Below are 55,558 nucleotides of genomic sequence, written 5' to 3'. Positions count from 1 at the left end.
CAGCTACGACCCACCTGTCCTCGCCGCGGCCAGCATGGTCGGGCAGTCCTTCCCGTTCTCGCGCTGGGCCGCCTCCATGCGCCACCAGCCGCTGCCGGACGGCCGCTCCGTGCTGGTCTACACCTACACCTTCTCGGTCGCGCCCAGGGCGCTGGCCTGGCTGCTGGAGCCCGTGGTCGACCGCATCTTCCTGCGGGCCACGCGCAAGCGCTTCGCGCGCCTGCAGAAGTTTCTCGCCACCCACGGCGATGCGGTACAGGCGTGGCGGTCGAACCACAGGCCAGACTAGGAGCGTGGGCGGCAGAAATCCGGCCCCGCGCCGGGGCGAGTGGCGGTGCCAGCCGAGGCGCCGGCGAGGCCGTGTGGCCTGCCACACAACGAGCCGGCAACGAAGGATGGCGCTGCCAATCGCCCCGGCCCGAAGGGTGCGGCCTGCAAGGGGGCGCATGCGTCGTTGCCGTCCTCGCGCAGGCGGCCAGCCTGCGCTTCGTCCGGCGCCTAGCCTGCGCCCCCTTGCAGGCCGCACGCGGGGCCGGATTTCTGCCGCCCACGCTCCTAGCCACCCAGGCGCCCATCGCGCGACACTGCGCACAACCAAGAACAACCAAGCCCGGAGACTTGCCGCGATGTCCCCAGAGCACCCGCCCGGCCTGCAGCTGCGCGCCTTCGCCGGCGACGCCGACTTTCCCGCGATGGCCGAGGTGGCCAACGCCGTGTTCGCCGCCGACCGCATGGGCTGGGTGCGCACGCCCGAGCACATGCGCGAGGACTATGCCCGCCTGCCGCGCTTCGACCCGCTGCGCGACCTCGTGATGGCCGAGTGCGACGGCCGCCTGGCGGGCTACGTGCGCAGCGCGCACTGGACCGACGCGCACGGCTGCCTGGTCCAGGCCCAGATCGGCTTCGTCCATCCGGCGTTGCGCCGCCGCGGCATCGGCACCGTGCTGCTGCACTGGGTGGAGTCCAGGCAGCGCGCGTTCGCCCAGGGTCAGAACGCCGCCTCAGTGCACCATGTCTTCGTGACCGAGGGCGAGACCGGGCGCAGCGCCATGCTGCAGCGCGCCGGCTATGCGCCGGCGCGGCATTTCCTGCGCATGGAGCGGCCCACGCTGGACGACATTCCAGACCTGCCGCTGCCCGAAGGCTTCGAGGTGCGGCCGGTGCAGCCCGAGCACCTGCGCGCCATCTTCGACGCCCACATGGAGGCCCTGCAGGGGCACTGGGATGTCGCCCCGCCCAGGCCGGGCGACTTCGAGCGCTGGACGACATTGCCGACCTTCCAGCCCCAGCTGTGGCAGGTGGCCTGGCACACCGCGAGCGGCCGCGTGGCCGGCCAGGTCAAGCCCTTCATCAACGCCGAACAGAACGCCACGCAGAACCGCCGGCGCGGCGAGACAGAGTTCATCAGCGTCGGCGCGCCATGGCGCCGGCGCGGGCTGGCAGGCGCGCTGATCGCCCGCGCCCTCGTCGCGCAACGCGATGCCGGCATGGACGAATCGGTGCTCGGCGTGGATGCGGACAACGCGCACGATGCCGCCCGGCTCTACGAGCGCTGCGGCTTTCGGGTCACGCAGCGCAATGTGGTGGTACGCAAGCCGGTGGCGGTGTAGGGCGGCCGCAGGCACATCCGCACGCCCGGATGCCCGCGCCGGGGCGCCTGTGCCCAGTGGAAGGTGCACCGCTGTCGCCCAAGCTTGGCACGGCCTCCGTGCTGCCGACGGTGGTGGGCGTGGCGGCGAAGTGCGGCGCAGGCATCCAGCGTGCGCGGGTGGGCCGGTGCTGTGGGTCCGCCTGCTACGCTCTGTCGGGCGTAAATCGCGTGCGCTGGAATCACCATACAAGCCGCTGCATCCGACCGCCTGCGGCGTCGGCCGAGCGCGGCGTCATGGGTGACCATCGCCGAGCACCGTAGAAAATGACACATCTCATCGAATTCGAGACCGAGCGCCTTCGCTTGCGTCAATGGAAGCCCTCTGACCGCGAACCCTTCGCCATGCTCAATGCCGATCCGAAGGTCATGGAGTTCTTCCCTTCGCCACTCACGCGCATGGAGAGTGATGCAATGGCTGACCGCTGCCAGTCTCTCCTCGAAGAACGCGGCTGGGGTTTCTGGGCGGCGGAATCCAGAGCCACCCAAGAGTTCATTGGGTTTGTCGGCCTCCACACGCCATCCGCTGAACTCCCGTTTTCCCCATGCGTGGAGGTCGGGTGGCGTCTCGGGATTCGGCATTGGGGCAAGGGGTTCGCGTCGGAAGCCGCAAGAGGCGCCTTGCGCGTTGGTTTCGAATTGCTCAGCTTGAGCGAAATTGTGTCGTTCACCGCTCTGTGCAATGTCAGGTCGCGCGGCGTCATGGAGCGTCTTGGCATGCGGGCATCTGGCACCTTCGAGCATCCCCACGTGCCAGAGGGCAGTGGCCTGCGCCAGCATTGGCTGTACCGGCTGTCGAGTGATGGCCATGCGGCATCGCATTGCGCTTGACCGGATCAGAAGTTTTTTTGGCGCTTTGCCGTTCGACCTCAGAGCGGAGCGTCATCCAACAATGCTGAGTTTGGATTTCACAGATTCCCCAGATGAAAATTGATACCGTGCTTCGTGTCGCATTGGTCACAGGATCCACTTCCGGCATCGGCGCGGCCATCGCGCGCCGGCTCAACCAAGACGGCTATTCGGTGGTTCTTCATTCACGGAGCTCTGCGGACGTCGGTCGTGCGATGGCTGCTGAAATGAATCAGGCCATCTACGTACAAGCCGATCTTGCCCTGGAAGCCGATCGGGCCCGTCTTGTCAGCGAGGCCGTCTCCGCGTGGGGTCAACTGGACGTGCTGGTCAACAATGCCGGCATCAGCAAAGTCATTCCGCATGAAGACCTGGCCTCGGCAACCGCTGCGGTGTGGCATGAACTCCATGAGGTGAACGTCGTGGCACCGTTCCATCTCGTCGCCTTGGCGGAGTCGGCGCTGCGCGAAGCTGCTCAGTGCCGACGGGCTGGCAGCGTGGTGAACATCAGCTCGCATGCGGGAATCCGTCCCAAAGGTGCCTCCATTCCGTACGCGGTCAGCAAGGCTGCGCTCAACCACATGACCCGCCTGCTCGCACTGTCACTGGGGCCGGATATTCGGGTCAATGCCGTTGCGCCGGGTTTGGTCGACACGCCTCTGACGGCCGGGTGGACCGGCGCACAAGCGTTGTGGCGCGAGCGCGCTCCGATGCACCGGGCCGCCAGCCCGGACGATATCGCCCACGCAGTTGCGATGCTGGTTGGCTCGGACTACCTCACTGGCGAAGTGCTGCTGTCGGATGGCGGATTGAATCTGACCTGAGCCGACTTGGTGCAAGTTGGTCGGTGCAGCCCGCCCGCACCGCCTCAAAACCCCATCCGCAGCCCCACGCTGAACACCGCCTTGCGCTCCGCACGCCCCAGCGTGCCGTCGATCTGCAGGTTCTTGACGATCTCGCGGCGCAGGCCGAACTGCAGCGTGGGCTTGCCGTGCTGCTGGCCGAAGGCCTCGACATGGGCCGTCACGGTGCCCAGATCGAACTCCTTGGCCACGCCCCAGGTGGCATGCGTGCCGCCGCCATCGAGCCGGTGCGCGCCCAGGTTCAGGTGCAGCGGGCCGCCATCCAGGTTGCAGGTGACCAGGCCGTTGGCATAGGTGGCGTCGCTGCGCTCGCGGTGCAGGTGCATGCGGCCGACCACGGCGCCGAGGTTGCAGCCGCCCTCCACCGACGGCGTGAGCCGCATCTTGGCCTGCACGGCCGTGCTGGTCTCGGGCGCGGAGAAGCTGCGCTCCACACCCACGCCGAGTTCCAGCCAGTCCAGCACGCCCACGCCCAGCGTGCTGGTCCACAGCCGGTCGCGGCTGGCGGGGCGCGCATACCAGGTCTCGATCTGGCCGCCGCCGACTTCGGCCACGTTGGCGTCGTCCACCGTGAGCGGGCGGCCGGCCCAGGCCGATGCACCAGCCAGGCACAGGAGCGCGCCAACCAGCAGGTGCAGGCGCTTCATGCGGCATGCTCCCGCAGTGCGACCACGCTGCTGCTGCCCGGCAGCCGGAACGCCGCCACGGCGTTGACCAGGCCCTGGGCCTGGCCCTTGAGGCTGCTGGCCGCGGCGGCGATCTCCTCGACCAGCGCGGCGTTCTGCTGCGTGCTGCGGTCCATCTGCGTGACGGCGTCGCCGACCTGCGAGATGCCGGCGGCCTGGCCGTCGCTGGAGGCGGTGATCTCGCCCACGATGTCGGTCACGCGGCGGATCGCCGCGACGATCTCGTCCATGGTGCCGCCGGCGCTGCCGACCAGGCGCGTGCCGGCCTCCACGCGCTGCACGCTGGTGCCGATCAAGGCCTTGATCTCCTTGGCGGCCTCGGCCGAGCGGCCGGCCAGGGCGCGCACCTCGGAGGCCACCACCGCGAAGCCGCGGCCCTGCTCGCCCGCGCGGGCCGCCTCCACCGCGGCGTTGAGCGCCAGGATGTTGGTCTGGAAGGCGATGCCGTCGATGGTGCCGATGATGTCGGCGATGCGGCGCGACGACTCCTCGATCTCCTGCATGGTGCGCACCACTTCGCCCACCACCGCCCCGCCCTGCGCAGCCACGGCACTGGCCTTGGCCGCGAGGTCGTTGGCCTGGCGCGCGCTGTCGGCGTTCTGCAGCACGGTGGCGCGCAGCTCCTCCATCGAGGCCGAGGTCTCCTGCAGCGCGCTGGCCTGCTGCTCGGTGCGCATGCTGAGGTCCTGGTTGCCCTGGGCGATCTCCACGCTGGCATGGGCCACGCTGTCGGAGTTGTGCTGCACGCTGCGCACGATCTCGCTGAACTGCGCCTGCATGCGTGCCATGGCCGACAGCAGGCGGCGCGTCTCGTCGTTGCCGTGCGCGGCCGCGCTGCCCGTGAGGTCGCCATGGGCCAGGCGGTCGGCCATGCCCACGGCATCGGCCATGGGCCGCTCCATCTGGCGCGTGAGCCAGACGGCCGCGCCGACCAGCAGCACGGCCGCGACGACCAGCGCCAGCACCACCTGCAAGGCCGCAGCCTGCACGCTCTGCGCGGCGGCCTCGTGCACGGCCTCGCTGTTGCGCTCGATGGCATCGGCCTGCGCCGCCATCTGGCTTTCGAGTTCGGAGAAGGCCTTCTGGAACGCCGGATAGGCCGCCTGGGCCGCCGCGGCGTCGCTGCCGGCCAGGTCCTGGATGCGTCTGGCGGCCGCGGTGTAGGTGGCCACCTGCGGCAAGGTGGTGGCCACCACGCGCTTGACCTCCTCGGAGGTGGGCAGCTCCTGCAGCTGGGCCAGCGCCTTCTGGAAGGTCTCGGTGTGGGCTGCCAGGCCCTGCCTGGCCTCGGCGATCTGTGCGCTGTCGCGGCTCTGCGCGCCCAGCAGCGCGAGCAGCACGTCGCCACGCACGGCGTCGTGCATCATGTCGGCCTCCTGGCTGCTCTGCAGCGCCGTGCCGAGGTCGACCGTCCGGCCGATCTCGGCGGCCAGCCGGTTGCCATTGAGCAGGCCGATCGCCCCGACCAGGCCGGCCATGACGACGCCGACCACCCCCAACCCCAGCACCTGGCTGCGCAGCTTCATCGCGGCTTTCCTTTTCCGGGACGGTACCCGCGGCCATTTCATCAGCCGGCCGGCGCCCCAGCCACCAAGCGCCGACGAAGGGCAGCGCTGACGGACCGAACGGTGCGGCCATGACGCCAAAACGACAGCCGCAAGGCCGTTGGCCAATTTTGTGCGGCCGCGCCCGCCGGTCCGCAAGTCCCGCGCCCGCGCGACCGCTGGCCGCAACTTGGCGACAATCGCCCCCCGCTCCCCAACCACACGCCACGCCTCTTGTCTTCGCTCCCGCCCATGCCAAAGCCTGACTTCTCGGCCCACACGCCGATGATGGCCCAGTACCTCGGCCTGAAAGCCGACTTCCCCGACACGCTGGTCTTCTACCGCATGGGGGATTTCTACGAGCTGTTCTACGCCGACGCCGAGCGCGCCGCGGCGCTGATGGACATCACGCTCACGCGGCGTGGCCAGTCGGCCGGCGAGCCCGTGGTGATGTGCGGCATCCCGTTCCACGCGGTCGAGAGCTACCTGGCCAAGCTGATCCGGCTCGGCGAATCGGTGGCGATCTGCGAGCAGGTCGGCGAGGTCACGGGCAAGGGCCCGGTGGAGCGCAAGGTGGTGCGCGTGGTCACGCCCGGCACGCTGACCGACACGGCCCTGCTGGCCGACAAGACCGAATCCGTGCTGGCCGCCTTCTACCCCGGCCCGCGCCAGCGCTGCGGCCTGGCCTGGCTGGCGCTCACGCAGTCCGAGCTGCAGCTGGCCGAGTGCAGCATGGACGAATTGCCGGGCTGGCTGGCGCGCATCGGCCCGGCCGAGCTGCTGCTGCCGGCCGACGTGCCCGATGCGCTGGAAGCGCGCATCCGCAGCCTGCGCCTCACGACGCCGCAGGGCGGGCCGCTGGCCCTGTCGCTGCGTCCGGCATGGCAGTTCGACGGCGCGCTCGGCCAGCGCAAGCTCTGCGAGCACCTGCACGTGGCCAGCCTCTCGGCCTGGCATGCCGAGGGCCTGCCGCAAGCCCATGCCGCGGCCTCGGCGCTGCTGGCCTTCGCCGAGCACACGCAGGGCCAGGCGCTGTCGCACCTGCAGGCGCTGCGCGTGGCGCGCAGCGACGCCGCCATCGACCTGCCGCTCAGCACGCGGCGCAACCTCGAACTGGTACAGACCCTGCGCGGCGAGGACAGCCCCACCCTCTTCTCGCTGCTGGACACCTGCATGACCAGCATGGGCAGCCGCCTGCTCAAGCGCTGGCTGCTGGAGCCGCAGCGCGACCGCGGCGAAGCCCATGCGCGCCTGCTGGCCACCGCCGTGCTGCGCGACGCGCCGGGCGCCGGCCACTACGCCAAGCTGCGCGAGCAGCTCAAGGGCACGAGCGACGTGGAACGCATCACGGCGCGCACCGCGCTCTACCAGGTGCGCCCGCGCGAACTGGTGGCGCTGCAGCTGGCCTTGCAGCGCGCCGGCCTGCTGGCCGACAGCATCGACGGCCTGCCGGGCCTGCTGGCGCAGATCCGCCAGGACCTGGAGCCGCCGCCCGCGTGCGCGGCGCTGCTGGCCGCCGCCATCCTGGAGGAGCCGGCCGCGCTGGTACGCGACGGCGGCGTGATCGCGGCCGGCCATGACGCCGAGCTCGACGAGCTGCGCGCGATCCAGAACAACTGCGACGCCTTCCTGCTCGACCTGGAAACGCGCGAGCGCGCGCGCACCGGCATCGGCAACCTGCGCGTGCAGTTCAACAAGGTGCATGGCTTCTACATCGAGGTCACGCAGGGCGCGCTGGACAAGGTGCCGGCCGACTACCGGCGGCGCCAGACGCTCAAGAACGCCGAGCGCTTCATCACACCGGAGCTCAAGGCCTTCGAAGACAAGGCGCTGTCGGCCCAGGAGCGCGCGCTGGCGCGCGAGAAATGGCTGTACGACCGGCTGCTGGGCCAGCTGCAGGCCTTCGTTCCAGCCCTGTCGCGCCTGGCCCAGGCCATGGCCACGCTCGACGTGCTGTGCAGCTTCGCCGAGCGCTCGCTCACGCTGAACTGGTGCGCGCCGCAGTTCGTGAAGGAGCCCTGCATCGAGATCGAGCGCGGCCGCCACCCGGTGGTCGAGGCCCGCCTGGCCGAGACCTCGCAGGCCGCCTTCATCGCCAACGACACGCGGCTGCACGTCAAGCAGCGCATGCAGGTCATCACCGGCCCGAACATGGGCGGCAAGTCGACCTACATGCGCCAGGTGGCGCTGATCGTGCTGATGGCCAGCATCGGCAGCCATGTGCCGGCCAGCAGCTGCCGGCTCGGCCCCATCGACGCGATCCACACGCGCATCGGCGCGGCCGACGATCTCGCCAACGCGCAATCGACCTTCATGGTCGAGATGACCGAGGCCGCGCAGATCCTGCATGGCGCGAGCCGCCACAGCCTGGTGCTGATGGACGAGATCGGCCGCGGCACCTCGACCTTCGACGGCCTGGCCCTGGCCAGCGGCATCGCGGCCCAACTGCACGACCGCACCCAGGCCTTCACGCTGTTCGCCACGCACTACTTCGAGCTGACCGAGTTCCCGGCCAAGCACCATGCGGCGCAGAACGTGCATGTGAGCGCGGCCGAATCGGGCGGCGACATCGTGTTCCTGCACGAGATCCAGGCCGGCCCGGCCAGCCGCAGTTACGGCATCCAGGTGGCGCGGCTGGCCGGCATGCCGGCGCCGGTGCTGCACCATGCGCGCCACACGCTCGAAGCCCTGGAGCAGCAGGCCAGCGAAAGCCAGGCCCAGATCGACCTGTTCGCGCCGCCGCCGGCCGCGGCCCAGGCCGAACCCAGCCCCGTAGAATCCGCGCTGGCCGGCATCGACCCCGATGCGCTGACCCCGCGCGAGGCCCTCGATGCGCTGTACCGCTTGAAGAACATCGCGCGCCGCGAACAGGCCTCCCTCGCCAACAGCCCCACCCCATGACCTACTGCGTCGCCCTCAAACTCAACGCCGGACTGGTGTTCCTGTCCGACTCGCGCACCAACGCCGGCCTGGACCAGATCAGCACCTTCCGCAAGATGATCGTCTACGAGCGCGCGGACGACCGCTTCATGGTGCTGCTGTCGGCCGGCAACCTGTCGATCTCGCAGTCCATCCGCGAGATCCTGCAGGTCGAGCAGTTGAAGGAGTTCGAGGACAGCGACCCCATCACGATCTGGAACGCCAAGAGCATGTTCGATGCCGCCCGCGTGCTGGGCGCGGCGGTGCGCCGCGTCTACGAGCGCGATGCGGTCTCGCTGCGCCAGTCGGGCGTGGAGTTCAACGTCTCCATGATCTTCGGCGGCCAGATCAAGGGCGAGGGCATGCGGCTGTTCCAGGTCTATTCGGCCGGCAACTTCATCGAGGCCACGCCCGAGACGCCCTACTTCCAGATCGGCGAATCCAAGTACGGCAAGCCCGTGCTGGACCGGGTGATCACGCCCGACACGCCGCTGGACGAGGCGGCCAAGTGCGCGCTGGTGTCGATGGACTCCACGCTCAAGTCCAACCTGTCGGTGGGCCTGCCGCTGGATCTGGTGGTCTACGGCGTGGACGAGTTCCGCACCGACAAGGTGGTCTGCATCGACGAGCAGAACCCCTACTTCCGCATGCTGCACGGCTCCTGGGGCCAGAAGCTGCGCGAGGTGTTCGACAGCATCGAGGACCCGCAGTGGGCCGGCGGCCCGACCGAGCTGCCGCTGATGGTCGCGGCCAGCCGCGGCAAGCCGCTGCGCAAGATCACCAACCCGGACGAGCGCCTGATTTGAGCGCCGCCGCGGGCGGGCGTGGGCTCATCGTCTTCTCGCACGCCAACAGCTTTCCGGCCTCGACCTACCGCGTGCTGTTCGCCGCGCTGCGCGCACGCGGCTTTCGGATCGCGGCCGTCGAGAAGTACGGCCACGACCCCAAGTACCCGGTCAGCAACAACTGGCCGCACCTGGTGCAGCAGTTGGTGGACTTCGCCACCCAGCAGGAGGAGAAGGCCTGGCTGGTCGGCCATTCGCTGGGCGGCTTCCTGAGCGCGATGGCGGCAGCACGCGCGCCGCAGCTGGCGCGCGGCGTGCTGCTGATCGACTCGCCGCTGATCGGTGGCTGGCGCGCCACCACGCTGGGCCTGGCCAAGCGCACGCCGCTGGTGGGCTCGGTCTCGCCCGGGCGCATCAGCCGGGCGCGGCGCAACAGCTGGCCCGACGCGGCCGCGGCGCTGGAACATTTCCGGCACAAGAAGGCCTTCGCCAAATGGGCGCCCGAGGTGCTGGCCGACTACATCGCCCACGGCACGCACGACGAAGGCCAGGGCGCCGACCGACGCCGCGTGCTGAGCTTCGACCGCGATGTGGAGACCGCGATCTACAACACCCTGCCCGACCACCTGGACCGCCTGCTGCGCCGGCATCCGCTCAAGTGCCCGGTGGCCTTCCTGGGCGGGCGCCAGTCGGCCGAGATGCGCCAGGTCGGCATGGCCATGACGGCGCGCATCGTCGGCGCCGACGGCAAGGGCGACCCGGGCCGCGTGATGATGCTGGACGGCAGCCACCTGTTCCCGATGGAGCGGCCACTGGCCACGGCCGCAGCGATCGAGGCCTCGCTGGCCAACATGGGGGCTTAGTTCACACCATCGGCGACGCCAGCGGGTGCGCGATGCGCCCGTCGCCATGCGAAGCCAGCACCTGCGCGACGACCACGTGGTAGCCCGCCAGCCAGCGCGCCTGCTGCTGCTTGGCCGCGCGGTGCGTGGGGTGCTGCATGAGCTGCTCGAGCGCCGCCATGCTGTCCCAGTAGTAGCTGTTGGCCACCAGCCCCGTGGCCGGGTTCTCCCAGCTTTCCTCGCCCAGGTAGCCCGGGATGGCGCGCGCGGCCTCGGCGATGGCCGCATCCATGCGGTGGAACTCCTGGTCGAACGCGCCCGGTGCGAAGGTGAAGGTGGAGACGAACACGCGCGCCGCCTTCAGACCGCGCGGCGCATGGCCTGCGCCAGATCGGCATGGCCCAGCGCGTCGAGCCTGCCGGCCGCGCCTTCGCGGTCGCGCGGCTCCTTGTTCTGGCCGAGCTTGGACTTGCCGACCAGCCGCGTCACGGCGATCTCGATGCCCACGATGTGCTGCAGCAGGCCGTCGATGAAGTCGGGCGCGGAGTCCCCCATGCGCCAGGGCCGGGGCTCGGCCGCCTCGTGCCGGCGTGTGAGGCGCGCCACCAGGCCCCGCACGAAGCGTTCGTCGTCGCGGACGGTGAGGGTGCCGTGGGCGTGCACCACGGCGTAGTTCCAGGTCGGCACCTGGCGGTGCGCCTCGTGCTTGCTCGGGTACCAGTTGGGCGAGATGTAGGCCTGCGGGCCGTGGAACACCACCAGCACCGGCGTGCCCGTGGGGCAGCGCTGCCACACCGTGTTGGCGCGCGCCACATGGGCTGTGAGCAGACCCAGCGGGCCGGTGTCGGCGTCGAACTCGAACGGGATGTGCTCGGCGTCCAGCCCGTCCGGACCGTGGTGCACGAGCGTGCCCAGCGGGTGGGCCTGGACCAGGCGCTGCAGTTCGGCAGGCCGCTGTTCGGCAAAGTGGGCGGGCAGGTACATCGTGGTGGCTGTGCGGGCGGTTGGGCAACCTGCACTGTGGCGCACGACCGGCACAATGGGAAGAACCAGTTTTTCCACATTTGCATGGACCAGTTGCAGCGCCTCACGGGCACCGGCGCCGGCCGCCGCATCTACGAGCTGCTGCGCGCACAGATCGCCGACGGCAGCCTGGCGGCCGGGGCGCGGGCGCCGTCCACGCGCGCGCTGGCCAGCGAGCTGGGCGTCTCGCGCACCACCGTCACGGCGGTCTACGAGCAGTTGGCGGCCGAGGGCTTCCTGCTGACATCGGGTGGCCGCGCGGCGCGCGTGGCGGTGCCACCGGCTTCGGTGGCGGCGCCGGCCGCACGCAGCAGGCGCGCGGGCCACGCGCCGCCCGCGCTGTCGGCCTTGGGCCGCCGCGTTGCGGCCATGGCGCTGCCGGCGCTGGCAGCCGACGCGCCGGCCCGCATCGACTTCCTGTATGGCGCGCTGTCCGCGCGCGACTTTCCGGTGCTGGCCTGGCGGCGCGCCTACCAGGCCGAGCTGCTGCGCCAGCAGCCCAGCCTCTGCTACGCCGCACCCGAGGGCGATGCCGCGCTGCGCCGCGCGCTGCAAGCCTACCTGCACCGCGCGCGCGGACTGGCCTGCGACGCAGAGCAGATCCTCGTGGTGCACGGTGCGCAGCAGGCCATCGACCTCAGCGCGCGGCTGCTGCTCGACGCCGGCGACGCCTTCGTCTTCGAAGACCCTGGCTACCTGATGGCGCGGCGCAGCTTCGAGGCCACCGGCGCGCAGCTGCTGGCGGTGACGGCCGACGGCCATGGCCTCGACACCGCACGCCTGCCGCAGGACGCCCGCGCGCGGCTGGCCTACGTCACGCCCTCGCACCAGTTCCCACTCGGCGGCGTGTTGCCGATCGCCCGGCGCATGGAACTGCTGCAATGGGCACAGCGCCAGCAGGCCTGGGTCGTGGAGGACGACTACGACGGTGAATTCCGCTACGGCCAGCGCCCCATCGCCGCGCTACAGGCCATCGACACCGACGGCCGCGTGCTCTACGTCGGCACCGTGTCCAAGGCCTTGTCGCCGCAGCTGCGCCTGGGCTACATGGTGCTGCCGCCGCCGCTGGTGCCGGTGTTCCGCCAGGCCAAGCGCCTGGCCGACCGCCATGCGCCCGTGCTGGAGCAGCGCGTGCTGGCCGCGCTGCTCGACAGCGGTGCCTACGAACGCCATGTGCGGCGCATGCGCCGCGCCCATGAACGCCGGCGCGCCGCCCTGCTCGAGGCGGTGGCGCAACTGCCCGGCGGCGCCCATGCGGCCGGCACGGCCGCCGGCCTGCACGTGGTGCTGTGGCTGCCCGCGCTGCGCCCGCGCGACGAGGCGCCGCTGGCGGCTGCGGTGCGCCAGCGCGGCGTTGGGGTGTATCCGGTCTCGCCGCTGTTCGCCGGGCCGCCCGGGCGCAGCCGGCCCGCGGGGCTGGTGCTGGGCTATGCCGGGCTCACGGCCGAGCAGATCGCGCAGGGCATGGCCGTGCTGGCCGCCGTGCTGCGCGAAGGCTTGCGCGGCTGAAACGGCTCAGGCGCTCAGGGCGGCGGCGCCGATGGCCAGCGGCAGCCGGCCCGCCGCTGGCGCGGGTGCTGCGGCCACCAGTGCCGGGGCGGCCGCAGCGCCTCCGCCGACCTGGGCCACCGCGGCCAGCAGCCGCTCCGCCATCTGCGCCAGCGTCTGCGTGGACTGCTGGGCCGCGCTCACCATGGCGGTGTTGGCCTGCGTCATCTGGTCGACCTGCTGCACGGCCGAGGTGGCATGGCCCAGTTCCACCGACTGTTGCTGGGCATGCTGCGACAGCTGCAGCATCAGCGCGCGCACCTGGTCGGCCTGCTCGCGCACCTCGCGCATGCTGGCGCCAGCGCGGCCGACGGACTCTTCGCCCTGGGTCGCGTCTTCCAGCGAGCGGGCCACGAGCGCACGGATGTCGCGCGCGGCCTGGGCGCTGTTCTGCGCCAGCACGCGCACCTCCTGGGCCACCACCGCGAAGCCGCGGCCGTGCTCGCCGGCACGGGCGGCCTCCACGGCCGCGTTCAGCGCCAGCAGGTTGGTGCGGAAAGCGAAGCTGTCGATGGTGGTCACGATGTCGGTGACCTGCTGCGCGCCCGAGTGGATGGCCTGCATGGTCTGCACCGACTGGTCCACCAGCGCAGCGCAGCCAGTGACGGCCGCGTTCTGCTGCTGTGCCAGTTGCAGCGCCTGCTGCGCCTCGCCGGCGCTGGCGGCCGACGCCTGTTCGAGATGTGCCATCGCACTGGCGGCGGACTGCAGGTTGTGCGCGGCCTCACGCGTGCGCTCCCCCAGCTGCTCGGTGTCGCCCGACATGGTGCGGGCGGTACCGGCCACGGCATGGGCGGCCTGGCGCACTTCGTCCACCACGCCGGCCAGCTGCACCAGCGCAGTCTGCACGATGCGGCCGGTGGCACTGTGCACCTGCACGGCTTCGGCCTGCAGCGACAGGCGGCCTTCGGCGTCAAGCGCGCACAGCGCCCGCAGTTCGGCCGACTCGCGCGCATCGCGCTCCATGCGCACGGCCATCACCAGTTCCACGCCGGATTGCACGACCACGAACACGGCGTGGATGACGATCTGCCCGAAGTCGGGTGCGCGCAGGCAGAACACGGGCAGCCCGGCGGCCTGCAGCCGGTCGAACAGCACATGGTGCACGGCCACCGCCAGCGCGCCTGCGAGCACGGGCCGCCAATCACGGTAGGCCAGCAGAAAGGCCAGGAACACGAAGACGGCGAAGTGCATCTCCGGCATGCCCATGGACAGCTGGATGTTCAAGGCCACCATGAACATGCCGATGACCGCCAGCGACAGGCGCGCCGCGAGCCGCCCGGCTGCCACCGCGTAGGCCAGGCCCGCCAGCCCGAGCAGAACGCCCGCCGCCACCATGCCGGTGCCCCACGGACCGTACAGGCCGCCAAGCAACAGAGCAACCAGGCCCTGCAGCACCAGCACCGACAGCACCAGCCGGTCGGCGCGCTGGCGCATGGCGAGCAGAGGATCGGCCATGGCAGGGGCAGCAGGACGCGCCGCGTCGGCCGGGTTCATTGGCCAGCCACGGGCTGGCCGTGTCCACAGCATTCGACGAAGCGCATCCTTGGCCTCCCGCACGACTTGATGCGCGTCAATCTACCATTTGTTACTGTCTTGTTGCAAAAGTTTTTTTGAATTTGCGCATACCGCGGCGCAATGCCGCCAGTCCGGCGCTGACATGCATCTGGGCAAGGACCAGGCGGCGGATTCCGCAAGCACCACTTGCCCGGCGGCGCGACGAGGCGCGCCAGCGTCGCCGCATCGCTGCCCATGGGGATGGTCCCCACGCCTTGCAGGCGGTTGCGCACGGCAATGTCGGCCATCCCGCGCGAACGCACCGCCTTCCACAGCCGCCTGCCCGCGCGGCGGCGCAGCGCGAACAGATGGACCAGCTGCTGGGCCTGCTCGCAGCGGCGGGCATGCCGTCACAGACGGCATCTTCAGGAATCCCTGCGACGCGCTTGGGGACGCAGCGCGGGCCACCCGGAACACCGCAGGCACGCCGGCACGGCCCCGCACAACCCGCCATGCGCACACGCCACCTCCGCCTTCTCTGTGCCCGCGCCGTCCCGCGCACGCCGCCGCGGTGCTGGTGGCCCGGTGCCGATGGGCACCGTGGACTCGGTCAGAACAGGCTCGCGGCGATGTTGATGCTGAACGCCAGGATCGTCGCGTTGAATGCGAACGACAGCAATGTCTGCAGCAGCGCCACGCGGCGCATGGCCGGCGTGTTGATGCTCACGTCCGAGGTCTGCGAGGCCACGGCGATCGTGAACGAAAAGTACAGGAAGTCCCCATAGTTGGGCCGGAAGCTGGCGTCGTCGTCCGGAAAGCGCAGGCCCTGCCCGTGGCTGCGGTAGTAGACGCTGGCATAGCTCAGCGCGAACACCATGGGCAGCAGCGTCCACGAGCCTACGACGGTCGCCAGCGCCAGCAGCACATGCGGCCAGGCGTGCGGCACGCCCGGCAGCTTGGCGGCCGAGAGTTCGAACACCACGCCGACCAGGCTGGCCACCGCAGCCAGGCTGACCACGGCCAGCACCGTGACGGCGCTCTCGGCCTGGGCCACGGCGGCGCGCTGCACGCGGCCATGGTCGGCACGCACCATCATGCCGGCCAGCAGCACGAGGTAGAGCCAGACCGCCGCGTTCCAGCCCAGCAGCGCGCGCGTGACCAGATTGGGCGCCGGCAGCAGCAGCGCGCAGGCCAGGCCGACGGCGCACGCACTCATCAGGTAGGGGCGCACGCCCAGGTGGTGCAGCAGCCGCGGCATGGCTACAGCAGCTCGGCCTTGGACAGGGCCGGCACCTCGGCGATGCGCTCGGCCACGGCCGCGCAGGCGGCCAGCAGCGGCGCCACGTAGGCCTGGGCCGGATCGTCCTTCTGGCGGAACACCAGCGTGGTCACGCTGATCGCGGCCACCGGCCGGCCGTCGGCCCCGCGCACGGCGGCGCCGAAGCAGTAGACGCCGTTCTCGTGCTCCTCGCGGTCGGTGGACCAGCCAGCCGCCTGCGTGGCCGCCAGTTCGGCCTCGAAGGCGGCGCGCTCGGTCAGCGTGTGCGCGGTGTGGCGCGGCAGCGGCAGGCCCTTGAGCAGCGCGGCCCGCTCACTGGCCGGCAGCGCCGCCAGGTAGGCCTTGCCCACGGCCGTGACGTGCAGCGGCACGCTGGTGCCGATGCGCGAGCTCATGCGCACGGCCGCGGGGCTCTCCAGCTTCTCGATGAACACCATGCTGCGGCCATTGGGCACTGCCAGGTGCACGGTCTCGCCGGTGATGTCGCGCAGGCGCTTGAGCGCGTCCATGGCCGCGAGCCGCAGGTCGGAGCGGCCCCAGCTGCGCGCGGCCAGCTGGATCAGGCGCGGACCCAGCGCGAGGCCGTGCGTGGCCGCGTCTTCCACGAGCATGCGCTCGGCCACCAGGCCGGCGACGATGCGGTGCACGGTGGGCCGCGGAAAGCCCGTGGCGCGCATCAGCGCCGCCACGTTGGGCGGCTGCTCGGCATCGGCCACGAGTTGCAGCACGCGCATGAATTTGCCGAAGGCCTGGGTGCCGGCGACGGCGGGCTGGCCTGCGTCGTCGGCGGCTATGGAGAGGTCGGGCGCCATGGTCATTGCGCCGCGGATTATCAAGTGACCATGTAACCGCCATCGACGGGCAGGATCACGCCCGTCATGAAGGCGGCCGCGGGCGTGCACAGGAACACGGCCGCGCGGGCCACGTCGTCGGGCGTGCCCCAGCGCGCCAGCGGCGTGCGCGCGAGGATGGGGCCGGCGCGCGCCGGGTCGTCCTGCAGCGCCTGCGTGAGCGGCGTGGCGATCCAACCCGGCGCCACCGCGTTGACGCGGATGCCGTCAGGCGCGTAGGCAATCGCCAGCGACTTGGTCAGCTGCGCCACGCCGCCCTTGCTGGCCGCATAGCCCGGCACCAGGCCGCCGCCGAAGAAGCTCAGCATGGAGGCGGTGTTGACGATGCAGCCGCGCCGCGCCTTGAGCCGCTCGCGCGTGGCCGTGCACACGCGCATGGTGCCCGTGAGGTTGACGTTGAGCACGCGCTGGAACACCTCGAGATCGTGCTCGGCGCCGCGCTGGATGATGCCGGCGCAGTTGAACACGATGTCGAGTTCGGGCATGTCCGAAATCGCCGCCTCCAGGCTGGCGCTGTCGGTCACGTCGCACTGGCGCGCCTCGACGTTGGCTGCCAGCGTACCGTCGCCCGCGCCCAGGCCCAGCGCAGTGACCTTGGCGCCCAGCGCGGCCAGGTGGTTCGCGATGACGGCGCCAATGCCCTGCGTGGCACCGGCGACCAGGGCACGCTGGCCCTTCAGGAGATCTGCTTGGTAAGTCATCCGGCCTTGATTCCGAGCTTGGTGATGAGCGACTTGAAGTATTCGTTGTCCTTCATGATCTTGGCCTTGAACGCCTGGTCGTCCGCATACACGAAGCCCAGGTTCTGCTTGTCCAGCGTCTCGCGGAAGCTGGGCTCGCTGGAGGCCTTGAGCGCCAGATCCTTGAGGTAGGCCACGACCTGCGGCGGCGTGTTCTTGGGCGCCGCGATGCCGCGCCAGGTGCCGATCACGAGGTCGACGCCGCGCTCCTTGAGCGTGGGCACCTTCTCGAAGCCCTTGACGCGCTGCTCGGCCATCACGGCCAGCGTCTTGAGCTTGCCGGACTGCACATGCGTGGTGACCTCGGCCGGGCTCACGGCCACGGCGTCGATGTGGCCACCCAGCAGCGCCAGCACGCCGGGGCCCGCGCCCTGGAAGGGCACGTGGTTGAACTTCACGCCGGCCTTGTCCTCCAGCGCCGAGGCCGCCAGGTGCCAGATCGAGCCGGGGCCTGCGTTGCCCACGCCGATCTTGCCCGGCTCTTTCTTCGCGGCGGCCAGGAACTCCTCGATGGTGTTCCAGGGCGCCTCGGCGCGCACCGTGATGGCGGCCTGGTCGGCATTGAGCTGGGCGATGGGCTGCAGGTCGTCGGCGTTGATCTTGCCGATGCCGATGTGGGCCAGCGTGGCCAGCTCCACGGTGATGACCGCCAGGCGGTAGCCGTCGGGCTTGGCGTGCATCACGTCCTGCCAGCCGATGGAGCCGCTGGCACCGGGCTTGTTGACGATGATGAAGCTCTGCGTGGTGTGCTTGCGCGTGGCGTCGGCGAAGGAGCGCGCCAGTGCGTCGGTGCCGCCGCCGGGCTGGAACGGCACGACGAGCTCGATCGGCTTGTTCGGGAAATCGGACTGGGCGTGGGCCGTGCCGGCAACGAAGGGCACGGCGGCCAGGCTGGCGAATTGCCGGCGCGTCAGGACATTGGACATGTCGAAGGTCTCCTCGGGTGGTGGTGTCGTGGTTTTGGGGAATCAATAGGTGGCGCGGCCGCCCGACAGGTCGAACACGGCACCCGTGTTGAAGCTGCAGGAATCGGAGGCGAGCCAGGCCACCATCTCGGCGACCTCGCCGGGCTCGCCCAGGCGTTGCATGGGGCTCTTGGCCACCATGGTCTGCACATGCTCGGGGGACATCTGCTCCAGGATGGGCGTGCGCACGGCGGCCGGCGCAATCGCGTTGACGAGGATGCCGGTGCCGGCCAGTTCCTTGCCGAGCGACTTGGTCAGTGCCAGCACACCGGCCTTGGCCGCGCTGTAGGCCGAGGCGTTGGGCGTTCCCTCCTTGCCCGCCAGCGAGGCCAGCAGCACGATGCGGCCGCGGCCGGCTTTGCGCATCAGCGGCACCACGGCGTGGCAGACGTTGAAGGTGCCGCCCAGGTTCACATCGACGACGCGGTGCCAGACCTCGGGGTCGAACTGGTCCAGTGCCATGGTCGGGCCGGTGGTGCCCGCGCTGTGCACGAGCATGGCGATGCCGCCCCAGCGCTCAAAGGTCTGCTGCGCGGCGCGGGCCACGGCGGCGCGGTCGGCCACGTCGACCTGCAAGTCGCCTTCGGCCGACAGATCCCAGACCACCACGGTGGCGCCGAAGCTGCGCAACAGCCGCGCCGTCTCGGCACCGATGCCGCTCGCGCCGCCCGTCACCACGGCCACGCGGCCGCGGTAGTCGTAGCTGGCACGGCTCATCGGATGAACTGCTTGACGTAGTCCGCGCCCAGGCCCACTTCCTGGAAGTGCTTGCGGCACATGTCGATCTTGGTGAACACATCCTCGTAGCCCATGCCCTTGCCGTAAGGGTCGGTGTAGTACATGACACCGTTGACCTGGAAGTAGGTGATCATTTCCTGCACGTCCTCGGGCACGTAGAGCGTGTGCGTTTCGCCCGGCGGCTCGAACACGTAGCCGCCCTCCTCGGCCCACCAGTCGTGCTCCAGGTATTTCCAGCGGCCCTTGAGCACGAAGCCGTGCACGGCCTGCGGATGGCGGTGCCGGCTCAGCACGCCGGACTTGCGCACGCGCAGCAGATTCATCCAGTAGCCCTGGCTCGCGTTCAGGCACAGCGGGCGGAACCAGACGTTCTCGGCCTGCGGCACCCACAGGCGTTCATCCGTCGGGATCGCGTGGGGGATCACGATCTCGGGCAGGGCCTCGGGCGGATTGGGGTACTGGTAAGGGGTCAGCGGCTCGGGATCGGCGCGGTCGGTCGGCATCGCGGGTTGTCCATATTGTGGATGTATGTCCATATTGTAGAAATCCGGAAACCAGCCGCAGCCCCGGGATTACCCGCGGCCGGCGCAGGCGAGCGCATCATGTGCACTGGTTTTCTCCTGCGGATTCCTCCAAGCGATGCACCTCCCTCCAGACGACGCCTGGCACGACGCCACCCGCGTGCTGCACGGCGACGCCGGCCTGTCCGACGACACGGCCGTCAGCGCCCCTATCCACTACAGCGCGACCTTCAAGGCGCGCGACGCGGCCGAGTTCGCCACCATGGCCGGCACACCGCGCCATGCCGGCTACTACACGCGCTACGGCAACCCCACGCACGAGCGCGCGGCCGCCATCGTGGCCGCGCTCGAGGGCACCGAGACCGCGCTGCTGACAGCCTCCGGCATGGGCGCCATCAGCACCACGCTGCTGGCGCTGGTGCAGGCCGGCGACCATGTGGTGGCGCAAACGCGGCACTACATGAGCACGGCCAAGCTGTTCGACGAAGTGCTGCCGCGCTTCGGCGTGCAGGTCAGCATCGTCGAGCAGAGCGACCTGGCGGCCATCGCCGCAGCGCTCCGCCCAGAGACGAAGCTCATCCTCGTGGAGACGCCCGCCAACCCCACGCTGGTGCTGACCGACCTGGCCGGCGTGGCGGCGCTGGCCAGGCCGCGCGGCATCCTGACCATCGCCGACAACACCTTCGCCTCGCCCGTCAACTGCAAGCCGCACGCGCTGGGCATCGACATCGTGGTGCACAGCGCGACCAAGGCCCTGGGCGGCCACCACGACCTGACGGCCGGCGTCATCTGCTGCAGCAACGCGCTGGCCGAGCGCATCTGGCCCATGCACATCACGCTGGGCGCCGTGCTCTCGCCCATGGATGCCTGGCTGCTGCTGCGCGGGCTGCGCACGCTGTCCGTGCGCATGGAGCGCATCAACGCCAACGCGCTCGCGCTGGCCGCCTGGCTGGAGCGCCAGCCGCAGGTGGAGCGGGTGCACTACCCGCTGCTCGAGAGCCATCCGCAGCACGCGCTCGCGCAGCGCCAGATGGCCGGTGGCGGCCCCGTCATCGCGTTCGCGCTCCAGGCCGGCTACGCGGCCACGAGCCGCTTCGTTGCCTCGCTGCGGCTGGCCACGCAGGCCGTGAGCCTGGGTGGCGTGGAAACGCTGATCGTGCACGCCGCCGCCATGTGGGCCGGCACCATGAACGAGGCGCAGATGGCAGCAAGCGGCATCGCGCCCAACTTCGTTCGGCTGGCCGTGGGGCTGGAGGACATCGGCAACCTGCAGCGCGATTTCGCGCAGGCGCTGGCGGCGATGGAGGCTGGCGCATGAGGCGACTGCTGCGCTGGCCGCTGCGCCTGCTGGCCCTGGTCGCCCTGCTGCTGCTGGGCCCCATCGGCGTGCTGGCCTCGGGCAAGCTGGACCTGGACACGCCCTGGCACAGCCGTGAACGTTCGCCCACCGGGCAGGCACCGGATCCGGCCGTCGAGCAACGCGCCGTGGTGCAGGTCTACGGCGCGCGCATCGTGCGCTGGCGCGGCGCCTTTGGCATCCATCCCTGGATCGCGGTCAAGCGCGCCGGGGCCGACCACTACACCACCTGGCAGATCCTGGGCTGGCGCGCACGCTACGGCGGCGACGCGCTGGTCCAGGGCGAGAGCACCCTGCCCGACACGCACTGGTACGGCGCCTACCCGCGCCTGCTCGTGGAGCACCGCGGTCCGCAAGCCGAGGCCATGATCGACCGCATCGAGGCCGCCGTCGCACGCTATCCCTGGGGCCACACCTACGGCCTGTGGCCCGGCCCGAACAGCAACACCTTCGTGGCCTGGGTCGCGCGTGAGGTGCCCGAGCTGCGTCTGGACCTGCCGCCCACCGCCATCGGCAAGGACTACCTGGGGCCCACGCAGTTCTTCGCCAGCGCGCCCAGCGGCACGGGCTGGCAGGTCTCGCTGCTGGGCCTGGCGGGCATCACGCTGGCGCGCGACGAGGGCCTGGAACTCAACCTGCTGGGCCTGGGCGTCGGCGTGGACCTGGACGACATGGCGCTGCGCCTGCCCGGCCTGGGCAAGCTGCCAGGGCCGCTTTAGTCCCAGGCCGGCGCGAGGCCGGCCGGATCGGCCTGGCGCTCGCCGCGGTCCAGCGTGGCAATGCGTGCCAAGTCGTCCTCGCTCAGGCGCAACTGCTGCGCCTTCAAGTTCGCGGCCAGGTTCTCGCGCCTGGTCGACGACGGGATCACTGCGTAGCCCTGCTGCAGCGCCCAGGCCAGCGCCACCTGCGCGGTGCTGGCGCCATGCGCCTGCGAGATGGCCTGCAGCACCGGATCGCCCAGCACCTTGCCGTAGGCCAGCGTCATGTAGGAGGTCAGGTGCATGCCCTGCTCCCGCATGAAGGCCGCCAAGCTGCGGTTCTGCAGATAGGGCGAGAGCTCGACCTGGTTGGTCGCGATGCGCCCGGCGCCCAGGATGCCCATGGCCTCGCGCAGCAGCGCCACCGTGAAGTTGGAGACGCCGATCCCCCACGTGAGCCCCTGGTCCTGCGCCTGCGCCAACGCGCCCAGGTACTCGGCCATGGGCACGGCGTTGCCGGGCGAAGGCCAGTGGATCAGCGTGAGGTCCACCTGCTCGGTGCGCAGCTTGCGCAGGCTTTCCTTGAGGCTGGGCACCAGCTTGTCGCCAGCCAGGTGGTCGGTCCAGACCTTGGTCGTGACGAAGAGTTCGCGGCGCGGCACGCCGCTCTCGGCGATGGCCTGGCCGACCTCGGCCTCGTTGCCATAGATCTGCGCGGTGTCGATGGCGCGGTAGCCGACATCGAGCGCGTTGCGCACGGAGTCGATCACGACCTGCCCCTTCAGGCGGAAGGTGCCGAGGCCGAAGGCGGGAATGGTGGTGGTGTTCATGGTCGTCCTTTCAAGGGCCGCAGTCTGGGCCTGTCGGCCCTGCAGAAAAACCCCGCCATGCGGCAAACATATTTGCCTGCGGGTCAACGATCCAGCCACCCATGCCGTGTGTGTTTCATTGATTTCATGGCAGCGTCGCCGGTGCAACAAGCCTGATACAAGAACCGGCGATATGTGCACTACTGCACAGTCCGCCTCCTAAAGAATGATGTTGCCGACCCCCATCCGCCAGTCCTACGATGCATCAGCCCGGTGCGATTAGTCTGCAGGCGACGACGAATCCGGGCCCGCCGCCAAGGAGAGGACCATGGAAACACTGTTGGATGTGCGACTGTCCGAGCCATCGGCCGCAGATGCGGCGACCGCCATGCCGCGCAGCACGCGCCGCATCCTGCTCATCGACGATCACGAACTCGTGCGCGCCGGTATCCGCACGCTCTACCCCATGCTCGGCGGGCTGCGCATCGAGTGGATCGAGGCGCCCACGCTGGACGAGGGCCTGCGCCTGTACCGAGAGCGCACGCCGGTGGACGCGGTGCTGCTCGACCTGAACCTGGGCGACTGCAAGGGCCTGCAGGGGCTGCGGCGCTTCATGCAGACCTTCCCGCAGGCGCGCGTGGCGGTCTTCAGCGGCACCCAAGACGAATTCGTCGTGCGCCAGGCGCGCGCGCTCGGCGCCGTGGGCTACGTGCCCAAGAGCGCGCAGATGGACCAGATGCGCAGTTCGCTGCAGGCGCTCGTCGACAGCGCGCGCCAGCGCCGCCCGGCCGTGGACACCACGCTGTTCCCGCACTTCCCGTCCTCGGCGATGTTCGACCGCGTCGCCGAACTCGGACCGCGCCACCTGGAGATCCTGGAGCTCGTGCTGTCGGGCTGCGGCAACCAGGAGATCAGCAACTCGACCGAGCTCTCGCTGGGCACGGTCAAGAACTACGTGTCATCGCTGCTGCTGGCGCTGGACGTGCGCTCGCGCTCGCACATGATCAGCCTGTTCCGCTGAATGCCCCGCGGCGTTCGGGCGCACCATGCCGAACGCTGCCTTCACCGCCGTCGAGAACGCCGCGCCGGGCGAGGCGCCCCCGCTTGAGCGGCGCGCGCGCCGCTCCACCGCGCGGCGCCTGCGCGATGCAGCGGTCGACGAGGCGCTGGCCACCTGGCCCGCCAGCCTGCCCGCGGCCCTGTTGCTGCCGCCCGTGCAGGCCTGGCCCGGCCTGAATGGCGCGGGCGCCGCCACCGTGGTCGGCCTGGCGACGGCGGCAGCGCTGGCCTGTGGACTGCTGGCGCGGCAGCTGGGCCGGCTGAGCCCGGCCGCACGCCGGCGCCAGCGTTCGAGGCGCCATGCCTGCGGCGCGCTGCTGCTGGCCTGGGGCCTGCTGCTCTGCGCCCTGCCCTGGCTGCTGCCGGCCATGGCGGCCAGCAACCCCGCCATGGCGTTGCTGGTGCTGGTGCCACTGCTGGCCGCGCTGCTGGCGCCGCTGGGCCCGCCCGTGGCGCTGCTGGCGGCCGTGCCGGCGTCACAGGCCCTGGCCTGGGCGCTGCAGGGTGCGCCCGCGCCGGCCAGCGGCAGCGCCGCAGCAGCCGCCCTGCTGGCCGCCGCGCTCGCCCTGCTCGGCCACCGCCGCTGGCGGCGCCAGCGCCTGGCCTTCTCCGAACGCGGCGATGCGCTGCATGCGCTGGAGACCGCGCTGCGCGCCGCGCACCAGGCCGACCGCGACAAGACCCGCTTCCTGGCCACCGCCACGCACGACCTGCGCCAGCCCGTGCACGCGCTGGGCCTGTTCGCCGGAGCGCTGGAACTGCGGCTGCTAGGCACCGAGCAGGAGCCGCTGGTGCGCAACGTGACGCGCTCCATCGAGGGGCTGGAGCGCTCGTTCAACGCCATGCTGGACGTCTCGCGGCTCGACGCCGGCGCCGTGGAGCCGAACCTGCAGCACTTCCCGCTGCGCGACGTGTTCCGCCGACTGCACATGCAGTACGCCGGCCAGGCCGAGGCGCGCGGCCTGGGCCTGCGCTTCTCGCCGGGCGGCAAGTCGGTGACCAGCGACCCGCAGCTGCTCGAGCGCATTCTGGGCAACCTGCTGCAGAACGCGCTGCGCTACACCGAGCGCGGCGGCGTGGTGCTGGTGGCACGCTCCACGCGCGAGCACATCCACGTGGAGGTCTGGGACACCGGCGTCGGCATCGCGCCGGCCGAGCTGCCGCGCGTCTTCGATGAGTTCTACCAATGCGGGCGCTCCACCCGCGGGCGCAGCCAGGGTCTGGGCATGGGCCTGGCCATCGTGCGGCGCCTGGCCCGGCTGCTGAACCACGGGTTGACCGTGGCCTCGCACCCCGGGCGCGGCACCATGTTCCGGCTGGCCATCGCGCGCGGCGGCCTGCCCGAGATCCGCGACGCCACCGCCGCCGCCGACACCCGGCCCATGCCGGTGCCGCAGGCGCGCGCCGTGCTCGTGATCGACGACGACGAGGCCATCCGCGAAGGCCTGCGCATCCTGCTGGAGGAATGGGGCTACACGGTGGCCGCCGCGGCCAGCGCCGAGGCCGCGCAGCGCGCCGCAGCCGGCATGGAGCTGCCGCCCGACCTGATCATCTCCGACCTGCACCTGGGCGATGACGCCGACGGCATCGCAGCCATCGCCGCCGTGCGCCGCCAGTGCGGCTACGAGGTGCCGGCCATCGTCGTGACCGGCGACACCACGCACGAGGAGCTGCAGCGTGCCGCCGAGGCCGGCCACACCGTGCTGGTCAAGCCGCTGCAGCCGCGCAAGCTGCTCGGCACGGTGCGCGGCATGCTGCCCTGACGCGCGGCGGCCATCCCCATTTCGCGGGACGCCGCGCCGGCCCAAAGTGACTTTCGTCCGCTGTGCACGCGGTCCTGCCGTCCTAAAGTGGTCCGCAACCCTCCCGCAGGACCACTGCATGCCAACGCTCGACACCGACGCGCTCCTCACCCCCCTCGCCGGCGACGCGCCGTGCGGGCCGGCGCTGGACCACGACGACGCGTTCCAGGCGCTGGAGCGCGCCGCCGCGGGCACGCCCGAGCAGCAGTACGGCACCAAGCTCATCGCGGCCACACCGCCCGACTGGCATGCGGTGCACCGGCATGCGCAGGACCTGGCCGCGCGCACCCGCGACCTGCGCGTGGCCGTCTGGCTCACGCGCAGCGCCGCCCATGTCCAGGGCCTGGTCGGCATGGTGCAGGGGCTGCAGCTGCTGCACGGCCTGCTGGAGCAGCACTGGCCGCTGGTGCACCCGCAGCTGGATGCGGGCGACGACAACGACCCCACGGAACGCATCAGCGCGATCTGGCCCCTGTTCAAGGAAGAGGGCCTGGCCGACCTGCGCCGCGCCGCACTGACGCCTGCCCGCAATGCCGTCACGGTGCGCGACCTGGAGCTGGCCTTCGGCGGCGCCAAGCCCCATGGTGGTGAAGCCGTTCCCACCGCCGAGGCCCTGTCGCCCGCCATTGCTGCCGCGCAAGCGCAGGTTCCGGCGCTGGCCGGCGCCATGCAGGCCGGCCTGCCCGCCGTGCAGGGCATGGCCGCGGCGCTGGACCGCCAGCTCGGCGCCGGCCGTTCGCCCGACCTCAAGCCCCTGGCCGCGCTGCTGGGCGCCGTGGCCCAGGCCGGCCAGCAGGCGCAGGGAACGCCCGCAGCGCAGCCCGCGGCGAACACCGTGGCAGCCGAAGCGGCCGTGGCCGCACCGGCGCCCGGCACGATCCACTCCCGCGAAGACGCGATCCGCATGCTGGAGCGCGTGAGCGACTGGATCGAGCGCAACGAGCCGACCAACCCCGCCCCGCTGTTCATCAAGCGCGCGCAGCGCCTGATGACCAAGAACTTCCTCGAGATCATCCGCGACCTGATGCCCGACGGCGTGGGCCAGATCGAGAAGCTCGCCGGCGCCCCCAAGTAAGCCGTCCGACCGCCCGCCGACCACAAGGAGCCCACCATGGCCACCAGCAGTCAGAAGTTCATCGCCCGCAACCGCGCGCCGCGCGTGCAGATCGAGTACGACGTCGAGCTCTACGGCGCCGAGAAGAAGGTGCAGCTGCCGTTCGTCATGGGCGTGCTGTCCGACCTCTCGGGCAAGCCGGCCGAGCCGCTGCCGCCCGTCAACGAGCGCAAGTTCCTGGAGATCGACGTGGACAACTTCGACGCGCGCATGGAGTCGATGAAGCCGCGCGTGGCCTTCCCCGTGACCAACACGCTGACCGGCGAGGGCAAGCTGGCGGTCGAGCTCACGTTCAAGAACCTGGACGACTTCTCGCCCGCCGCCGTGGCGCAGAAGGTCGACGGGCTCAAGCAGCTGCTCAAGGCGCGCCAGGAGCTGGCCAACCTCCTGACCTACATGGACGGCAAGACCGGCGCCGAAGACCTGCTGGCCAAGGTGATGGCCGACCCCGCGCTGCTGGCCTCGCTGGCCGCGGCGAAGAAGCCCGAAGCGCCTGCAGCCGACCAGCCGGCCGCCGCCTGACCCCGCCGGCCCCTGTATCCGCATACCTGGGAGAGACGCAACCATGGCCGAAGACACACTCCAGAGCGCAGCGCCGCTGCAAGGCATCGCCTACGAGGGCAGCGAGTTCGCCGCGCTGCTGAACCAGGAGTTCAAGCCCAAGTCCGACGACGCGCGCAATGCCGTCCAGAACGCGGTACTCACCCTGGCGCAGCAGGCGCTGGCCTCGACCAAACTGATCGACGGCGACGTGATGGCCAGCATCGAGGCCATGATCGCCGAGCTCGACGAGCAGCTCTCCAGGCAGGTCAACCTGATCCTGCACCACCCCGAGTTCCAGGCGCTGGAGAGCGCCTGGCGCGGCCTGCACTACCTCGTCAACAACACCGAGACGGACGAGATGCTGAAGATCCGCGTCATGAACATCTCCAAGAAGGACTTCGGCAAGACGCTCAAGAAGTTCAAGGGCACGGCCTGGGACCAGAGCCCGCTGTTCAAGAAGGTCTACGAGGAGGAGTACGGCCAGCTCGGCGGCGAGCCCTTCGGCGCGCTGGTGGGCGACTACTACTTCGACCACAGCCCGCCCGACGTGGAGCTGCTGGGCGAGATGAGCAAGGTGGCCGCCGCCGCGCACACGCCCTTCATCGCCGCGGCCAGCCCCAACCTGATGCAGATGGGTTCGTGGCAGGAGCTGTCCAACCCGCGCGACCTGACCAAGATCTTCACCACGCCTGAGTACGCGGCCTGGCGCTCGCTGCGCGCCTCGGACGACGCGCGCTACATCGGCCTGGCGATGCCGCGCTTCCTGGCGCGCCTGCCCTGGGGCGCCAAGACCGCGCCCGTGGAGGAATTCAACTTCGAGGAATCGACCACCGGTGCCGACCACTCGGCCTACGCCTGGGCCAACTCGGCCTATGCCATGGCCGTCAACATCAACCGCTCGTTCAAGCTGTACGGCTGGTGCACGCGCATCCGAGGTGTCGAGTCGGGCGGCGCGGTGGAAGGCCTGCCGACCCACACCTTCCCCACGGACGACGGCGGCGTGGCCATGAAGTGCCCGACCGAGATCGCCATCGGCGACCGGCGCGAGGCCGAGCTGGCCAAGAACGGCTTCATGCCGCTGCTGCACCGCAAGAACTCGGACTTCGCCGTCTTCATCGGCGCGCAGTCGCTGCAAAAACCCGAGGAGTACGACGACCCCGACGCCACGGCCAACGCCAACCTGTCGGCCCGCCTGCCCTACCTGTTCGCCTGCTCGCGTTTTGCGCACTACCTCAAGTGCATCGCGCGCGACAAGGTGGGTTCGTTCAAGGAGCGCGCCGACATGGCCAAGTGGCTGAACAAATGGATCATGAACTACGTGGACGGCGACCCCGCCAACTCGAGCGAGGCCACCAAGTCCAGGAAGCCGCTGGCCGCGGCCGAGGTCACCGTCGAGGAGGTGCCCGGCAACCCCGGCTACTACACCTCCAAGTTCTTCCTGCGGCCGCACTACCAGCTCGAAGGCCTCACGGTGTCGCTGCGGCTGGTGTCCAAGCTGCCATCGCAAAAGGGCGCCTGAAGCCGCCGACTGCGGAGCCGGGCATGGGCCGTCGTGCGTGCCCGGTCTCCCTGCCAACGCCACGACGTTCAACCACCACTGAAGCGAGGAAACCATGGCCCATGTTGACTACTACCTGAAGATCGACGGCGTCGAAGGCGAGTCCACCGACGACAAGCATGCCGGCGAGATCGAACTGGAATCCTGGAGCCTGGGCGGCACCAATGCCGGCTCGTTCAGCAGCGGCGGTGGCGGCGGCAGCGGCAAGGTCTCGCTGCAGGACTTCCACTTCGTGAAGAAGACCGACAAGGCCTCGGCCAAGCTGCTCACCGCGTGCTGCACCGGCGAGCACCTGGCCACCGCCACGCTGGTGTGCCGCAAGGCCGGCGGCGAGCAGGAGGAATTCCTCACCGTGATCCTGTCGCCGGTGATGGTCAGCAGCTACCAGAACAGCGGCTCGGCCGGCGCCGACATCATTCCGATGGAACAGGTCGCGCTGAACTACGGAAAGATCGAGTTCAAGTACAAGCCGCAGGACGGCAAGGGCGGCCTGGGCGGCGAGGTCGTCGGCGGCTGGGACGTGACCACCAACAAGAAGGTGTGAAGTTGAATCCACCCCGTTTGGATGTCTCACTGCGTGTAGACATTCCATCCCCCTCCAGGGGCGCCGCCAGCGGCCGGGCAGAGCCCGGGCCAAAGCGTCCGCTGGCATGGCCTGCTCCGCGGCCTTCGGATCAGTGCGTTGCGGCCCGGTGCCGGACCGTGACGGCGGCGCACGGCACAACGGAAGACTGACATGGTCCCCCTGTCCGGGCAAAGCGACGGCGCGTCCGACCTGTTCCTCAGCGTGCACACCAAGCGCGCCGGCAAGGTCAAGGGCGAGGTCACCACGGAGGGCCACGAGGAGGAGATCCAGCTGCTGCGCTGGAGCTGGGGCGTCAGCGCCAACACGGCGATCGGCTCGACCGAACGCACGGCGCGGCGCGTGTACCGCCACCTCGTCGTGACCAAGGGCATCGACGCGGCGTCCACCGCGCTGCTGAGCGCGCTGGCTACGAACGACGAGATCAAGGAAGCCGTGCTGACCATGCGCAAGGCCGGCGGCGAGGCGCTGGACTACTTCACGATGACGCTGGAAGGCGCGCGCGTGGTGGGGCTGGACATCGAGGTCGGCGACGACGGCCGGCCGCTGGAGCGCGTGTCCATTGCGTTCACCAAGATCGGCATCGCCTACCAGCCGCAAGAGAGCGCGGGCCTGGGCTCGGGCACGTTCAGCTTCGACGACGAGGTCCTGCCCGCCTGAGGGCCGGCGTGCGCCATGGCCACCGTGGACGCCCGCAACCGGTTGCAGCCGGCCCTGCTGGACCGGCTCACCGACGACGCGCCGGGCGAACGCCAGGAGGCCGACGACCACCGCGTCATGTCCAAGGCCCAGCTGCGCCAGGCCGTGCTGCGCGACCTGAGTGCGCTGTTCAACACCGTGCAGCCGCTGGGCGCCACCGCCGACGCCTACCCGCAGGTGGGCGCCAGCGTGCTGAACTTCGGCCTGCCCGCGCTGTCGGGCCAACTGGCATCCCGGCTCGACGTCGGCGTGCTGGAACGCACCATCCGCCAGGCCATCCTGCGCTACGAGCCCCGCATCCTGGCCGACAGCCTGCAGGTGCGCGCCGTGGAGCCCAGCAGCGTGCTGGACACGCACAACGTGATCGAGTTCGAGATCAGCGGCCACCTGTGGTCGCAGCCGGTGCCGCTGGAGATCCTGCTGCGCACGCAGATGGATCTGGAGGCGGGGCAGGTGGAGGTGCGGGATAGGGGTGCCTCCGCGTCTGTACGTACACCTCGCTGAACACAAACGAGGAGCCAGCATGTCAACTGTGACACCTACGCAAGTAAGCAACCTGCTTGCTAACAGCCCAGACAAGAACGTTTCCAAACTGGCAAAAGACACTGAACTTACGGCAGCACTTGTCCGAGTGTTCGCTGCGACTTTGGAAATCGCCAAGGACTTTCCACAAACCAAAGCGCAGCTAGCACATTCGCTAACAAAGAAGGCATATTCCGTGTCCAAAGTAGCGGCCACTGCAAGCGCATCGGATGGGCTAAAGCTCACCAACTTTGCGGCCGCGCAGACACTCAAGTCGATTGGTTTGCTGAAAGTCGCTGGAATGTCTCCGGCGAAAGCCTCTGCCTACATCACCCTGACGATGGCCGAGAAGGTGGTGGCAGCGGCAGGCCTCGGGCAGCTTGACAAATGCAAGATGGCCATCGCTTCGTTGACGATTACGACTGCAATGGCACCACTGTCTTGCGTCGGCGCCCCAGTCTTGGGTTGTGTCATTGGCGGGCTAGCAGTTGCAAGCGAAGCACTCAATGTGTACGGACAGTGCGGGCAGCCGTAGAGCCCCATGGACCCCCGCCTCCTGCGCCTCTACAGCGACGAGCTCACGCACCTGCGCGAGGTCGGCAGTGAGTTCGCGCATGCCTTCCCCAAGATCGCGTCGCGCCTGTCCATGGAAGGCATGGAGGTCACCGACCCGTATGTCGAGCGGCTCATGGAGGGCTTTGCCTTCATGGCCGCGCACGTGCAGCTCAAGATCGAGGCCGAGCAGCCGCGGCTCATCGCCCAGCTGCTCGAAGCCAGCTACCCGAACTTCCTCGCGCCCGTGCCATCGATGATGGTGGCGCGCTTCGACGCCGACCTGCTGGACCCGAACCTCACGCGCGGCCATGTGGTGCCGCGCGGCAGCGCCGTCATGGCCGAGCCGGCGCGCGGGCAGGACACGCATTGCGAGTTCCGCACCGCGCACGCGGTCACGCTGTGGCCCGTGGAGCTGGTGTCGGTGCAGTACTTCACGCACGCGCCCGACCTGCCGCTGGGCCGATTGCCGCAGGCCCAGGGCACGCAGGGCGGCCTGCGCATCCGGCTACGCACCGGCGGTGGCCTGGGCTTTCGCCAGCTGGGGCTGGACCGGCTGGCCTTCTACCTCAGCGCGCCCGACGAGGTGGCCCTGCGCCTGCACGAACTGCTGCACAGCGCCTGCACCGGCACGCTGGTGCTCACCGGCCAGGCCGGCACGCCGCCGGCCTGGCGCGGCCCCGACAGCCTGCGGCCGCTGGGGTTCGGCGCCGACGAGGCGCTGCTGCCCGAGTCGCTGCGCGCCTTCTCGGGCTACCGGCTGCTGCAGGAGGCGGCTGCCATGCCGCAGCGCCTGCTGTTCTTCGAGATCGGCGACCTGGCCGCCCGGCTGGCGCAGGTGGTCGGCGACGAGGTGGAGCTCGTCGTGCTGCTGCGCCGCGGCGATGCGCCGCTGGAGGCGTTGGTCGACCGCAGCAGCCTGGCACTGCACTGCACGCCGGCCATCAACCTGTTCCGCAAGCGGCTGGACCGCATCCAGCTCGGCCCCGGCGCCTGGGAGTACCACGTGGTGCCCGACCGCACGCGGCCCATGGACTTCGAGGTGCACAGCCTGGAATCGGTCACGGGCTACGGCAACGGGGCCGTGGGCCAGCAGCGCTTCGAGCCGCTCTACGCGACGCAGCAGGCCGCAGGCACCAGCGATGCCGCGCAGGCCCACGGCTTCTACACGCTGCGGCGCGAGCCCCGGCTGCGCTCGCAGCGGCAGATGACGCAGGGCGCGCGCTCCTCGTACATCGGCCAGGAGGTGTATCTCGCATTGGTCGACCCGCAGCATGCGCCCTACCGCGACGACATCCGCCAGCTGTCGGTGGCGGCCTGGGTCAGCAACCGCGACCTGCCGATGCTGCTGCCGCATGGCGCCGATGCCAACCAAAAACCCGTGTGGCGGCTGGACGCGGCCGGACCCGTGCGGCGCGTGGATGCCTTGCGCGGGCCGACGCGGCCGGTCACGCGCAGGCCGGCGGGCGAACCCGGCTGGCAGCTCGTCAGCCACCTGAGCCTGAACCACCTGTCGCTGGTCGGCGCATCGCCGGCCGACGCTGCAGCGGCGCTGCGCACCACGCTGGCCTTGTACGCCCCGCCCGACGACGCTGCCTGGGCGCGCCAGGTGGCCGGCGTGCTCGCGCTGCGGGTGCAGCCCATCGTGCGCCGCCTGCCCTTCAAGGGGCCGATGGCTTTCGGCAGCGGCATCGAGATCGTGCTGGAACTGGACGAACTGGCCTACCAGGGCACCAGCGCCTTCCTGTTCGCCAGCGTGCTGGAACGCTTCTTCGCGCGCCATGCGGCCATCAATGCGTTCACCCAGCTGGTGCTGCGCACGCCCCAGCGCGGCGAGCTGATGCGCTGGGCGCCGCGCATCGGGCAGCGGGAAACGGTATGAGCGCCGCGCCGGGCCGCCCCAAGCAAGCTCGCTCCCCCCTGGGGGGACGGGCCGCAGGCCGAAGGGGGCTCCAGTGAAGCCGCAGCGCGAGGCCTTGTTCGCGGCGGTGCGCGCCGAGCCCTGGGCGCACGACTTCTTCGCGCTGCTGCGCCGCCTGGAGGCCCTGCACCCGGAGGCGCCGCGCATCGGCCGCGCGCTGCGCCCTGCGCAGGAGCCCGTGCGCCTGGGGCAAGAACCGGAGCTCGACTTCGCGCCCGCCCCGCTCGCCAGCTTCGCGCACGAGAGGGACATGCCCGCGCCACGCCTGGGCGTGCGCTTCTTCGGCCTGCTCGGCCCGCAGGGCCCGATGCCGCTGCACCTGACCGAGTACGTGCGCGAACGCCAGCGCTGGCGCAACGACCCGACGGCCGCGCGCTTCCTGGACATCTTCCACCACCGCATGCTGGCGCTGTTCTACCGCGCCTGGGCCGACGCCCAGCCCACGGTGCAGCACGACCGCCCCGCGCAGGACCGCTTCGCCGCCTGGCTGGGTGCGGGCTTCGGCCATGCCGGCACGGCGCCGCTGCAGGGTGCGCTGCCGCGCCAGGCCCAGCTGTTCCAGGCCGGCCTGCTGGGCGCGCGCAGCCGCCACCCCGAGGGCCTGGCCAAGCTGCTGGCGCAGCACTTTCGCGTGCCGGTGCGCATCGAGGAGCACGTCGCGCACTGGCTGCCCCTCGCCCCCGAAGACCGCAGTCGCCTGGGCCATGCGCGCAACCGGCCGCAGCGCGCGGGCCTGCCCGCGGCGCAGCTGGGCCGCAGCGCCAACGCCGGCCGCGCAGTGCACGACCGGCAGTTCAAGTTCCGCGTGGTGCTGGGCCCCTTGACGCTGGCGCAGTACCTGGGCTTCCTGCCTGGCGGCCCGGCCTGGCCGCCGCTGCGCGACTGGATTCGCCAGTACGCGGGCTTGGACCTGCAATGGGATGTGCAACTGGTGCTGGCGCAGGCCGAACTGCCCGAGCCGCGGCTGGGCCAGCGCGTGCCGCTGGGCGTGGTCTCCTGGCTGGGCCGGCAGCACCCCGCGCGCGACCGGGGCGACCTGCGCCTGCGGCCCACCGCCTCGTTCGTGCACCGCCATGGAGACCACCATGCCTGACATCTCCCGCACCGCGCTGTTCGGCAAGCTCAACGCCACAGCCTACAAGGCCATCGAGGGCGCCACCGTGTTCTGCAAGCTGCGCGGCAACCCGGTGGTGGAGCTGCAGCACTGGCTCTACCAGATCCTCAACGGGCAGGACTCGGACCTGCACCGCATCGTGCAGCACGTGGGCATCGATGCCGGCGCGCTGGCCACCGACCTCACGGCCGCACTCGACCGGCTGCCGCGCGGCGCCTCCTCGGTGACCGACCTGTCCAGCTGGGTGGAGAGCGCGGTCGAGCGCGGCTGGGTCTACGGCTCGCTGATGTTCGGCGACACGCAGGTGCGCACCGGCACGCTGCTGCTGGGCATCCTCAAGACCACCGGCCTGCGCGCAGTGCTGGTCTCGATCTCGCGCCAGTTCGAACGCATCCAGGCCGACACGCTGGCGCAGGACTTCGGCAAGATCGTCGCCGGCTCGCCGGAAGACGGCCAGGCTGCCACCGCCAGCGGCGCCGTGCCCGGCGAGGCCAGCGGCGCCATCGCGCCGGCCGCGATGGGCAAGCAGGAGGCGCTCAAGCGCTTCGCCATCGACCTGACCGAGCGTGCGCACAAGGGTGAGATCGACCCCGTGGCCGGCCGCGACGAAGAGATCCGCCAGATCGTCGACATCCTGATGCGCCGGCGCCAGAACAACCCCATCCTCACCGGCGAGGCCGGCGTCGGCAAGACGGCCGTGGTCGAGGGCTTCGCACTGCGGCTGGCGCGCGGCGACGTGCCGCCGCAGCTCAAGGACGTGCGCCTGCACATGCTGGACGTGGGCCTGCTGCAGGCCGGCGCCAGCATGAAGGGCGAGTTCGAGAGCCGGCTGCGTGCCGTGATCGACGAGGTGCAGGCCTCGCCGCAGCCCATCATCCTGTTCATCGACGAGGCCCACACGCTGGTCGGCGCCGGCGGCCAGGCCGGCACCGGCGATGCGGCCAACCTGCTCAAGCCGGCGCTGGCGCGCGGCAAGCTGCGCACCATCGCCGCCACCACCTGGGCCGAGTACAAGAAGTACATCGAGAAGGACCCGGCGCTCACGCGGCGCTTCCAGGTCGTGCAGGTGGCCGAGCCCGGCGAGGCCAAGGCCATCCAGATGCTGCGCGGCGTGGCCGGCATCCTGGAGAATCACCACCGCGTGGCGCTGCTGGACGAAGCGATCGAGGCCGCCGTGCGGCTGGCGCACCGCTACATCCCCGCACGGCAACTGCCCGACAAGGCCGTGAGCCTGCTGGACACCGCCTGCGCGCGCGTGGCCGTGAGCCAGCATGCCACGCCACCGGCGCTGGAAGACTGCCAGCGCCGGCTGGAGGCGCTGCAGGTGGAGCACGAGATCATCGAACGCGAGGCGGCCATCGGCATCGACACCGACGCGCGCCGCCAGCGCACGGCGCAGGCCATCGCCGAGGAGCAGACGCGGCTGGCGCAGCTGCAGGCACGGCATGCGGAGGAAAAGGGCGTGGTCGACCGCATCCTGGCACTGCGCGCGCTGCTGCGGGCACCTGTAGCGCCTACAGCGCCGGCATCCGAAGCCGCGGCTGCCGCGCCGCCTGCGCCCGACCGCGACACCCTGCTCGCCGAGCTGCGCCCGCTGCAGACCCGCCTGCGCGAACTGCAGGGCGACGCCCCGCTGATCCTGCCCACCGTGGACGAGCAGGCCGTGGCCAGCGTGGTGCAGGACTGGACCGGCGTGCCCGTCGGCCGCATGGTCAAGAACGAGGTCGAGGCCGTGCTGCGACTGGCGGACACGCTCAACCAGCGCGTCATCGGCCAGAAGCACGCGTTGGAGATGATCGCGCGACGCGTGCAGACCTCGCGCGCACGGCTGGACAACCCGGGCAAGCCGATCGGCGTGTTCCTGCTGTGCGGCACCTCGGGCGTGGGCAAGACCGAGACGGCGCTGGCGCTGGCCGAATCTCTGTACGGCGGCGAGCAGAACGTCATCACCATCAACATGAGCGAGTTCCAGGAGGCGCACACCGTCTCCACGCTCAAGGGCGCGCCGCCCGGCTACGTGGGCTACGGCGAAGGCGGCGTGCTGACCGAGGCCGTGCGCCGCCGTCCCTACAGCGTGGTGCTGCTCGACGAGGTGGAGAAGGCCCACCCCGACGTGCACGAGCTGTTCTTCCAGGTCTTCGACAAGGGCTGGATGGAAGACGGCGAGGGCCGCGGCATCGACTTCAAGAACACCATCATCCTCCTGACCAGCAACGTGGGCAGCGAACTCATCATGCGGCTGTGCAGCGGCTCCGCGCCCACGCCGGACCCCGAACAGATCGCCACCGCGCTGCGCGAGCCGCTGCTGCAGGTGTTCCCGGCCGCGCTGCTGGGCCGGCTGGTGGTGGTGCCCTACCACCCGCTGTCGGACGCGATGATGGGCGACATCGTGCGGCTGCAGCTGGGCCGCATCGCCCGGCGCGTGCAGGAGAACCACGGCATTCCGTTCACGTACGACGACGCGGTGGTGCGGCTGGTGGTCTCGCGCTGCACGGAGGCCGAATCGGGTGGGCGCGTGATCGATGCGATCCTGACGAACACGGTGCTGCCGCGCGTGTCGCTGGAGTATCTGACGCGGCTGGCCGCGGGGGGCAGCCTGCAGCGGATCACGCTGGGGGTGCGGGAGGGGGATTTCAGCTACGGGTTCGACTGAGTGGCGCAGCAATGGCGAACGCTCGCATTCCCGGACCTCTTTGGGACAGCGACGCCGAGTGGATCGACCGCGGGACGACGTGTCTGCAACGTTCCCCCACACCGGGGCCCGTGGGAACCATGTCCATTGCGCTCGGCATCGGCCACGAGGCCAGCCCGGACCAAGGCGTTCAGATCGTCTTGACACCCCTCCAGCTTGCCGCCGTCCTCACAGAGGAAACGGTGGACGAAGCACCCGCCTTGTCCGACCGAATGTGGGGTGTCGGAAAACTGTTGGTCGGGGCACTCGAGCTGATCGGAGCCGGAGGTCTTCTTCTTGCGCCAGAGCCGACTGCGGCAACGAAGGTCGCGGGCGTGGCCCTTGGCGCCCACGGGCTTGACACGTCATCGTCGGCGGTGCGCCAGATCGCAACCGGCAGGGACACCGCTACCTTGACCGCAGAGGCGGCTGAATCGCTCTCTTCTGCGCTCGGCGCCCATCCCAAAACGGCCGAGATGATCGGCCTCGGTGCCGACATGGCCGTTCCGCTCATCGCCGGTGGCATCGGTGCGCTGCGTGCGCTCGCCATACGGCGGGGTGCGATCAGTCTGGCGGCGCAAGAGGCGGCTGGTGGTCACACCATCTCGCGGCATGTCGGCCAGACGGCACAACAGCTTCGCGCGCGCCTGGCGCGCCAGCCCGGTATCCCAGCAGCCTCCACATTCAGAACGCTCGCCGATGCAGAACGCCACGTGTCTGCCGCTTTGCGGTCCAACCGTGCCGCCATCGAAGCCTGGGCCCGGGCCGCAAGCCCTGGGGGGCGCCCGTTCACGGTCACCTACCAGGCAACGACGGTGGTCGGCGAGGGTGTGGTGAGGGCCACGGGCCAGTTGCAACAGATGACGAAGCTGGTCGTCGTGCTGCGCCGCGTCCAGCAACAAAATCGGGCCTACTTCGTTCTCACGTCCTATCCGGTGCCTTGACCATGCCGACCATCATCTCCAAAGGGCAACAACAGTTTCCCGACCTGGCCGCTTTCATAGGGGGCTGGTTTCACCAGGATTTCGACATCCATGGCAACTCCCTGGAGGAAGTGGTTGCGGCGTTCAAGGCCGAAAGCGACGCTGCACTGGTCGCGCCCCTGGTCGATGACATCGACGCCTTTCTGGCCACAGGCGACGAAGGCATGGAAGAACGGTTCCAGGACATCTTTCGACCCGACATCATCCCCACATCCTTCCGCCCCACGACACGCGCATTTCTTCTGGCCGTTCGCGAAGCGCTTGTGGCGGGCCCTGGCTGAGTCGGTCGTCCCGCGCTTGCCTTCGTCTGCGCTCTCTGCTTCGCATGGCGCTGAAGCGCCATCGACCAGACGAAGCCGGACGCAGGGACCTGCATCGCGAGCGACGCGAGCAGGCGCTCGGCGAAGGCGGCATCGCATGCCAGCGCCCTCGGCGCATCGCCATCGATGGCAGACCGCGCCGATGACTTTAGTCTGTTGCCCGCCCCGCCCCCGGCCCCTACCGTTGCATGGACTCCAGCCCCACCATGCCGGCCCCGATCACCCTCACCTCCCCGCTGCCGCCCGAGGACTTGCTGTTCGAGTCCATGCGCAGCTCCGAAGGCCTGAGCCTGCTCGGCGAGATGCAGCTGGCGCTGGTCAGCGCCAAGCCCGACCTCCAGCCGCAGGACCTGCTCGGCAAGACCATGTGCGTGACGGTGCAGCTGCAGGGCGACGCCAAGCGCCACTTCCACGGCCACGTGACGCGCTTTTCCATCGGTGCGCGCAGCGGCCGCTACTACGGCTACCAGGCCAGCGTGCGGCCCTGGCTGTGGTTCCTCACGCGCACGACGGACTGCCGCATCTTCCAGGACCTGAGCGTGCCCGACATCGTGAAGAAGGTGTTCGAGGACCACGCCGGCGCCAGCTTCAAGTTCAACCTGTTCCGCAGCTACCGCAAGTGGGTCTACTGCGTGCAGTACCGCGAGAGCGACTACAACTTCGTCGCCCGCCTGCTCGAGCACGAGGGCATCTACTGGTACGTGGAGCACGGCGAGGGCGAGCACAAGCTGGTGCTGGTGGACTCCAAAAGCGCGCACGACGCCGCGCCCGACTGCAAGACACTGCCCTACTACGAGAACCCGGGCGAAGCACCGCCGGATGTGGAGTGCATCTCGGGCTGGCAGTTCGCAAGTGCCGTGGAGACCGACCACACGCTGCTGCGCAGTTTCGACTTCGAGCGTCCGTCGACGCCGCTGGAGGTCAAGGCCGGGACCAAGCCGCCCTACAAGATCGGCGCGCTGGAGCAATACGACTGGCAGGGCGACTACGTGCAGTCGGCCGACGGCACGCAGTGGGCCGAGGCCCGGCTGGACGAGCAGCAGACCCGCTACGAGACCGCGCACGGAAGCAGCAATGCGCACGGCATCGAGGCCGGCCGCCTGCTCACGCTGGAGCGCCACCCGCGCGAGAACCAGAACGCCGAGTACCTCGTCACGCAGACGACGGTGCATGCGCGCAACGATGCCTACGAGACCGGCGATGGCGGCGGCGGTGCCGGCAGCTGGCAGTGCGAGTTCTCGGCCATCCCCGCGAGCCAGCAGTTCCGCCCGCCACGCCGCACGCCCAAGCCCTTCGTGCAGGGGCCGCAGACGGCGGTGGTCACCGGCCCCCGTGGCGAGGAACTGTTCACCGACAAGTATGGCCGCGTGAAGGTTCAGTTCCATTGGGACCGGCTGGGCAAGAAGGACGAGAAGAGCTCGTGCTGGATGCGCGTGTCGCACCCCTGGGCCGGCAAGAACTACGGCGTGGTCCACATCCCGCGCATCGGGCAGGAAGTGGTGGTCGACTTCCTGGAAGGCGACCCGGACCAACCGCTCATCACCGGCCGCGTCTACAACGCCGAGCAGATGCCGCCCTGGGAATTGCCGGCCAATGCGACGCAGAGCGGCATCCTCACGCGTTCGAGCAAGGGCGGCAGCGTGTCGAACGCCAACGCGCTGCGCTTCGAGGACAAGAAGGGCAGCGAGCAGGTCTGGCTGCATGCCGAGAAGAACCAGGACATCGAGGTCGAGAACGACGAGACGCACTGGGTGGGGCACGACCGCACCAAGACCATCGACCACGACGAGGCGGTGCATGTGAAGCACGACCGGACGGAGACGGTGGACAACAACGAGACCATCACCATCGGCGTGGACCGCAGCGAGCAGGTCGGCAACAACGAGACCATCGCCATCGGCGTGAACCGCACCGAGACCGTGGGCAGCAACGAGACGATCACTGTCGGCGCCAACCGCACCGAGACCGTCGGGGCCAATGAAACCATTTCCATCGGTTCGAACCGGACCATCACCGTAGGCGCCAGCGAGACCGCCACCGTGGCGCTGCAGCGCACGCACACGGTGGGCGTGAACGAGACGATCGCCATCGGCGCGGCGCAGGAGATCGCGATCGGCGCGATGCAGGTGGTGGCGGTGGGCGCGGCGCAGACCATCACCGTGGGTGCGAACCAGTCGACGAGTGTGGGGCGCGCGCAGAGCAACAACATCGGCGCATCGCAGACCACGCAGGTGGGCAAGGACCGCACGCTGTCGGTCCAGGGCGCCCAGAACACGAAGGTCGGCAAGGCGAGAAAGACCGAGGTGGGCGAGAACGATGCGTTGAAAGTGGGAAAGAACCTGGTCATCGAAGCGGCCGAGTCGATCAGCCTCGCGACGGGCAGCGCGAGCATCCTGATGAAGAAGGACGGATCGATCACGATCAAGGGCAAGGGCATCCTGATCCAGGGCTCGGGCGATGTGGATGTCAAGGCATCCGGCGCCATCGTGGTCAAGGGCAGCAAGGTCGGCATCAACTGACGGCGACGTTCGCATATGCACCGCGACCCCCTTCCCCCGCCATTCGCGCATGGCCTCGCCGATCCACCGCCCCTGGTCCCGGCGGTGGCGGCACTGGCGGCTGTGCAGACCGGAAGGCTGGGCGGCTTCGACAGCGACGACGCACCTCTGCTCACCTGCGCGCTGTGGCCGGCGGGCGAGCTGCGGCGTGCGCAGACCATCGTGGAACTGCACCAGCACTGGATCGGCGCACGCGTCGTGTTCGTGCTGGAGGAGCAAGACCTGTGCAGGCCCATCGTTCTCGGCGTGGTGCTGGAGCCCGGCAGCCGCCGCAGCTGCGCGGCGACATCGTCGGGGCTGACCATCACGGCCGACGACCAGCGCATCCACCTGAAGGCCGCGCGCGAGATCGTGCTCGAGTGCGGCGCCGCGAGCATCACCTTGACGCGGGCCGGCAAGGTCCTTGTCAAAGGTGCGCACCTGGTCAGCACCTCGACCGGCAGCAACCGCATCAAGGGCGCGGTGGTCGACATCAACTAGTGGTGCGCCATGTGGCAGATCGACAACCGGACCCCGTTCGCAGCCGCGGGCACCTGGGTGCGCGACCGCGACGGCCGCGAAGTCTGGATCACCGCAGTCAAGGCCACGTTCGAACTCGGCGCCGACGGCGCGCTGCGGATCGCGCAGCAGCAAGACCCGGTACGGGCGGCGCCGCTGCACCGGGGTGCACCGCAGTGCAGCAGCCTGCTCGCGGAGTCCGACCTGGTCCTGACCAAGCGCACGACGGACATCGCGGTCGAGGGCATCGCCCACGCTCCGCTGGGTCGTGAGGTCGAGGCCATGGAGGTGCAGGTGCGCGTCGGGCCGGTGCTCAAGCGCCTGCGCGTCACCGGCGATCGACGCTGGCGCCGCGGGGCACCCGGGCCCGCCCAGGCGTTCACGCAGATGCCGATCGTCTACGAGCGGGCCTTCGGCGGCATGGATCCGCAGGCCGGTGCCACGGCCCAGGACATGCGCAATCCGGTGGGCACCGGTTTCTGCGTCGGGGGGGAGGGCCCGGAGGCCAGCGCGCCGCCCAATGTCGAGTACCCGGACGAGCGCGTGCTCTGGTGGCGCGACAGGCCGCGCCCTGCCGGCCTGGGCGTCGTGGCCGCACATTGGCAGCCGCGCGCGCGATGGGCCGGCACCTACGACGCGGGCTGGATGGCCACGCGGCAACCACTGGTGCCCGACGATTTCGACGAGCGCTACTTCCAGAGCGTTCCCGAGGACCAGCAGGCGCCCCACTTCCTGCAGGGCGGCGAGCCGGTGCTGCTGCACGGCCTGAGTCCCGCCGGCGATCTGGCGTTCCACCTGCCGCGCTGCACACCGCGCTTCCAGACGCATTTCTTGCGCGGCCCCCCGCTGCGCCACACCGGCCAACTGCACAGCGTGCTGCTCGCGCCGCCCCGCTGTGGCCTGGTGTTCCATTCCGCACTGCCGTGCCATGAACGCGGCGACTGGCTGGAGCGCACGGTCGTGTCCTGTGACTGGACTGCGCTGGCGCCCCACCTGCCGGCCGGCGCGGCGCCTGCGTCGGCGTGCACCTGACGACGGAACCGGCCTGCAGTGAACCCGCAAGACCTGAACCTCGTCGGCGCCGGCGCCGCGACCTCGGTCGGCCGCGGCTGGCACGCCAGTTGCGCGGCGCAGCGGGCGGGGCTTGCAGGGTTCGTCGCCCATCCGTTCGCGCACGACGTGCTGGGCCAGGCCGTGCGCGTGGCACCGGCAGCTTGGCTGACCTGGGGAACCGATGCTGCCGCGCGCCTGGCAGCCCTGCTTGTCGACGCAGTGGAGGAAGCCTTCCAGCCACTGGCAGGGCCAGCACCAGACCTGCGCTGCGGCCTGGTGTTGGCCCTGCCGGCACCGCGCCCCGGCCTCCCCTTGGACCTGGTGGAGCAGACCTGCGCTGCGCTGCGCCGTGGGCTGGAGTTCCGCGGACTGCAGGCGCCGCCCGTGCTGGCCAGCCTTGCGCAAGGCCATGCGGCGGGCTTCGCTGCACTGCGCGCCGCGGCGCAGGCCTTGCACGACGGCCGCGCCGATGCCTGCATCGTGGCCGGCGCCGATTCCTGGCTGGAGCCCGACACGCTGGCCTGGCTGGAATCCTGTGCGCGGCTCCATGGCGCGGGTACGCTGAACGATCCATGGGGACGGGTGCCGGGCGAAGCCGGTGCCGCGCTGCTGCTGTGCACCCAGCGAACATGTGCGCAGCTGCGCCTGCCGACGCTGGCGCGCCTGGCGTCGGTCGGCCTGGGCAGTGAGCCGTGCACCCCCGCCGGGCAGGTCTGCACCGGCGCGGGCCTGACGCAGGCCTTGTCCGGCGCCCTGGCTGCCCTTCCGGACCGCCGACGGGTGGACGATGTCGTCTGCGACATGAACGGCGAACGGGACCGCGCCAACGAGTTCGCCTTCACCGCGCTGCGTGTCGCCGATCGCCTACGAAGCGCCAGCGGTTTCATCGCGCCGGCCGACACCTGGGGCGACGTCGGGGCCGCCTCGGCCCCGCTGTGTGTGGCGGCGGCGGCGATGGCCGGGCTGAAGGGCTACGCCGCAGGCCCCTGGGTCCTGGTCTGGGGCGGCTCGGACGGGCCCCTGCGCGGCGCCGCCCTGTTCGAGCGCCGGCCGGCAGGTCACTAGCCATGCCGTCGAGCGTCAAGGTCAACGGCACCACCAATTCCCTGGTGCACAAGGGCAGCAACGGGCTGTCCAAGGCAACCCTGCCGGACGTGTGCAAGACGCCGACGCCGGGCGGGCCGGTGCCCATGCCCTATCCGAACATCGCGCAGGCCGCGACGCTGGCCAAGGGAACGTCCACCGTCAAAGCCGACGGCATGATGATCGCCATCAAGGGATCCGAGTTCTCGTTGAGCAACGGCGACGAGGCCGGCACGGTGGGCGGCGTGAAGTCGAACACCTTCATGAAGGAAGCCACCTGGCTCCTGTACTCGTTTGACGTCAAGATGGAAGGCAGCAACGCCTGCCGCCTGTCGGACAAGATGTTCCACAACCACGAGAACACGGTCAATGCGATGGGTGTCGGCCAGCCCGACAAGCGTGTGCGCGAGGTGCTGGACTGCGGCGAGTCCGGCAGCTATGGCGATCTCAAGAAGAAGACCGGCAAGAACCAGTTCGACCGCGACCATGTGCCGTCCAAGGCAGCGCTGAAGGAGCGCGCCAGGAAGCTCGCCGCGTCGATGGGCAAGCGGTTCACGGAGGAAATGGGCAAAGCCGTCGACAACCTCGCCGATGCCATTGCCATTCCCAAGGCGCTGCACCAGCAGCACAGCGAGAGCTACGGCCAGTCGGCCGAGCAGGCCCAGGCCGATGGCGCGAGCACGGCCAAGCTCAACGCTGCGACCAAGCGTGACCTGAAGGCGATCGAGGAGAACATGAAGGACCACATGGACGCGAAATGCCGGGAGCTCTATGCCGCCTGGGCACAGGAGATCCGTGACAAGATCGATGAAGATCCGAACTACTTCGACAAGTTTCTGAAAGCCATCATCCGCAAGACCTAGGAGGACACGCCATGGACCACGAACGCATCGAAGCCCTGCTGGGCCAGCCATTCGAATCGTCCGACATGCAGGCCATGCTCGGCGAGCTGAAGCTGTACGACAAGCCCAAGGCCAAGAAGGACGACCCCGACGACTTTCTCGCCGCCAAGGCCATGGGCATCGAACTCATGTTCGTCGACCAGGACTACATCGCGCGCAAGCCGGTGCTGCGCTACGGCAATGCCCCCATGGTGTTCGTGGGCGCGACCCTGTACTCGGGGCGCCAGAGCAGCAGCCCGGCTTTCCGCGCCTTCTCCGGCAGCCTGCCCGGCCAGGCCCGGTTGGACGACACGGTCGATCAACTGGTCAGCAAGCTCGGTCCGCCGGACATGGTGGACGAGGACGACGGTGTGGTCTATGCGCGCGTCTGGCACCGCGGCATCTGCCATGTCGGGTTCAACTACAACGAAGGCGGGGTGCTGCAGTACGTGCAGTTGAACTGGCGCGACTACATGCAGCGCCTGACCGAAGACTGAGAAGCATCGGCATGCGTGCCACGTCCATCCTGTCGCAACTGGGCCGTGCTGCCACGCAGGGCGGCGTGCAGGCCATGCTGGACGCCCATGGGCTGCGGTGGCGGCCGGCGCTGGATCCGCAGACGCCCGAACGCTTCACCGACTGGTTCGCGCTGCCGGAACAGGGCATCGAGTTCGGTTTCATGGACGAGGCCTACCTGCGCGCCGAGGAGCCCGGGCTGCGTGGGCGCCTCCCGATGCTCTTTCACGAGGTCATCTTCTACAACCGTCCGCCGTGCCATCGCCCCTATTCGCAGGCGTTGCCGTACGGTCTGGACTTCGCGTTCGGCCGCGCGCAGGTGCAGGCCCTGCTGCACGGCAACGGCTGGCCGTCGCGCGCGCATCGCCGCGATGTGTGGGACCTACCCGACCTGCGCTTGATCGTCAGCTATGGCGTCGGCGAAGACACGATCGCCGATGTGATCTGCTGCCTGCGCGAGGGACCCTGGCCGTCCCTGGACACGTCGGTCCCGCCGCATCCTTCGATGGCCACGGTGGCCTCGCTGCTCGGGCAGCCGGTCGACAGCCCCGCCTTTCGGCAGGCCTTTCTTCCGCTCGGTGTCGGCTATGAGGTCGAGCGCCTGGGGCCCGAGCTGATGATCGATCTGCGCCAGGAGTTCGGCTTCGACATCCACGTCGGCGCGCCACCGGCGCAGCCCGGGCGCGCAGCCGGCTTCCATGGCGTGTTCGACAGCATCACCTTCTACCGGGACCGGGACCTGGACGCGCGCGCCTGGGCCGGCGAGTTACCGTTCGGACTGTCGTTCGACGACTCGCCGGCGCAAGCGTTCGGCAAGCTGCCTGGCCGGCCCGAGGAGCAGCACGAAACCGGGCTCGGCGGCTCGGCCGTGTGGCGCCTGCGCAGCTGCTGGTTGCAGGTGGTCTACAGCACGCTGGACAACCTAGTCTGGCGTGTCAGCCTGTTCAGGAAGGAGTTGCTGCCGATCCCATGAGCGTGGCGCACGGCTGTCCGCCCCGCATTGCCACATGACTTTGGTCAGTGCGCGGAGCGGCCATGCTCCGCCACGATGCAGCCGCGCCATGGACATGCTGATCGCCCTTGCCACCTTGCCGGCCGCCCCTGCCCTGCCCGGCCCGCACATCCGCAAGCCCATCGGCCCCGAGCACGAACTCCTCATCGCCTGGATCGCCCACCACTTCACCCCTGCCTGGGCCAGCGAAGCCCGCGCCGCCCTCGCCAACCGCCCCCTCACCCTCTTCATCGCCACCCGTGGCGACCCCTCCGAGCTCCTGGGCTTCTGCAGCTACGACGCCACCGCCCGCAGCTTCGTCGGCCCCATCGGCGTTCTCGACACCGCCCGCCGAACCGGCATCGGCTCCGCCCTGCTGCTGGCCTGCCTGCACGACATGCGCGCCATGGGCTATGGCTACGCCGTGGCCGGCGCCGTCGGCGCACCCGACTTCTTCCGCCACGTCGCCAGCGCCATCGACATCCCCGACTCCACGCCCGGCATCTACGCCGGCATGCTCCGCGCGCCATCCGCCGCGCCATGACTTTCGTTCATTGCCGCCACGCCGCGCCGCGTTCAGCATGCCCCCATGCCCGAAGCCGCCCGCGACGAGACACTGCAGGTTTCCGCCCCGCCTGATGCGGACGCGCAGGCCGCGCCGCTGGACGCCGACGCCACCCGCATCGCCCCGCGCACGGCCGGCCCACGCACACCGCCGACCCACACCCGGCTGCACACCCAGACCAACACCCACACCCGCGGCAGCGGCCTGACCCTGCCCGGCGGCAGCGCCCATGCCGCCGACCTCGAGGTGCGCCAGGTCGGCCGCTACCAGATCCTCGCCAAGCTCGGCCGCGGCGGCATGGCCACGGTCTTCCGCGCGCACGACCCGGACATCGGCCGCGACGTGGCGATCAAGTTCCTGCACGCCTCGCTGTGCGAGGACGAGGAGTACCGCGCGCGCTTCCTGCGCGAGGCACGCGCAGCCGGCGGCCTCTCGCACCCGCACATCGTGACCGTGCACGACGTCGGCGAGATCGACGGCCGGCCCTACATGGCCATGGAATTGCTGGACGGCGATCCGCTGGCCGACCTGCTGCAGGGCGGCCAGCCACTGCCGGTGCGCGACGTGGTGGTCATGGGCATCCAACTGGCGCAGGCGCTGGACTACGCGCACCAGCGCGGCATCGTGCACCGCGACATCAAGCCCGGCAACATCGCGCGGCTGCGCGGCGGGCAGACCATCAAGGTCATGGACTTCGGCATCGCCCACATGGCGGCCACCTCGGCCGGCGAGCAGCGCACGCGCGTGGGCGACGTGCTGGGCACGCCGCAGTACATGTCGCCCGAGCAGATGCAGGGCGGCAAGATCGACGGCCGCTCGGACCTGTTCACGGCCGGCATCGTGCTCTACCAGATGCTGACCGGGCAGCGCCCGTTCCAGGGCGACAGCGTGGTCACGCTGGCGCTCAAGATCTCCAAGGAAGACCCGACGCCCATCGAGAAGCTGCGCCCCGAGGTGCCGCCCGCGCTGCGCCGCGTGATCGACCGCTGCCTGGCCAAGGCGCCCGAGCGGCGCCACCAGAGCGGCGCGGCGCTGGCCGAGGCGCTGCAGCGCGTGCTGGCCGAGATCGACGAGCAAGCGCGCGCAGGCGAAGGCACGCAGGCACGCGGCGTGCCGCTGCGGCTCAAGTGGGCCGGCCTGATGGCGCTGATCGTGGCCGGGGTGATGGCCATCACGGCCTCGCTGATCGTGCAGCGCCAGCAGGCCGCGCTGATGGCGCAGGTGGGCGACTCGGGTGCGGCACTGACGCGCTTCATCGCGGCGCAGAACGCGGTGCCGGCGCTGTCCGAGGACTGGGTGGTCGTCGACGTGGCGCTGCAGAACCTCATGCAGACGCGCGACTTCGAGAGCATCACCGTGACCGACCGCGGCGGTGTGGTGCGTGCCGCGAGCCGGCCCGAACTGGTGGGCCAGCCCTGGCGCGCACCCAGTGGCGAGGCGCTGGGCGAGGCCGGCGGCGTGCAGCGCACGCGCTACGAGGCGAGCGGTGAGACCGTGCTGGGCTTCGCCGCGCCCATCACCTTCCAGGGCAAGGCCGTGGGCCAGGTCGTGCTGGGCCTGCCCGAGCGCGCGCTGGCCGCGGTGGCACGCCAGTCGCAGTGGCTGATGGCGGTGCTGGCGCTGGTCACCGTCGCGGCCGTGGCGCTGGCCATGTACCTGGTGGGAACCTGGTTCGCGCGGCCGATCCGGCTGGTCGGCGAGGCCATGGACGAGATCACCGCGGGGCGGCTGGACTTCCGCATCCGCGAGCAGCGCAAGGACGAGTTCGGCCAGCTCTACGCGGCCTTCGACCGCATGGCCCAGGCGCTGCAGGAGCGCACCGCGCCGCCGCCCGCCGAGGCCTCGCCCGCAAGCGAACAACCGGGCTGACGGCATGTGGCTGCTGCCCTGCCCGCTGCGCGCCGCTGTGGTCCTGGTGCCTGCGCTGCTGGCGGCCTGCGGTACGCCACAGCCGGCACCGCCGGCGACCGCACCCGCGCCAGTGGCCACGCCGCAGGCGTCGCAGGACGGCGTGCTCGCGCGTGGCGAGCGCTTGCTGGTCTACCTGCCGCGCAGCGGCGACACGCTGCGCAGCATCGCCGCGCAATGGCTGGGCAGCGCAGAGCAGGACTGGCAGATCGCCGCGGCCAATGGCGGCATCGCGCAGCCCCAGCCCGGTGTGCCGCTGGTGGTGCCGCTGCAGGCCCCCAACCCGGGCGGCATCACCGGCGACAGCTACCAGACCGTGCCGGTGCTGTGCTACCACCGCTTCGGCAGTGGCGGTGGCCGCATGTCGGTCACGCCCACGCGCTTTGCCGAGCAGATGCAATGGCTGGTGGACAACGGCTACCGCGTGGTGCGGCTCGCGCAGCTGGGCGACTACCTCGCGGGCCGGGCCGCGCTGCCGCCGCGCGCCGTGGTCGTCACCGTGGACGACGGCTACGCCTCCTTCCACCAGCATGCCTGGCCGGTGCTGCGCCGGCTCGGCCTGCCGGCCACGCTGTTCGTCTACACCGACTTCATCGGCGCCGGGCTGGCCGTGGGCTGGCCGCAGCTGCAGGAACTGGCGGCCTCGGGCCTGGTCGACGTGCAGGTGCATTCCAAGACGCACCGCAACCTGATCGAGCGCCAGGCCGGAGAGAGCGACGAGCGCTACCGCCAGAGCCTGGACCAGGAGATCCGCGTGCCGCGCGAGCTGCTGCAGCAGCGCCTGCCCACGCCGGTGCAGCACTACGCCTACCCGTTCGGCGATGCCAACGAGCAGGTGCTGGAGCTGCTGGCGCGCCAGCACTACCGGCTGGCCGTCACCGTCACGCCGGGCGGCAACCCGTTCTTCGCCCAGCCCCTCATGCTGCGCCGGACCATGATCTTCGGCGACCACGACATGGAGGCGTTCCGGGCCCGCCTGCAGACCAGCCGGCGCATCGGCACGCAGCCATGAGCGCAGCGTCCGCGCCCTTGCTGGCCGCCTGCGTGCTGGTGCTTTCCGGCTGCGCCAGCGCACCCTCCTCCGGCCCGGCCGCGGACCCTGCAGCCGCCCCGTCGCCCGACCAGCAGGAGCAGGCCATCGGCCGCTTCGAAGGGCTGCAGCGCGTGCGCGCGCTGCAGCTGGAAGACGAGGGCCAGTGGGCCGACGCGGCCTGGACCTGGGAGGTGCTGGTGGTGCTGCGGCCCGCGCATGCGCCCTACCGCGAACGCGCTGCCGCGCTGCGCCAGCGCATCGCCGCCGCCGTTGCCGAGCAACTCGACCGCGCGGAAGCGGCCCAGCGGCGCGGCGCGCCGGACCAGGCCGCCACCCACTACCTGCGCGCGCTGGCGCTGCAGCCCGACCATGCGCAGGCGGCCGATGCACTGCGCGCGCTCGAACGCGAGCGCAACCGGCGCATGTATCTGGGCAAGCCCTCGCGGCTCACGATCCAGCGGCGCGACGGACTGGAGGCCGCGCCGCCGCGGCCGCGGTCCGCGGCCAGGCCCGCCGCAAGCAACCAGGCCGACGCGCCCTGAGCCGCGCGCTCACTTCAGCTTGTCGGCCCGCTCCTGCAGCTGCTGGGCCTTCTGCCGCTCCAGCCGCGCCGTCTCGTTCGACGGTTCGAGCTCGAGCACGCGGTCCCAGCTGCGGATCGCGCTGGCCAGGTCCTGGCGCGCAAAGGCCGAGCGCGCGGCCAGTCCGTGGCGTTCGACGAGGCGCTTGCGCACGGCCTCCGCACGGGCCTTCGCACCGGACTGGTCGAGCGTTGCCGCACGTTCGTATTCCGTCAGCGCGCGCTCCAGTTGGCCCGCGCGCTCGGCCGCCTCTGCGCTGCGCAGGGCCTGCTCACCCGGCGAGGGCTCGGGCGCGGGTGTCGGTGCCGGCGGGGGCGGCGGCACCGGTGCGGGCGTGGCTGCGGGCGGCTCGGCCGGGACAGGCGCAGGGGCTGCGGCGGCCCGGCTGGGCGCGGGCGCCGGCGGCCGCGCGGCGGGTTCGGGCGCCGCAGCGGTGCCGCCCGCGGGCGGCTTGCCCGGGATGCGCAGCACCTGCCCGCTGCTGATCTGCTTGGGCACTGCGATGCCGTTGTAGCGCGCCAGAATGTAGAAGGCGTAGAGGTCGTTGAGGAAGCGCTGTGCGATGCGCGACAGCGTGTCGCTGGGCCGCACCGTGTAGTTGAAGGACTCGCGCCCCAGTTCGGCCGGGTCCATGGTGATCTGGCGCATCAGGTTCACGGCCAGCTTGTTGTTGAAGTCCAGCGCCAGCGCGCGGTCGAGTTCGGCGCGCGCCTCGTCCTCCTTGCCGGCCTCCAGCAGGTCGATCACGGCGCGCGCGATCTTCTGCGCCTGCGCCGCCTCCGCCGCCGTGGCCGGGCGCTGCGGCGCACGCGGCGGCGTGGGGTCGGGCTCGGGCGGCAGTGGCGCCGGCGCCGGCATGGTGGGCACCTGCGCGGGTGCCGGTGGAGGCGGTGTGGCACAGCCGGCCAGCAGCACCAGCACCGCCACGAAGACCAGGGATGGTTTCGGCATGGAAGACGCTCTCGATGCGACGCCTGCAGTATGGGAGCGGCGCGCGCATTGCGCAGGTGACTTTCGGACATTGCCCTGGGCCCGTCGCCACGCGCAGCATGTCCCGGTGCAAGCGCCCCTCTCCTCCACCCGCCTGCAGGCCGAGCCCGCCACCGCCATGGCACCCCCGGGGCGGGCGCTGCAGCGCCCGCCGATTCCGGCCATCGTGCAGCAGCACGCGGACGATGCGCTGCACCTGCGCCACGTGCGCTCGGTGCTGGTGCGCGCACCGCATGTGCGGCTGCTGCAGCTGGGCCGGCTCGACGAACGGCTGGACGCCCATCTGGACGGGCTGGCCGTCGCCGGCGCCTACGGCCTCGCGCGTGCGCAGGCGGCGCTGGAACAGCTGGGCTGCGGCGAGGTCTTCGCGGCCTTCGCCGCCGCGCTGCAGGCGCAGGACACCGCCGTGCAGCACCGCGTGCTGGCGCTCGCGCCTGCCGCGCCCGAGGCCTGGCGCGGCATCGTTTCGGCACTGGGCTGGACCAGCGCGCCCTTGCTGCGCGAACCCGTGCGTGCGCTGCTGGCCGCCGCGTCGCCGTGGCAACGCGCGCTGGGCCTGGATGCCTGCCGGCTGCACCATGTCGACCCTGGCCCGGCGCTGGCCACGGCCCTGCGCGCGGACGATCCCGTGCTGCGCCTGGCCGCGCTGCGCACCGCGGCCGCGCTGGGGCGCAGCGCGCTGCTGCCGCTGGTGCTGGCCGCGCTGGAGTCCGCCCCCCAGGACGCGGCTGCCGCCCATGCGGCCTGCCTGCTCGGCGACCGTGGTGCGGCATTGCGCGCCCTCGAACAGGCCGCCTTCGCCACGCCCGCCGCCTGCGACCTGCTGCGCCCGCTGGCCGTGCAGGCGCTGCCGCCCCAACAGGCACGCGCGCAACTGCGCCAGCTGATGCCCGTGGCGCCGCGCGAGGCCGTGCGCGCCATCGGCTGGCTCGGCGATGCGCGGCTCGTGCCCTGGCTCATCGAACGCATGGAGGACGTGGCGCTGGCGCGCGTGGCCGGCGAGGCCTTCTCCACCATCACCGGCGCCGACCTCGCTGCGCTGGACCTGGAACGGCCAGCGCCCGCGGACCTTGCCACCGGCCCCAACGACGATCCGGACGACGACAACGTGGCGCTCGACGACGACGAGAACCTGCCCTGGCCCGACCCGGCGCGCGTGCAGCGCTGGTGGCAGGCACAGGCCGGCACCTTGGCGGGTGCCACACGCTGCTTCGTCGGCGCAGCGCCCACCGCCGAGCACCTGGGCCAGGTGCTGCGCACGGGTTCGCAGCGCCAGCGCGCACTCGCGGCCCAGCAGTTGGTGCTGCTGCAGCCGGGCCAGGCCTTGTTCAACGTGGCGGCGCCGACCTGGCGTCAGCGCCGCCTGCTCGGCCTGCCGGCCCGCGGCGGCTGATGCACACCGGCGTGGTGTTCGCACTGTTGGCCGGCGCCTTCCTCGTCGCGGCTGCCTTGCGCGCAGTGCGGCTGCGGCGCGCTGACGGGGCCGTGCGCACCTGGGCCTGGCTGGCGCTGGTGTTCGGCGCCGTCGCCGCCTGGCTGGCCATGACTTTCGGACATTGAGCCTGGCGCCCCGCGGCCCCACCATGGCCGGGCCGAAGGAGCGCATCACCATGACCCTGACCCTGCGCGCGGTGTCGCTGAACGAACTGCCGCTGACCCAGCCCATCACGGCGCAGTTCGACGACCGCGGAGGCACCATCGGCCGGGCCGACCACAACACACTGGCCCTGCCCGACCCCGAGCGCCACATCTCGCGCCAGCAGGCCGAAATCCAGGCCCGGCCGCAGGGCGGCTTCCTGATCCGCAACATCGGCAGCGCCAACCCCATCGTGGTCGCAGGCCAGCCGCTGCTGCAGGGCGAGTCGGCGCCGCTGCAGGCACGCGACGAGGTGCGCATCGGCGGCTACCGGCTCGAGGTGGTGGCCGGCCCGGAGCCCGATGCGGGCGCCACGCTGTTGCGGCCGGCCGCGCCGGCCATGCCGGCCGGCGCGGGCAATCCCTTCGCGGACTTGCTCGGCGGCGACACAGCGCCCCCCCGGACACCGCCCGCGCGCGCGGCGCCGGCGGCCGCGCTGCTGCCCGACGACTTCGACCCCTTCGCCGCGCGCGCCGACAGCGCTCGCCCAGCGGCGCCCACGCCGGCAGCGACCGCCGACGACCCCTTCGCCGACCTGCTGCCCGCCGGCGAAGGCCGCTCGCTCGACGAGATGTTCGGCCTGTCGCCGGGCACGCCCACGCACGATGCGATGGCCGGCTTCATGGCCGGCGCCACCGACACCACGCCGCGGCTGGCGCCCGCGCCGGCCACGCAGGCAGACCACACGCCACTGCTGCAGACGCCCTTCATGCCACGCCCCGTGCCGCCCCCGGATCCGGCCCCAGGTCCGGTGCCGAGGCCTGTGCCGGTGGTCGCACCGCCGCTGGCCGCCTCGGATGGCGACGACGCGCTCTGGGCCGCCTTCTGCGCCGGCGCCGGCATCCGACCCGACCCGGCCCAGGGCAGCGGCGCCGCCCGCATGCAGTTGGTCGGCGAACTGCTGCGCGCCGCTGTCGACGGCACCTTGCAGATGCTGGCCGTGCGCGCGGCCACGCGCCAGGAGCTGCGTGCCAACGTGACCATGATCCGCGCGCGCGACAACAACCCGCTCAAGTTCTCGCCCGATGCGCAGTCGGTTCTGGAGCAGTTGCTGCGCCCGCCGCTGCGCGGCTTCCTGCCCGCGGGCGAAGCCATGCACGACGCCATGCAGGACCTGGTGGGCCACACCATCGGCAGCATGGCCGGCACCCGCGCCGCGCTGGAGGGCGTGCTGGCGCGCTTCGAGCCCACGGTGCTGGAATCCAAGCTCAGTGGCCGCTCGGTGCTCGACAGCGTGCTGCCGCAGAACCGCAAGGCGCGGCTCTGGGAACTGTACCTGCGCCACTTCGAGGCGCTGCGCGAGGAGGCCCGCGAGGACTTCCACGCGCTGTTCGGCAAGGCCTTCCTGGAGGCCTACGAGGAGCAGTTGCAGCGCCTGGCCCGGCATGCCGGCGACAAGCAATGAGCGCCGCGCCGGGCCGCCCCAAGCAAGCTCGCGCCCCCTCGGGGGGCAGCGAACCTCGCGTAGCGGGGAGCGTGGGGGCCACGTCTGCCGCGCCGGGCCGCCCCAAGCAAGCTCGCTCCCGCCCGGCGGGACAGGCCGCAGGCCGAAGGGTGCACCCATGACGGCACCGGCCTTGCGCCTGCAGGTGGCGGCCTGCAGCGAACAGGGAACACGCGCCATCAACGAGGACGTGGTGCTCATGCGCGACAACGGCCCGGCCTGGTTTGCCGTGCTGGCCGATGGCGCGGGCGGGCATGCCGATGGCGCAGAAGCCGCGCGCCGCGCCGTCGGCAGCCTGCAGGCCGGCCTGGGCGACGCCACGCTGCCCTGGCGGCCCGAACTGCTGAACGATGCGGTGCTGGCCGCCCATGCCGAAGTGCGCGGGGGCCGGCGCACGCAGGCGCCCATGCACACCACCGTGGTGGCGCTGTGCCTAGACCCGCGCCGCGGCGTCGCGCTGTGGAGCCACGTGGGCGATTCGCGGCTGTACCGGTTGCGCGGACACAGCATCGACCAGGTCACGCGCGACGACACGCTGGTGCAGGGCCTCATCGACGCGGGCGTGCTGACGCCCGAGCAGGCCCGGCACCACCCACACAAGCACCACCTGGCGGCCGCCTTGGGCATCGACGGCGAGCTGCAGCCGCACACCACGGCCGAGCAGCCGCTGGCCAGCGGCGACGTGTTCCTGCTGTGCAGCGACGGCTGGTGGGCCAGCGTGGGCGACGCCGGCATCGTCGCCAGCCTGGTGACCGCCGACTCGCCGCAGGCCTGGCTGGCGGCCATGCGCGACGCCATCGTGGCACAGGGCCGGCGCGACCAGGACAACTACAGCGCCATCGCGGTATGGATCGTCGAGGCGGCAGCCGCCTGAGGTGTTGGATGGCAGAGCAAGGGAAGAAGTCCCGCCTCCAGGTCATGGGCGGCCTTCTGGGCAACGTCAGTGGCGCTGTGCCAGCGCAGGCGCCATCTCCCGCCGCATGGCCCGCCACACGCGCGCCAGGCAGGCGCGCATCCACAGGTTCCTGTCACCGAACACACGCGACTGCCTCACGTCCCGTGGGTCTGGCTCGAAATGCAGTGACCAGGTGAGGCCACTGCAGGTAGGGCGCCAGTCGAACGGCTGCCGCTGGTCCAGGCGCACCACGAACGGTGCCCCGTTCACCAGGCCGCCAGCGCGGCGCTGCTCGGCGCGCGCACCGCACTCGGAAGCGGTTGCCCTGCAGCGGGGGCACATGCTCAAATGTTGCGCGGAAATTCTTAACGATCGAGATACATCAAAGTTATTCCTCATGAAAGTCCCAGGGTTCGATCCAGTGGCGCGGGGAGCATCGGAGCAAAGAGATTGAAGGTGCACAGCTACTCCTTGGCGTCCGATTTCCGGAAGCTTATGTTGAGTTGCTCGCCTCATTTTCCGGTGCCTACGGCGATGCGGACTTTTCGTTCCCTGAGTCTAGGTCGCGCGGCTCCGTTGGCTGTTGGATTTCAGTTTCACCTTGGTCGTCCGAATCGTTGTGGGCAATGCTCTCCTCATGGTCGGAGCATGGCCTCCCACAGAGCGTCGTGCCTGTTGCCGCGGACGGTGGCGGCAACCTGATCTGCCTTGACTTTCGGCAACGTGGAGAACCTGTGGTTTCAGCGTGGTTCCACGAGCTTCCTGGCGAAGACGGTCTTATCAACGTTGCTTCCTCATTTGCGGGATTTCTCAGCCTGCTCCGCGCACATGAGGAATAACATGCCGTTCCATCGGACCGCCTGCGGCGGCCGCTGACCTTCACGTTAGGCCAAGCTATGGCGATCCCTCCAGTCACAAAGCGAACAAACGAAAATGGCTTCGTCGAATACCACCTGGGGTTCGATAGCGCTTGGGAGGGCGTCGACTCCTTCGTCAAATATCTTCAGAAGCAATGGAACGGTGAGGTCTCCGAATCTGTTGATTCAATCTATTCGCGTCGGTGGGTAGTAAGGTCAGCCGGTGTGCCTATCTCCATCTATCACGACAGCCAACTCGGAAATTTCTTTCTTCGAGAGGATGGGGTAGATGATCTGACGCTTCTAGAAAAAATTGCCCTTGATGTTGCGGAGAGAATGCAATGACCTTTGCTCCCCAGCCTAACACTTCTACAGGGACTTCCCACTTCGTCAAGAGCGGCTCATAAGCGTTCTTCCTGAAAAACGGTATTCGCATTCATTGATCGAAGACGCACGATGGATTCAG

53 protein-coding genes (1 of these 53 cut by a window edge) are annotated in these 55,558 nt (G+C 70.5%); 40 read left to right on the top strand and 13 right to left on the bottom strand.

All coding sequences use genetic code 11. The features are described from left to right. From ASF45_RS16425 to ASF45_RS16410, 4 genes are all read left to right on the top strand, one after another. Nucleotides 1–289: the 3' portion of an SRPBCC family protein gene (locus ASF45_RS16425; protein ID WP_056664650.1), read on the top strand. It extends 209 nt beyond the left edge of the window; 289 of the gene's 498 nt are visible here — the last part of the coding sequence; the start codon falls outside the window, past its left edge; it ends in the stop codon at nt 287–289. Nucleotides 290–626: 337 nt separating this feature from the next. Beyond that, a complete protein-coding gene (locus ASF45_RS16420; RefSeq protein ID WP_056664647.1) occupies nt 627–1,610 on the top strand; it encodes a GNAT family N-acetyltransferase in 984 nt (327 codons plus the stop codon). A 305-nt stretch (nt 1,611–1,915) separates the two neighbouring features. Beyond that, nucleotides 1,916–2,479: a GNAT family N-acetyltransferase gene (locus ASF45_RS16415; protein WP_056664644.1), complete on the top strand. Its 564-nt coding sequence runs from the start codon at nt 1,916–1,918 to the stop codon at nt 2,477–2,479. Between the two features lie 92 nt (nt 2,480–2,571). Continuing rightward, the gene (locus ASF45_RS16410) at nt 2,572–3,321 is read left to right on the top strand and encodes an SDR family NAD(P)-dependent oxidoreductase (RefSeq protein WP_082551064.1); all 750 of its coding nucleotides are present in this window, start codon (nt 2,572–2,574) and stop codon (nt 3,319–3,321) included. 44 nt (nt 3,322–3,365) lie between these two features. Here ASF45_RS16410 and ASF45_RS16405 read toward each other — a convergent pair whose 3' ends face one another. Then, nucleotides 3,366–4,007 carry a hypothetical protein gene (locus tag ASF45_RS16405; RefSeq protein ID WP_056664638.1) on the bottom strand — a complete coding sequence of 214 codons (642 nt, stop codon included), beginning with the start codon at nt 4,005–4,007 and terminating at the stop codon, nt 3,366–3,368. Then, entirely contained in the window at nt 4,004–5,572 is a 1,569-nt protein-coding gene (locus ASF45_RS36960) for a methyl-accepting chemotaxis protein (RefSeq protein ID WP_056664635.1), read from the bottom strand. The genes ASF45_RS16405 and ASF45_RS36960 overlap by 4 nt, the downstream gene beginning before the upstream one ends. Nucleotides 5,573–5,842: 270 nt before the next feature. Between ASF45_RS36960 and mutS the strand changes: the two genes are divergently transcribed. Genes mutS through ASF45_RS16385 form a run of 3 tightly spaced genes read left to right on the top strand, consistent with a single transcriptional unit; the run spans nt 5,843 to nt 10,157 of the window. Beyond that, nucleotides 5,843–8,491 (top strand): DNA mismatch repair protein MutS, encoded by a 2,649-nt coding sequence (gene mutS / locus ASF45_RS16395; protein WP_056664632.1) that lies wholly within the window; start codon nt 5,843–5,845, stop codon nt 8,489–8,491. Continuing rightward, the gene (locus ASF45_RS16390; RefSeq protein WP_056664630.1) at nt 8,488–9,315 is read left to right on the top strand and encodes a proteasome-type protease; all 828 of its coding nucleotides are present in this window, start codon (nt 8,488–8,490) and stop codon (nt 9,313–9,315) included. Before mutS ends, ASF45_RS16390 begins: the two co-directional genes overlap by 4 nt. Continuing rightward, nucleotides 9,312–10,157 carry an alpha/beta hydrolase gene (locus ASF45_RS16385; RefSeq protein ID WP_235580938.1) on the top strand — a complete coding sequence of 282 codons (846 nt, stop codon included), beginning with the start codon at nt 9,312–9,314 and terminating at the stop codon, nt 10,155–10,157. The genes ASF45_RS16390 and ASF45_RS16385 overlap by 4 nt, the downstream gene beginning before the upstream one ends. A gap of 1 nt (nt 10,158) precedes the next feature. Here ASF45_RS16385 and ASF45_RS16380 read toward each other — a convergent pair whose 3' ends face one another. After that, nucleotides 10,159–10,485, bottom strand: coding sequence for an antibiotic biosynthesis monooxygenase (locus tag ASF45_RS16380; protein ID WP_056664627.1), 327 nt, complete (start codon nt 10,483–10,485; stop codon nt 10,159–10,161). 11 nt (nt 10,486–10,496) lie between these two features. Then, complete coding sequence (locus tag ASF45_RS16375; RefSeq protein WP_056664624.1) at nt 10,497–11,120, bottom strand: FMN-binding negative transcriptional regulator; 624 nt, start codon at nt 11,118–11,120, stop codon at nt 10,497–10,499. A gap of 84 nt (nt 11,121–11,204) precedes the next feature. Here ASF45_RS16375 and ASF45_RS16370 point away from each other — a divergent pair, with 84 nt between their 5' ends. Beyond that, the gene (locus tag ASF45_RS16370) at nt 11,205–12,668 is read left to right on the top strand and encodes a PLP-dependent aminotransferase family protein (protein ID WP_056664620.1); all 1,464 of its coding nucleotides are present in this window, start codon (nt 11,205–11,207) and stop codon (nt 12,666–12,668) included. Nucleotides 12,669–12,674: 6 nt separating this feature from the next. Here the strand turns inward: ASF45_RS16370 and ASF45_RS16365 are convergent, their stop codons facing one another. The 7 genes from ASF45_RS16365 to ASF45_RS16335 all read right to left on the bottom strand — a co-directional run bounded on the left by ASF45_RS16365 (nt 12,675) and on the right by ASF45_RS16335 (nt 19,280). Next, nucleotides 12,675–14,165 carry a methyl-accepting chemotaxis protein gene (locus ASF45_RS16365; RefSeq protein ID WP_056664617.1) on the bottom strand — a complete coding sequence of 497 codons (1,491 nt, stop codon included), beginning with the start codon at nt 14,163–14,165 and terminating at the stop codon, nt 12,675–12,677. Nucleotides 14,166–14,814: 649 nt separating this feature from the next. After that, nucleotides 14,815–15,462, bottom strand: a complete 648-nt coding sequence (locus tag ASF45_RS16360; protein ID WP_056664614.1) for a DUF1345 domain-containing protein — start codon at nt 15,460–15,462, stop codon at nt 14,815–14,817. A 2-nt stretch (nt 15,463–15,464) separates the two neighbouring features. Then, on the bottom strand, nt 15,465–16,301 hold the full coding sequence (locus ASF45_RS16355) for an IclR family transcriptional regulator (protein WP_235580937.1): 837 nt from the start codon (nt 16,299–16,301) through the stop codon (nt 15,465–15,467). 14 nt (nt 16,302–16,315) lie between these two features. Continuing rightward, nucleotides 16,316–17,035, bottom strand: coding sequence for an SDR family NAD(P)-dependent oxidoreductase (locus ASF45_RS16350; RefSeq protein ID WP_056664611.1), 720 nt, complete (start codon nt 17,033–17,035; stop codon nt 16,316–16,318). Next, on the bottom strand, nt 17,032–18,000 hold the full coding sequence (locus ASF45_RS16345) for a tripartite tricarboxylate transporter substrate binding protein (protein ID WP_056664608.1): 969 nt from the start codon (nt 17,998–18,000) through the stop codon (nt 17,032–17,034). Before ASF45_RS16345 ends, ASF45_RS16350 begins: the two co-directional genes overlap by 4 nt. A gap of 42 nt (nt 18,001–18,042) precedes the next feature. Then, nucleotides 18,043–18,756: an SDR family NAD(P)-dependent oxidoreductase gene (locus ASF45_RS16340; RefSeq protein ID WP_056664604.1), complete on the bottom strand. Its 714-nt coding sequence runs from the start codon at nt 18,754–18,756 to the stop codon at nt 18,043–18,045. Beyond that, complete coding sequence (locus ASF45_RS16335) at nt 18,753–19,280, bottom strand: 2,4'-dihydroxyacetophenone dioxygenase family protein (RefSeq protein ID WP_056664601.1); 528 nt, start codon at nt 19,278–19,280, stop codon at nt 18,753–18,755. Before ASF45_RS16335 ends, ASF45_RS16340 begins: the two co-directional genes overlap by 4 nt. A 136-nt stretch (nt 19,281–19,416) precedes the next feature. On the opposite strand from ASF45_RS16335, the gene ASF45_RS16330 reads away from it, so the two are divergent. Together ASF45_RS16330 and ASF45_RS16325 are read left to right on the top strand one after the other, a co-directional pair. After that, nucleotides 19,417–20,616, top strand: coding sequence for a PLP-dependent aspartate aminotransferase family protein (locus ASF45_RS16330; RefSeq protein WP_056664597.1), 1,200 nt, complete (start codon nt 19,417–19,419; stop codon nt 20,614–20,616). Next, nucleotides 20,613–21,374, top strand: coding sequence for a DUF3750 domain-containing protein (locus ASF45_RS16325; RefSeq protein WP_056664594.1), 762 nt, complete (start codon nt 20,613–20,615; stop codon nt 21,372–21,374). The genes ASF45_RS16330 and ASF45_RS16325 overlap by 4 nt, the downstream gene beginning before the upstream one ends. Here ASF45_RS16325 and dkgB read toward each other — a convergent pair. Then, nucleotides 21,371–22,183, bottom strand: coding sequence for a 2,5-didehydrogluconate reductase DkgB (gene dkgB / locus ASF45_RS16320; RefSeq protein WP_056664591.1), 813 nt, complete (start codon nt 22,181–22,183; stop codon nt 21,371–21,373). The two genes, ASF45_RS16325 and dkgB, sit on opposite strands and share 4 nt — an antisense overlap. Before the next feature lie 307 nt (nt 22,184–22,490). Here dkgB and ASF45_RS16315 point away from each other — a divergent pair, with 307 nt between their 5' ends. From ASF45_RS16315 to ASF45_RS16200, 25 genes are all read left to right on the top strand, one after another. Beyond that, nucleotides 22,491–23,183 carry a response regulator transcription factor gene (locus ASF45_RS16315; protein WP_056664588.1) on the top strand — a complete coding sequence of 231 codons (693 nt, stop codon included), beginning with the start codon at nt 22,491–22,493 and terminating at the stop codon, nt 23,181–23,183. A gap of 25 nt (nt 23,184–23,208) precedes the next feature. Next, nucleotides 23,209–24,984: a hybrid sensor histidine kinase/response regulator gene (locus ASF45_RS16310; RefSeq protein ID WP_056664585.1), complete on the top strand. Its 1,776-nt coding sequence runs from the start codon at nt 23,209–23,211 to the stop codon at nt 24,982–24,984. 118 nt (nt 24,985–25,102) lie between these two features. Further along, the gene (tssA, locus tag ASF45_RS16305; RefSeq protein WP_056664582.1) at nt 25,103–26,098 is read left to right on the top strand and encodes a type VI secretion system protein TssA; all 996 of its coding nucleotides are present in this window, start codon (nt 25,103–25,105) and stop codon (nt 26,096–26,098) included. A gap of 36 nt (nt 26,099–26,134) precedes the next feature. Then, complete coding sequence (gene tssB, locus ASF45_RS16300) at nt 26,135–26,659, top strand: type VI secretion system contractile sheath small subunit (protein WP_056664579.1); 525 nt, start codon at nt 26,135–26,137, stop codon at nt 26,657–26,659. Between the two features lie 43 nt (nt 26,660–26,702). After that, nucleotides 26,703–28,199 carry a type VI secretion system contractile sheath large subunit gene (gene tssC / locus ASF45_RS16295; RefSeq protein WP_056664576.1) on the top strand — a complete coding sequence of 499 codons (1,497 nt, stop codon included), beginning with the start codon at nt 26,703–26,705 and terminating at the stop codon, nt 28,197–28,199. 94 nt (nt 28,200–28,293) lie between these two features. Continuing rightward, on the top strand, nt 28,294–28,782 hold the full coding sequence (locus ASF45_RS16290; protein ID WP_056664573.1) for a type VI secretion system tube protein Hcp: 489 nt from the start codon (nt 28,294–28,296) through the stop codon (nt 28,780–28,782). 192 nt (nt 28,783–28,974) lie between these two features. Continuing rightward, a complete protein-coding gene (locus ASF45_RS16285; protein WP_056664570.1) occupies nt 28,975–29,481 on the top strand; it encodes a type VI secretion system tube protein Hcp in 507 nt (168 codons plus the stop codon). 15 nt (nt 29,482–29,496) lie between these two features. After that, complete coding sequence (tssE, locus tag ASF45_RS16280) at nt 29,497–30,024, top strand: type VI secretion system baseplate subunit TssE (protein ID WP_056664567.1); 528 nt, start codon at nt 29,497–29,499, stop codon at nt 30,022–30,024. Between the two features lie 19 nt (nt 30,025–30,043). After that, a complete protein-coding gene (locus tag ASF45_RS35385) occupies nt 30,044–30,577 on the top strand; it encodes a hypothetical protein (RefSeq protein WP_156473044.1) in 534 nt (177 codons plus the stop codon). 6 nt (nt 30,578–30,583) lie between these two features. Continuing rightward, the gene (gene tssF / locus ASF45_RS16275) at nt 30,584–32,476 is read left to right on the top strand and encodes a type VI secretion system baseplate subunit TssF (protein ID WP_056664564.1); all 1,893 of its coding nucleotides are present in this window, start codon (nt 30,584–30,586) and stop codon (nt 32,474–32,476) included. Between the two features lie 73 nt (nt 32,477–32,549). Next, nucleotides 32,550–33,608: a type VI secretion system baseplate subunit TssG gene (gene tssG / locus ASF45_RS16270; RefSeq protein WP_056664562.1), complete on the top strand. Its 1,059-nt coding sequence runs from the start codon at nt 32,550–32,552 to the stop codon at nt 33,606–33,608. After that, the gene (gene tssH / locus ASF45_RS16265; RefSeq protein WP_056664559.1) at nt 33,601–36,282 is read left to right on the top strand and encodes a type VI secretion system ATPase TssH; all 2,682 of its coding nucleotides are present in this window, start codon (nt 33,601–33,603) and stop codon (nt 36,280–36,282) included. Before tssG ends, tssH begins: the two co-directional genes overlap by 8 nt. Nucleotides 36,283–36,401: 119 nt before the next feature. Next, nucleotides 36,402–37,244, top strand: a complete 843-nt coding sequence (locus tag ASF45_RS16260) for an RNase A-like domain-containing protein (protein ID WP_056664556.1) — start codon at nt 36,402–36,404, stop codon at nt 37,242–37,244. A gap of 2 nt (nt 37,245–37,246) precedes the next feature. Next, entirely contained in the window at nt 37,247–37,564 is a 318-nt protein-coding gene (locus tag ASF45_RS16255; RefSeq protein ID WP_056664553.1) for a contact-dependent growth inhibition system immunity protein, read from the top strand. Nucleotides 37,565–37,809: 245 nt separating this feature from the next. Then, nucleotides 37,810–40,122, top strand: a complete 2,313-nt coding sequence (locus ASF45_RS16250) for a type VI secretion system Vgr family protein (RefSeq protein ID WP_056664731.1) — start codon at nt 37,810–37,812, stop codon at nt 40,120–40,122. 15 nt (nt 40,123–40,137) lie between these two features. Further along, nucleotides 40,138–40,641 (top strand): DUF6484 domain-containing protein, encoded by a 504-nt coding sequence (locus ASF45_RS16245; protein ID WP_056664550.1) that lies wholly within the window; start codon nt 40,138–40,140, stop codon nt 40,639–40,641. Nucleotides 40,642–40,650: 9 nt separating this feature from the next. Further along, nucleotides 40,651–41,691: a DUF2169 domain-containing protein gene (locus tag ASF45_RS16240; RefSeq protein WP_063887699.1), complete on the top strand. Its 1,041-nt coding sequence runs from the start codon at nt 40,651–40,653 to the stop codon at nt 41,689–41,691. Between the two features lie 18 nt (nt 41,692–41,709). Next, nucleotides 41,710–42,777, top strand: coding sequence for a beta-ketoacyl synthase N-terminal-like domain-containing protein (locus ASF45_RS16235; RefSeq protein WP_056664546.1), 1,068 nt, complete (start codon nt 41,710–41,712; stop codon nt 42,775–42,777). Between the two features lie 2 nt (nt 42,778–42,779). After that, a complete protein-coding gene (locus tag ASF45_RS34090; RefSeq protein WP_063887698.1) occupies nt 42,780–43,658 on the top strand; it encodes a DUF4150 domain-containing protein in 879 nt (292 codons plus the stop codon). Nucleotides 43,659–43,669: 11 nt separating this feature from the next. Then, the gene (locus tag ASF45_RS16225; protein ID WP_056664543.1) at nt 43,670–44,173 is read left to right on the top strand and encodes a hypothetical protein; all 504 of its coding nucleotides are present in this window, start codon (nt 43,670–43,672) and stop codon (nt 44,171–44,173) included. An 11-nt stretch (nt 44,174–44,184) separates the two neighbouring features. Next, nucleotides 44,185–45,165 (top strand): hypothetical protein, encoded by a 981-nt coding sequence (locus ASF45_RS16220; RefSeq protein ID WP_056664540.1) that lies wholly within the window; start codon nt 44,185–44,187, stop codon nt 45,163–45,165. A gap of 88 nt (nt 45,166–45,253) precedes the next feature. Then, nucleotides 45,254–45,727, top strand: coding sequence for a GNAT family N-acetyltransferase (locus ASF45_RS16215; RefSeq protein ID WP_056664538.1), 474 nt, complete (start codon nt 45,254–45,256; stop codon nt 45,725–45,727). Nucleotides 45,728–45,772: 45 nt separating this feature from the next. Continuing rightward, nucleotides 45,773–47,617, top strand: coding sequence for a protein kinase (locus ASF45_RS16210; RefSeq protein WP_056664536.1), 1,845 nt, complete (start codon nt 45,773–45,775; stop codon nt 47,615–47,617). 4 nt (nt 47,618–47,621) lie between these two features. After that, the gene (locus ASF45_RS16205) at nt 47,622–48,668 is read left to right on the top strand and encodes a polysaccharide deacetylase family protein (RefSeq protein ID WP_056664533.1); all 1,047 of its coding nucleotides are present in this window, start codon (nt 47,622–47,624) and stop codon (nt 48,666–48,668) included. After that, nucleotides 48,665–49,231, top strand: coding sequence for a hypothetical protein (locus tag ASF45_RS16200; protein ID WP_156473043.1), 567 nt, complete (start codon nt 48,665–48,667; stop codon nt 49,229–49,231). Before ASF45_RS16205 ends, ASF45_RS16200 begins: the two co-directional genes overlap by 4 nt. 9 nt (nt 49,232–49,240) lie before the next feature. On the opposite strand, the gene ASF45_RS16195 is transcribed toward ASF45_RS16200, so the two are convergent. After that, the gene (locus tag ASF45_RS16195; protein WP_056664527.1) at nt 49,241–50,221 is read right to left on the bottom strand and encodes a LysM peptidoglycan-binding domain-containing protein; all 981 of its coding nucleotides are present in this window, start codon (nt 50,219–50,221) and stop codon (nt 49,241–49,243) included. Between the two features lie 106 nt (nt 50,222–50,327). On the opposite strand from ASF45_RS16195, the gene ASF45_RS16190 reads away from it, so the two are divergent. From ASF45_RS16190 to ASF45_RS37115, 5 genes are all read left to right on the top strand, one after another. Next, nucleotides 50,328–51,653, top strand: a complete 1,326-nt coding sequence (locus ASF45_RS16190) for a TIGR02270 family protein (RefSeq protein ID WP_056664524.1) — start codon at nt 50,328–50,330, stop codon at nt 51,651–51,653. Further along, nucleotides 51,653–51,820 (top strand): hypothetical protein, encoded by a 168-nt coding sequence (locus tag ASF45_RS35380; RefSeq protein ID WP_156473042.1) that lies wholly within the window; start codon nt 51,653–51,655, stop codon nt 51,818–51,820. Before ASF45_RS16190 ends, ASF45_RS35380 begins: the two co-directional genes overlap by 1 nt. A 50-nt stretch (nt 51,821–51,870) precedes the next feature. Continuing rightward, entirely contained in the window at nt 51,871–53,301 is a 1,431-nt protein-coding gene (tagH, locus tag ASF45_RS16185; protein ID WP_162244014.1) for a type VI secretion system-associated FHA domain protein TagH, read from the top strand. 157 nt (nt 53,302–53,458) lie between these two features. Then, nucleotides 53,459–54,214, top strand: a complete 756-nt coding sequence (locus ASF45_RS16180; protein WP_056664518.1) for a PP2C family serine/threonine-protein phosphatase — start codon at nt 53,459–53,461, stop codon at nt 54,212–54,214. Between the two features lie 437 nt (nt 54,215–54,651). Further along, nucleotides 54,652–55,074, top strand: coding sequence for an SMI1/KNR4 family protein (locus ASF45_RS37115; protein WP_082551062.1), 423 nt, complete (start codon nt 54,652–54,654; stop codon nt 55,072–55,074). Nucleotides 55,075–55,558 lie beyond the last annotated feature (484 nt).

The organism is Pseudorhodoferax sp. Leaf265, from assembly GCF_001422365.1.
In the GTDB taxonomy this organism is placed as follows: Bacteria; Pseudomonadota; Gammaproteobacteria; order Burkholderiales; family Burkholderiaceae_C; genus Pseudorhodoferax.
Note: the sequence above shows the minus strand (reverse complement) of the source record. Positions and strands in the feature narration are given on the sequence as shown.

What these genes read in the sequence shown, in the direction of transcription:
- ASF45_RS16195 (WP_056664527.1), bottom strand. Translation starts at nt 50,221, where the DNA reads ATGCCGAAACCATCCCTGGTCTTCGTGGCGGTGCTGGTGCTGCTGGCC.
- tssF (WP_056664564.1), top strand. Translation starts at nt 30,584, where the DNA reads ATGGACCCCCGCCTCCTGCGCCTCTACAGCGACGAGCTCACGCACCTG.
- ASF45_RS16315 (WP_056664588.1), top strand. Translation starts at nt 22,491, where the DNA reads ATGGAAACACTGTTGGATGTGCGACTGTCCGAGCCATCGGCCGCAGAT.
- tssE (WP_056664567.1), top strand. Translation starts at nt 29,497, where the DNA reads ATGGCCACCGTGGACGCCCGCAACCGGTTGCAGCCGGCCCTGCTGGAC.
- ASF45_RS35380 (WP_156473042.1), top strand. Translation starts at nt 51,653, where the DNA reads ATGCACACCGGCGTGGTGTTCGCACTGTTGGCCGGCGCCTTCCTCGTC.
- ASF45_RS16250 (WP_056664731.1), top strand. Translation starts at nt 37,810, where the DNA reads ATGCCGGCCCCGATCACCCTCACCTCCCCGCTGCCGCCCGAGGACTTG.
- ASF45_RS16350 (WP_056664611.1), bottom strand. Translation starts at nt 17,035, where the DNA reads ATGACTTACCAAGCAGATCTCCTGAAGGGCCAGCGTGCCCTGGTCGCC.
- ASF45_RS16340 (WP_056664604.1), bottom strand. Translation starts at nt 18,756, where the DNA reads ATGAGCCGTGCCAGCTACGACTACCGCGGCCGCGTGGCCGTGGTGACG.
- ASF45_RS16325 (WP_056664594.1), top strand. Translation starts at nt 20,613, where the DNA reads ATGAGGCGACTGCTGCGCTGGCCGCTGCGCCTGCTGGCCCTGGTCGCC.
- ASF45_RS16310 (WP_056664585.1), top strand. Translation starts at nt 23,209, where the DNA reads ATGCCGAACGCTGCCTTCACCGCCGTCGAGAACGCCGCGCCGGGCGAG.
- ASF45_RS16210 (WP_056664536.1), top strand. Translation starts at nt 45,773, where the DNA reads ATGCCCGAAGCCGCCCGCGACGAGACACTGCAGGTTTCCGCCCCGCCT.
- ASF45_RS16330 (WP_056664597.1), top strand. Translation starts at nt 19,417, where the DNA reads ATGCACCTCCCTCCAGACGACGCCTGGCACGACGCCACCCGCGTGCTG.
- ASF45_RS34090 (WP_063887698.1), top strand. Translation starts at nt 42,780, where the DNA reads ATGCCGTCGAGCGTCAAGGTCAACGGCACCACCAATTCCCTGGTGCAC.
- tssH (WP_056664559.1), top strand. Translation starts at nt 33,601, where the DNA reads ATGCCTGACATCTCCCGCACCGCGCTGTTCGGCAAGCTCAACGCCACA.
- ASF45_RS16365 (WP_056664617.1), bottom strand. Translation starts at nt 14,165, where the DNA reads ATGGCCGATCCTCTGCTCGCCATGCGCCAGCGCGCCGACCGGCTGGTG.
- ASF45_RS35385 (WP_156473044.1), top strand. Translation starts at nt 30,044, where the DNA reads ATGTCAACTGTGACACCTACGCAAGTAAGCAACCTGCTTGCTAACAGC.
- ASF45_RS16180 (WP_056664518.1), top strand. Translation starts at nt 53,459, where the DNA reads ATGACGGCACCGGCCTTGCGCCTGCAGGTGGCGGCCTGCAGCGAACAG.
- tssB (WP_056664579.1), top strand. Translation starts at nt 26,135, where the DNA reads ATGGCCACCAGCAGTCAGAAGTTCATCGCCCGCAACCGCGCGCCGCGC.
- dkgB (WP_056664591.1), bottom strand. Translation starts at nt 22,183, where the DNA reads ATGAACACCACCACCATTCCCGCCTTCGGCCTCGGCACCTTCCGCCTG.
- ASF45_RS16245 (WP_056664550.1), top strand. Translation starts at nt 40,138, where the DNA reads ATGCACCGCGACCCCCTTCCCCCGCCATTCGCGCATGGCCTCGCCGAT.
- ASF45_RS16255 (WP_056664553.1), top strand. Translation starts at nt 37,247, where the DNA reads ATGCCGACCATCATCTCCAAAGGGCAACAACAGTTTCCCGACCTGGCC.
- ASF45_RS16390 (WP_056664630.1), top strand. Translation starts at nt 8,488, where the DNA reads ATGACCTACTGCGTCGCCCTCAAACTCAACGCCGGACTGGTGTTCCTG.
- ASF45_RS16370 (WP_056664620.1), top strand. Translation starts at nt 11,205, where the DNA reads ATGGACCAGTTGCAGCGCCTCACGGGCACCGGCGCCGGCCGCCGCATC.
- ASF45_RS16285 (WP_056664570.1), top strand. Translation starts at nt 28,975, where the DNA reads ATGGTCCCCCTGTCCGGGCAAAGCGACGGCGCGTCCGACCTGTTCCTC.
- tssA (WP_056664582.1), top strand. Translation starts at nt 25,103, where the DNA reads ATGCCAACGCTCGACACCGACGCGCTCCTCACCCCCCTCGCCGGCGAC.
- ASF45_RS16220 (WP_056664540.1), top strand. Translation starts at nt 44,185, where the DNA reads ATGCGTGCCACGTCCATCCTGTCGCAACTGGGCCGTGCTGCCACGCAG.
- ASF45_RS16290 (WP_056664573.1), top strand. Translation starts at nt 28,294, where the DNA reads ATGGCCCATGTTGACTACTACCTGAAGATCGACGGCGTCGAAGGCGAG.
- mutS (WP_056664632.1), top strand. Translation starts at nt 5,843, where the DNA reads ATGCCAAAGCCTGACTTCTCGGCCCACACGCCGATGATGGCCCAGTAC.
- ASF45_RS16375 (WP_056664624.1), bottom strand. Translation starts at nt 11,120, where the DNA reads ATGTACCTGCCCGCCCACTTTGCCGAACAGCGGCCTGCCGAACTGCAG.
- tssC (WP_056664576.1), top strand. Translation starts at nt 26,703, where the DNA reads ATGGCCGAAGACACACTCCAGAGCGCAGCGCCGCTGCAAGGCATCGCC.
- ASF45_RS16215 (WP_056664538.1), top strand. Translation starts at nt 45,254, where the DNA reads ATGGACATGCTGATCGCCCTTGCCACCTTGCCGGCCGCCCCTGCCCTG.
- ASF45_RS16345 (WP_056664608.1), bottom strand. Translation starts at nt 18,000, where the DNA reads ATGTCCAATGTCCTGACGCGCCGGCAATTCGCCAGCCTGGCCGCCGTG.
- ASF45_RS36960 (WP_056664635.1), bottom strand. Translation starts at nt 5,572, where the DNA reads ATGAAGCTGCGCAGCCAGGTGCTGGGGTTGGGGGTGGTCGGCGTCGTC.
- tagH (WP_162244014.1), top strand. Translation starts at nt 51,871, where the DNA reads ATGACCCTGACCCTGCGCGCGGTGTCGCTGAACGAACTGCCGCTGACC.
- ASF45_RS16405 (WP_056664638.1), bottom strand. Translation starts at nt 4,007, where the DNA reads ATGAAGCGCCTGCACCTGCTGGTTGGCGCGCTCCTGTGCCTGGCTGGT.
- ASF45_RS16200 (WP_156473043.1), top strand. Translation starts at nt 48,665, where the DNA reads ATGAGCGCAGCGTCCGCGCCCTTGCTGGCCGCCTGCGTGCTGGTGCTT.
- ASF45_RS16225 (WP_056664543.1), top strand. Translation starts at nt 43,670, where the DNA reads ATGGACCACGAACGCATCGAAGCCCTGCTGGGCCAGCCATTCGAATCG.
- ASF45_RS16260 (WP_056664556.1), top strand. Translation starts at nt 36,402, where the DNA reads ATGTCCATTGCGCTCGGCATCGGCCACGAGGCCAGCCCGGACCAAGGC.
- ASF45_RS16410 (WP_082551064.1), top strand. Translation starts at nt 2,572, where the DNA reads ATGAAAATTGATACCGTGCTTCGTGTCGCATTGGTCACAGGATCCACT.
- ASF45_RS16360 (WP_056664614.1), bottom strand. Translation starts at nt 15,462, where the DNA reads ATGCCGCGGCTGCTGCACCACCTGGGCGTGCGCCCCTACCTGATGAGT.
- ASF45_RS16335 (WP_056664601.1), bottom strand. Translation starts at nt 19,280, where the DNA reads ATGCCGACCGACCGCGCCGATCCCGAGCCGCTGACCCCTTACCAGTAC.
- ASF45_RS16240 (WP_063887699.1), top strand. Translation starts at nt 40,651, where the DNA reads ATGTGGCAGATCGACAACCGGACCCCGTTCGCAGCCGCGGGCACCTGG.
- ASF45_RS16205 (WP_056664533.1), top strand. Translation starts at nt 47,622, where the DNA reads ATGTGGCTGCTGCCCTGCCCGCTGCGCGCCGCTGTGGTCCTGGTGCCT.
- ASF45_RS16355 (WP_235580937.1), bottom strand. Translation starts at nt 16,301, where the DNA reads ATGACCATGGCGCCCGACCTCTCCATAGCCGCCGACGACGCAGGCCAG.
- ASF45_RS16420 (WP_056664647.1), top strand. Translation starts at nt 627, where the DNA reads ATGTCCCCAGAGCACCCGCCCGGCCTGCAGCTGCGCGCCTTCGCCGGC.
- ASF45_RS16415 (WP_056664644.1), top strand. Translation starts at nt 1,916, where the DNA reads ATGACACATCTCATCGAATTCGAGACCGAGCGCCTTCGCTTGCGTCAA.